The following is a 56,929-nucleotide window of genomic DNA, read 5'->3' as shown; positions in this document are numbered from 1 at the left end:
AAGGTCGCCCCCGAGTGAACGTCATTTTTACGTCTTATTATTTAGGCTCGGTACCGAACCATTTTTTGTAGATTTCGTTATAGGTGCCGTTCTCTTTCAGCGTTTTCAGCGCGCCGTTAACTTTCGTGCGCAGGTCGTCGCTGCCTTTCGGGAACGCGATACCGTACTGCTGTGCTTCCAGAGACTCGCCAACGGCTTTGAACTTGCCGTTACCGGCTGTCTTAATGAAGTACAGGATGTTAGGCGTGTCGTGCAGAACAGCGTCAGCACGGCTGGTGCCGAGTTCCATGTACGCGTTGTCGATGTTCGGGAACTGACGCAGGTCTTTGGTTTTGATATTTGCTTTCGCGTAATCAACAGAACCGGTGCCGCTCTTCACTGCCACCACTTTGCCGTCGAGATCTTTCACGCTTTTTACGTCGTTATTATCGGCTTTGACCATGACCAGCAGGCCGCTTTTGTAGTAGCCGTCAGAGAAGTCGATCGCTTTTTTACGTTCATCGGTAATGGTGATGCCTGCCAGCGCCAGATCAACGTTTTTGGTTTGCAGTGCCGGGATGATGCCGCTGAAGTCCATAGGCTTCAGGGTGTAATCCAGCTTGAGTTCTTTTGCGACAGCGGCCCACAGATCCACATCAAAACCAACGTATTTATCACCCTGTTTGAATTCAAACGGAACGAACGCCGTGTCGGTCGCCACAACCAGTTTGTCGGCAGCCTGAGAGGACACTGCAAAAGCCAGGGTAAGTGCAGCCAGTGAAACTTTTAATACAGACTTCATAGCATTTCCTTTTATATCCACGGGGCGATCCCCTGCGAGAACAGGTGGCACAATGAAAAAATCGTGCCAACTTTACAAGCTATTGTTTTGCAAAGGGGATGATGTCATGCATTGCACAATAAATGGGGCAATGAGGCTTTATTGCACCAAAGTGGAGCACCGTTTTGGTGCGCTTCGTTTGGCTCAACTGACGGGGAGATATTTAGCGTAAATTCTGACGAAAAAACAATCTTCCGTTAACGGTTGTGTGAGGTGATTATTACATTTCGTTCACTTTTGCAGGTGTGCAGACAAAAACTGTGCACCATAGATGTGCAAAACCCTCACCGGAGGGCGAGGGTTTGATAGAAAATTCGTATGAATTATTCGATGTTAGATTCGATAAACCACAGGAACTGGTCCAGGTCGCGGGAGGCGGCAGTGAAAATGTCTGCGGTATCTTCGTCTTTGGCTTCGCCGATCGCTTTGCGCACGTCATTGGCCACAATCGCGTAGCGGTCCGCCAGCTCTTTCAGGTGATCCTGAACGGTATGGATATCCAGCGGATAACTCTTCAGTGGCGTTTTGCTGTTGATCACCTGCGTGGTACCCAGCGCCACGCCGCCTAACTGAACGGCACGTTCAGCCATCGTATCGAGGTGGGTCACGAGTGCTGTGCGGAAGCCATCCAGCATTTCATGAACGGCAATAAAATTTGCACCGCGCATATTCCAGTGGGCCTGTTTGGTGATCAGCGAAAGATCGATGAACTGGATCACCTGGCGATTCAGCAACTCAATGGTCGCCTTTTTGTCGCTATCCGATACATCGTTACGGGTATAAAGCAGATTAGACGCTTTCGTTTTCACCAGTTTAGCGGTACTCATAATCTCATATCCTCTTGATGTTTATGTCCCAGGTAATTACGGAACTAAGTATAGCACCGGATTTTTTCTCTGCGGTTTGGCTGTGCCTATCGGTTTAATAGCGAGAAGTGGCTTGTGAATTTAATTCATTGAAATAAATGGGTATTTTTAAAATTGATACAGATCAATCTTAATTGCTGGATGGGGATGTAAACGCAGAGGGATATTTCGAAAATAGAACAAAGTGTGTAAGAAATTATAACGTCTGTCTTTCTGGCCTTTATTCTGCATGGCGTGGAAGCCATGCAGAATATATGGCCTTAGCTGATATCCACTTTCTCAACTTTAGGTTCCGGGCGCATGGTGAGCGTCGAGCCCATTGATGCCGCGATAATCGAGCAGAGCGCCAGCGTCTGCGTCAATGTCAGGGTTTCGCCGAGAAATACCATTCCAGAAATGGCGGCTAGCGCAGGCTCCATGCTCATCAGGGTGCCAAATATGCGCGTCGGCAGACGCGTAAGAGCAATCATCTCCAGAGAGTAGGGGAGTGCGGTAGAAAGAATCGCGACCGCCAGCCCGATGGGCATGACGGACCATTGCCAGATAGATTCGGTCGCCTGCGCCATGCCGATAGGCACGAAGACGATGGCTGCGATCAGGGAACCTAACGCGACGGTCGCCGGACCGTGCTCTTCTCCTGCACGCTGGCCCGTAAGTATATAGACGGCCCAGCAGGCGCCAGCACCCAGCGCCAGGGCTGCGCCCGTCAGATCGATCTCAGCGACGCTCTGGCCCAGCGGCAGCAGGAACCATAAGCCCAGAACGGCTAATACGACCCAGATAAAATCGACCGGACGTCGCGAGGAGAAAAGCGCCACCGCCAGCGGGCCGGTAAACTCCAGCGCGACGGCGATCCCCAGCGGTATCGTCTGAATAGAGAGGTAGAACAGATAGTTCATTGCCCCGAGGGAAAGTCCATAAAACAGCAGGGGTAAACGCTGCTCCTTTTTGAAGCGCAGACGCCAGGGTTTGAAAATGACCACCAGTATCGCCGTGCCCAGCACGATACGCAGGGCAGTCACGCCTGGCGCACCAACCAGCGGGAAAAGTGATTTTGCCAGCGAAGCACCGCTTTGAATGGACAACATGGCAATGAGTATGACTGCCACCGGCAACCAGACCGACGACGTGCGGGATAACCCAGGCATCCTTTCTCCTGTCAGCTTATGTCAAATGAGGTAAAGGTTGCAGTGTAAAGGAAATAAGCGGCAACGGTTGAGGCGCTGTTGAAAAAAAACCGTGTCAAATCCGTAAAATGGTTAAGCGCTGGTGGATTTATCGCCTGATAGATTAGGAATAATCTGGATGAATGTAACGGCGCGTACGCGCAATATGCGCATTTAGTAGTGAAAATTGCATGTGATTTGAAAGAGATAGCTGATGCTGGAAACGTTCTGTTACAGGAAAGGTTTCATTAGACATCACGAATCACAAAGAGTTTCGCAAATTTTTTTGATATATTTAAAACTTACGGACTTACTTGAAGCACATTTGAGGTGGTTATGAAAAAAATTGCATGTCTTTCAGCACTGGCCGCTGTACTGGCTGTTTCCGCAGGTACCGCTGTAGCTGCTACTTCTACTGTTACTGGTGGTTACGCTCAGAGCGACTATCAGGGCGTGATGAACAAAGCTAACGGTTTCAACCTGAAGTATCGCTACGAGCAGGACAACAACCCACTGGGCGTGATCGGTTCTTTCACCTACACCGAGAAAGATCGTTCTGAAAACGGCGCATACAACAAAGGCCAGTACTACGGTATCACCGCTGGTCCAGCTTACCGTCTGAATGACTGGGCGAGCATCTACGGTGTTGTAGGTGTTGGCTACGGTAAATTCCAGCAGACTGAAAACCAGAGCGAAAGCCGCACTGCAAGCAACAGCGACTATGGCTTCTCCTATGGCGCAGGCCTGCAGTTCAACCCAATCCAGGACGTTGCTCTGGACTTCTCCTATGAGCAGAGCCGTATCCGCAACGTTGACGTTGGCACCTGGATCGCGGGCGTAGGTTACCGCTTCTAATCACTCCGGTGAGCTAATAAAAAATCCGCCCAAGTGGCGGATTTTTTTTTGAAGGTAAAAGCAAAACGGCAACCCCAGGTTGCCGTTTTTAGTGTTTGTTCCCTCTCCCCGTGGGAGAGGGCCAGGGTGAGGGCATCAGTCCGCACGAGACGGCAATTACTTACTCTTAATATCGAAAATATCCGTACCCAGATGGTTGTAGTCAACTTTCTGTAACTTGAAGTTGGTAACGTACACTGGAGGAGCTTTCTTGTTAGAGACAAACGGGTAAGCCGTTTTTATCTGCTCGGCTGTAATCCCCGTCCACTGCGAGAAGAACTGCAGGAAATCATTTGCCGAACGGCGCGCTTTAATCACGCGATGCGTTTTATCGTCGCTCGACAGCACCATAAACGGCACCTGGAAGTTCTGCTGGAACTTGTCATCGTGCGCCAGGTACTGCACCTCTTTACCACGCTCTTTAAACGCCAGTCCGTGATCCGAGAAATAGACCATGGAGAAGCTGTCGCCCGTATTGCGCAGCTGATCGTACAGCTTGCTCAGCAGCTCATCGGTTTGCGTCATGGTGTAGAGATAGCAAGAGGTCTCTTTGGACTGCACGAACTCCGCGTACTTCCCGCCGGTGCGATCGCAGGCTTGCGGGTGCGACCCCATCAGGTGCAGGACGATCAGCTGAGGCTGGGTGCGCGGAGTGGCGAAAACCTGTGCCGTCATTTTCAACAGCGCTTCGTCTTTGGTGTTTTTGTCGGCTTCAAAGTCGCCGTTCTTCAGGAACTGCACTTCGTCGGCACGTTTGGCGATACTGGCGATGGCCGTATCGTATTCGCCAATTTGCCCCTGATTGGAGAACCACCAGGTCTGATAACCCGCGCGGTTTGCCAGGGTGACAAAATTATCCTGATACTGGGGTTTGCCGTCGACGACACGGTTTAGGGTCAGGCCGAGCGATTTCTGCGTCGAGCCGCTGGCCGCGACATAATCGGTAAACAGCGTGCCTTTAACCGAACTGGCAAACGGTGTGTTATCCCAGTGTCCGCCGAAGGCTCCCATTGCATCGCGACGGGCACTTTCGCCAATCACCACTACATAGGTATGATATTTTGGCTTAACGGCCAGCACGTTCCAGGTGTCTTTCATATTGGAAAGCTCAGCCATGCGCGCCTGCTCGTCGAGAACCTCTTTATTATTGACAACGACGTCCTTCACGAAGCGGAAAACCGGATAGCCGATATTGGTGAGCCTGAGCTTACCGTCCCAGGGAATATTCTGGATGGGAGCGACAAACGCCACGGCAACGCTGAACACCAGACAGAGTATTTCGATCTTACCCCAGGGTTTTTTCTCGCCCGGCTGACGGCGGATGGCGATAACGCCCAACGCGAAGATAAAGATCCCGACCACGTAGCTGTACCACGGGAAGATCGTCAGGATCTCCGTTGACTCTTCCATATTGGTCGAGTGCAGCGCCAGCAGGGTATTAAAGTTTGGCGCGCCGTAAGCCTGGCCAAACGGGAAATAGAGTGCAGCGACCAGCGAGCAGATCCCGATTAACGCTTTTTGCACGCGCGGTGCGGATCGCCACAGCACATGCAAAACGCAGGTGAACGCCACCGCGTAGAGCAAACTAAAGGGATAACCCAGCGCAAAGTTAATCAGTAATGACTGCAAAAAGTAAAAACCCGTCCACGGGCTTAAGGCCCGGCTGCGGGTCACAACGGTATCTATCAGGGTTACATTCATAGGTCACTATCATGGATGAAAACGCCATGTGCTCACCCTGGCGTCAAGGGTCATAACCTGCCTGACAGTGCGTGGAGAGGGAATGAGGGTCCGCTTCAGCGAGCCGCAAATTGTGCAGGGCTGCAAGAAGATAGTGCGAGCGCTAAATAATATCAACAGTTGCTAAGCAGATGTTTTGCGAAGGGGATTGCAAATCCGTAAAAAAGATCGGGAATAAGGCGGCTGGAAGCCAGTTTACAGCGAGATTGTGACGGGAAAATGAAGCGGCGTACCGCAACGCCGCTTAGTGGGTAGGTTTGTCGTCCTGATGCGGTTTGGTGTTAAACATATCGCACAGCATGTTCAACAGCATTAAGCGCACTTTAAAGGGAGAGTGGGTAAACACGGTCATGCACCTCTTGAATTCGTTCATAAGACCTCCTGAGTTTTGATCCCTTCGATCCGTGAAGGGTGACTGCATTACATACAGATATAGCACAGGCTATATTGTATAGCTATGGCTATTTCGTTAATTTTTTGTGCTTGCGGAGCTATGGTTTACAATGTGCGCTCTCCAAACCGGGCGCTGGAAGCGTCACCCCACTGAGGAAGTACAATGAACCGTCGCGCAGGTCATCCGACAATGAGGAAAACGACGCAACTGGTGAATGTTGAAGAACATGTCGAAGGTTTTCGCCAGGTCCGTGAAGCGCACCGGCGTGAACTGATTGATGATTATGTTGAACTCATTTCCGATCTGATTCGTGAGGTCGGTGAAGCGCGCCAGGTCGATATGGCCGCCAGGCTGGGGGTTTCACAGCCAACTGTCGCTAAAATGTTAAAACGCCTGGCTTCCGTGGGCTTAATTGAAATGATCCCCTGGCGCGGTGTTTTTCTGACGCCGGAAGGGGAGAAACTCGCGCAGGAGAGCCGCGAGCGCCATCAGCTTGTCGAGAATTTTTTGCTGGTGCTGGGCGTCAGCCCGGAAATCGCCCGCCGGGATGCGGAAGGCATGGAACACCACGTCAGCGAAGAGACGCTGGTGAAGTTCCGCGAATTTACCCTTAAATATGGTCCCTCCGCTGAATGAAAATCCCCGGACTGCAGGCCCTGGCACGCGATCGTTTCTTCCATCTCTTATTAATCATTGGTGCAGCGTTAAGCCTCTTTGTGCCTTTTGCGCCACACGCCTGGCCCGCCGCAATTGACTGGCGCACCATCATTACCCTGAGTGGCCTGATGATGCTCACCAAAGGGGTCGAGCTGAGCGGCTATTTTGACGTTCTGGGCCGCAAAATGGTGCGCCGCTTTGCCACCGAGCGCAGGCTGTCCCTGTTTATGGTGTTCTCCGCCGCGGTGCTGTCGACGTTTCTGACCAACGATGTGGCGCTGTTTATCATCGTGCCCCTCACGCTCACGCTGCGTAAGCTGTGCGAGATCCCCGTCAGCCGGCTGATCATCTTTGAAGCGCTGGCCGTCAATGCGGGCTCGCTTCTGACGCCAATCGGCAACCCGCAAAATATCCTTCTGTGGGGACGGTCCGGGCTGTCGTTCGCCGCCTTTACCTGGCAGATGGCCCCTCTGGCGCTGGTGATGATGCTGTCGCTGATGGCGGTGTGCTGGTTTGCGTTTCCGGATAAAAAGCTGCAGTACCACAGCGGCACAACCGGCCCGCAGTGGCAGCCGCGCCTGGTGTGGAGCTGTCTCGGGTTATACATCGTCTTTCTGTTCGCGCTGGAGCTGAAGTATGAGCTGGCGGGCGTCCTGCTCGTTGCCGCAGGCTTTGTCGTCCTGGCGCGTCGCGTGCTGGTGAGTGTGGACTGGACGCTGCTGCTGGTCTTTATGGCGATGTTTATTGATGTGCATCTCCTTATCCAGCTTCCGGTACTGCAGAACGTTCTGCACAGCGTCAGCACGCTGTCTCAGCCGGGACTGTGGCTGACGGCGATTGGCCTGTCGCAGTTTATCAGCAACGTGCCGTCCACCATTCTGCTGCTCAACTATGTTCCGCCCGATACGCTCCTGGCCTGGGCGGTCAACATCGGCGGGTTTGGGCTGCTGCCCGGTTCGCTGGCAAACCTGATTGCGCTGCGCATGGCCAATGACCGTCGTATCTGGTGGCGTTTCCACGTCTGGTCGATTCCGATGCTGGTTTGGGCCGCGGCGATCGGTTTCGGAATATTCCTTCTCATATAGTGCGCAATTTGTCAGTTTTTCCTGGCAAACGTATAGCAACGTCCTAGCTTTAGTGAACGGCATAGTGTGATGCCGCTCACTGACAGGACCGTTGCTGAACTATGGCTGAAGATCAAAACCCGCCTGCTGACGAGCAGGACAAAAACAATAATGAGCGTAAGCGCCCGGGCAAGAAACCGTTAATTATCCTCGGCATTGTCGTGGTGGTGATGGTGGTCGTGGCGCTGGTCTGGTGGTTTTTAACCCGTAACGAAGAGACGACCGACGACGCGTTTACCGACGGCGACGTGGTGACGATTGCCCCCAAAACGGCGGGCTACGTTACCGAGCTGCGCGTGCGCGATAACCAGCGCGTGAAAAAGGGCGATCTGCTGGTGGTTATCGATCCGCGGGACACCACCGCGCAGCGCGATCAGGCTCAGGCCCAGCTTGGGCTGGCTATCGCGCAACTGCATCAGGCGCAGGCACAGCTGGCGCTCTCGAAGGTGCAATATCCCGCCCAGCGTGACGAAGCCAAAGCGCAGGTGCTGAAAGCGCAGGCCGATCTGGCGAACGCGCAGGCAGAGTACCGTCGTCAGCGCGGCGTCGACCCGCGTGCGACCACTCAGCAAAGTATCGATTCCGCGAACGCACAACTGCGTAGCGCACAGGCGGGGCTGGCCAGCGCTCAGGCGCAGCTGGAAGTGGCAGAGCAGGTCCAGCTGCAAATCCGCCAGCAGGAAACCAACGTTGAAGCGCGCGAGCGTCAGGTCGATCAGGCTAAAGCGCAGCTGGAAACGGCCAACCTTAATCTCTCCTATACCGAAGTCCGCGCCCCGTTCGACGGCGTTGTCACCAAACGCAACGTGCAGCCCGGCACGCTGGTGCAGGCGGGGACGGCGCTGTTCTCGCTGGTTTCCCCGAACGTGTGGGTGGTCGCGAACTTTAAAGAGTCGCAGCTCGAGCGCATGAAGCCGGGCGATAAGGTCACCGTGTCCGTCGACGCGTGGCCGGATATGGAGCTTGAGGGCCATGTCGACAGTATCCAGCAGGGCAGCGGCTCGCGCTTCTCCGCCTTCCCGGCAGAAAATGCCACCGGCAACTTCGTCAAAATTGTGCAGCGCGTGCCGGTCAAAATCGTGATTGATAAAGGCCTGGATCCAAACAAACCGCTGCCGCTGGGGCTGTCGGTTGCACCGAAGGTGACGGTGGAATGACGGATCACAGCCACGACAGCTGGAAACCCGCCAGCAATCCGTGGGCGGTGGCGATTGTCGTCACCCTGGCGGTATTCATGGAAATTCTGGACACCACCATCGTCAACGTGGCGCTGCCCCACGTGGCAGGCTCGCTCTCGTCCAGCTATGACGAATCCACCTGGGTGTTAACCAGCTATCTGGTCGCGAACGGCATCGTGCTGCCCATCTCGGCGTTTCTGAGCCGGGTGTTTGGCCGCAAGCAGTTCTTCCTGATTTGCATCGTCATGTTCACCGTCTGCTCGTTCCTGTGCGGGATTGCCACCGAGCTGTGGCAGATCATCCTGTTCCGCGTGATGCAGGGCTTTTTTGGCGGCGGGCTGCAGCCCACGCAGCAGTCGGTGCTGCTCGACTACTTCAAGCCGGAGGACAGGGGCAAGGCCTTTGGTCTGTCCTCCATTGCGATTATCGTTGCGCCGGTGCTCGGCCCGACGCTGGGCGGCTGGATCACTGACAACTACTCCTGGCGCTGGGTGTTCTTTATCAACATTCCGGTGGGGATTGTCACGGTGCTGGCGATCTACCAGCTGCTGGAAGATCCGCCGTGGGAGAGTAAATCAAAAGAGAAGCTGACTATCGACTGGACGGGGATCGGCCTGATCGCGCTGGGGCTGGGTTGTCTGCAGGTAATGCTCGACCGGGGAGAAGATGAGGACTGGTTCTACTCGAACTTTATCCGCACCTTCGGCGTGTTGACGCTTGTCGGCATTATCGGCGCCATCTACTGGCTGGTGTATGCCAGAAAGCCGGTGGTGGATCTGCACTGCATGAAAGACCGCAACTTTGCCATCTCCAGCCTGCTGATGGCGGGGATGGCGATGATTTTGTACGGCAGCTCGGTGGTGATCCCGCAGCTGGCGCAGCAGGACCTGGGCTACACCGCTACCTGGTCGGGGCTGGTGCTGTCGCCCGGCGCGGTGCTGATTGTGTTAACCATTCCGCTGGTGCTGAAGCTGATGCCGGTGGTGCAGACGCGCTGGATTATCGCCTTTGGCTTTACCTGTCTGGCGGTGTCGTTCTTCTGGTCGCGAACGCTGACGCCGGATATCGACTTCGAAACCCTGGTGCTGTTCCGCAGCGCCCAGTCGATAGGGCTGGGGTTCCTGTTTGTGCCGCTCACGACGATTGCATTTATCTCGATACCGAGGCGGCTGAATGCCGATGCGGCGGCGCTGTTTACCATGTTCCGCAACGTCGCGGGTTCGATTGGCATATCCCTTTCGACGGCGGCCATCACCGAACGCGCGCAGGCGCACAGCGCGCATCTGGCGTACCACGCCTCGCCGCTTAACGAGCAGTTCCAGCAGGCGATACGCGAAAGCGCCCAGGCGATCCAGAACTTTACCACCCAGGTGGGCGACCCCACCGGCATCGCCACCGGACGCATGTACCAGACGATGATCGAGCAGTCGCGCTTCCTGGCCTACATCGACGTCTTTACCATCCTGAGCGCGGTGGCCTTGTTACTGATTCCGTTTTGTTTGTTGCTCTCGCCGGTTAAGAGCGAGGGGAGTGCAGGAGCACATTGATGATACACAGACGTTTACACCCCCTGATGATAATGATGCTGCTGGCGGGCTGCGCCGTTGGGCCTGACTACCAGCAGCCTGCGCCGCCCGCCGTTACGCACTGGAACGATAAGGGCGACAGCGCGGTGAAATCGCAAACTACTTCCGCTGCGACCAATCCGCGCTGGTGGAAGACCTTCGGCTCGCCGCAGCTCGACAGCCTGGTTGAGCGCGCCATTGCCGGAAACCTGACGCTGCAGCAGACGGTGCTGCGCATCGCCGGGGCGCGAGAGCAGATTAACCAGGCGGGTGGGGCGTTTTATCCGTCGGTGAACGGCAATCTGCAAGCGACGCGCCAGCAGCTTGGCCTGGAAGGAGAGCTGAAATCCCACGGCGTGTATGACCAGGTGGATAGTATCGATCCCAACCTGAAGGGCGCGCTGGGGCCGCTGACGCAGCCGATTAACCTATACCAGGGCAGCTTCGACGCCCAGTGGGAAATCGACCTGTGGGGCAAGGTGCGTCGTCAGGTGGAAGCCGCCGAAGCGCAGCAGAAAGCGGCTATCGAGCAGCGTAACGACGCGCTGGTATCGCTGGAGGCCGAAGTGGCGCGCGCGTGGCTCCAGCTGCGCGGGGCGCAGAGCATTATCGCCACGCTGAACACCCAGATTAAAAGCGCGCAGCAGACGCTGGATCTCACCGAAAGCCGCCAGCGGGGCGGGCTGTCGCCGCAGATGGATGTGGAAAACGCCCGGGCGCAGTTAGGCAACCTTGAAGCACAGCTTCCGCAATATCAGGCGCAGGAGCGGCAGGCGATGAACGGCCTGGCGATCCTGCTCGGCAAGCCGCCAGGGGCGCTGGATGGCGAACTTCAGTCTGCGCAGCCGATGCCGGCGTTGCCGGATATCGTGCAGACCGGCATTCCGTCCACGCTGGCACGACGCCGTCCGGACGTGCGCGAAGCGGAGGCGAACCTTCATGCCGCCACGGCGCAAATCGGCGTCTCGGTGGCGGAGCTGTTCCCGAGCTTTACGCTCTCCGGGCAGTTTGGCCTGCGCAACAGCGAAACCAACTGGCTGACCGACTGGAGCAGCCACTTCTACAGCTTTGGCCCGCAGGTCTCCATTCCCATCTTCCAGGGCGGTCGACTGGTCTCCAGCGTCAAGGTGGCGCGCGCGCAGCAGGGAGCGGCGGTGCTGGACTATCGCCAGACGGTGCTGACCGCGCTCGGGGATGTGGAAAACGCGCTGGTGAGCTATCGCACCGACCAGCAGCGTGAAGCGGGTCTCGCAAAAACGATCGACGCCCTGCAAAACGCCTTTGATTTAGCGAGCGACAGCTACCGGCAGGGGATCGCCAGCTTTATCGACGTGCTGGACGCCCAGCGACAGCTGGCGCAGGCCCAGCAGCAGCGCGCACAGGCGCAGGTGCAGAGCGCGCTCGATCTGGTGGCGCTCTACAAGGCCCTCGGCGGCGGCTGGGAGCCGTATCAGCAGGTGCAATTACCGGACTACAGCGTCTTTGGCGACGCCCCGCGCGGATAAATTCAGAGGATTGGGCAAGAAACGGACAGGAACACCACATTCGCGATGGCTGAGGGGCGGGTATAACTATCGGGTACCCAATCGACATGCGAGGAATAACTTATGCGTTATCAAAAACTGGGCAACACCGGTCTGTTTGTTTCTGAACTGTGCCTCGGCACCATGACCTTTGGCGGTGAGGGCGGCATGTGGGGCAAGATTGGCCAGCTCCAGCAAAGTGAAGCCGAGCAGCTGGTGGGCCGCGCGCTGGATGCCGGGATCAACTTTATCGACACCGCGGACGTTTACTCGGAAGGACGCTCGGAGGAGATCACCGGTCAGGCGCTGAAAAACCTGAAGATCCCTCGCGAGAACGTGGTGGTCGCGACGAAAGTGTTCGGCGAAACGGGAACGGCAGGGGTGAACTCGCGCGGCAGCTCGCGCTATCACATCATCAGCAGCGTGAAGGAAAGCCTGCGCCGCCTGCAGCTCGATCATATCGATCTCTACCAGCTTCACGGCTTCGACCCCGCAACGCCGATTGAAGAAATGCTCTACGCGCTGGATAACCTGGTGCAGCACGGCCACGTGCGCTACATCGGCGTCTCGAACTGGGCGGCGTGGCAGATTGCCAAAGCGCTCGGTATTTCTGAACGTCTTGGGCTGGCGCGTTTCGCGTCGCTGCAGGCGTATTACACCATTGCCGGGCGCGATCTGGAGCGCGAGCTGGTACCGATGATGCAGAGCGAAGGCGTCGGGCTGATGGTCTGGAGCCCGCTGGCAGGCGGTCTGCTGAGCGGAAAATATGGCCGCGACGGTCAGAGTGAAGCCGGCGGTCGTCGTCTGGAGTTTGACTTCCCGCCGGTGAACAAAGATCGCGCCTTCGACTGCGTGGACGTGATGCGCACTATCGCCGAAAGCAAGGGCGTCTCCGTCGCGCAAATCGCGCTGGCGTGGCTGCTGCATCAGAAAGCGGTGACCAGCGTCATCATTGGGGCGAAACGCGTCGAACAGCTGGACGACAATATCGCCGCGACCGGGATCCGCTTAAGCGAAGACGAACTCAAGCAGCTTGATGCGGTGAGCGCGCTGCCGCGCGAATACCCTGGCTGGATGCTGGAGCGGCAGGGGGAATATCGCCGCAATCAGCTCGCGCAACAATAACCTTCCTCGCCCCGGTAGTGCATCGCTAACCGGGGCTTTTTTTCCCGCATTGCTCACAAAAAACGATCCTCCTCTTTGATCCCCATTTCATCTTCGCCTATATGACTAGTCATGAAATTTTAAATGACTAGTCATATAGGGAGAGAGCATGAACAATTCGCTGCCGGCCAATTTTTTATGGGGCAACTCGGTGTCCAGCATGCAGACGGAAGGGGCATGGAACGAGGGCGGGAAAGGGATGTCGGTTTACGACATTCGCGAAGCCGGGGATAACGTCTCCGACTGGAAAGTCGCGACCGACTCCTACCACCGCTACCGGGAAGATTTCGACCTGATGCAGGATCTGGGCATGAACTGCTATCGCTTTCAGATCTCATGGAGCCGCGTCTGCCCGCAGGGCGACGGCGCGTTCAACGACGAGGGCATCGCGTTTTACGACCGCTTTATTGACGATCTGATCGCCCGCGGCATCGAACCGATGGTCTGCCTGTACCACTTCGATATGCCGCTGGCGCTGGCGCAGGAGTACAACGGCTTCAACGACCGCCGCGTGATGGAGGCCTTTATCCGCTACGGCAAAAAGATGATCGACTGCTATGGCGACCGCGTGAAGTACTGGCTGACCTTCAACGAGCAGAACATCTTCCATATGCCTGAAGCGTTCCGCATTTCCGGCTATATGCACGGTGAGAAAACCCTGCGCGAGCTGTACGAGCTGCAGCACCATACGATGGTGGCGCACATGGCGCTGACCGAATATCTGCATCAGACCAGACCGGGCCAGCTGATGGGCGGCATGCTGGCGCACCAGCTGATCTACCCGGCCACCTGCAAACCGCGCGATATCTTCTGCGCCCAGCAGTACGACGAGTTCCTCAACCAGAACCTGCTGCGCGTCTTCGCAGGGCAGGGCTACAGCCCCGCGGTTATGGCGGTGGTGGAGCAGGAGGGCTTTGGCGATATCTACCGCGCCGAGGATTTAGCGCTGCTGGCGCGGACTAAAAACGACTATATGGCCTTCAGCTACTACGCCAGCAAAACGCTGGACAGCGATGCGATCCCGGAAGGCACGCCGGTGAACTATTACCTGCTGCACGGCGAGAAAAACAATCCGTACCTGAAGGCCACCGAGTGGAACTGGCAGATCGATCCGCTGGGCTTTCGCACCATCATCACCCGCTACGCCAACGACTGGCGGATGCCGGTCTTCCCGATCGAAAACGGCATCGGGGTGATTGAGTCCTGGGACGGCGTCAATCCGATCGAGGACACCTACCGCATCGACTACCACCGGGCGCATATCAATGCCATGAAGGAGGCGATGTTCGAGGACGGGGCAGAGGTGATCGGCTACCTCGGCTGGGGGTTAATCGACATTCTCAGCTCCCAGGGCGACATGCGTAAACGCTACGGCGTGGTCTATGTCAACCGTGAAAACCATGACCTGAAAGACCTGAAGCGCGTGCCGAAGAAGAGCTACGCGTGGTTAAAACAGGTTATCCATACCAACGGACGCGAGATGTAAGCCGTACGCTGCCGGGCCGTTTTTGTGACTGATTGATGGGAACTATCCGCTATGTCTGAAACAAAAATAACACCGCACATGCAGTCTTTTGTCGATAAATTTGTAGAGTTCTCGGCGCGCCTGGCAAATCAGGTGCACCTGCGCTCCCTGCGCGACGCTTTCGCCACGGTGATGCCGATTTTCATCCTCGCCGGTCTGGCGGTGCTGGTGAACAACGTGGTATTTCCGTGGATTTTTCACGGCGACACGCTCGCGCAGTTTAAGGTGTGGGGCGAGGCGATTATCAACGGCACGCTGAACATTGCCGCGCTGCTGCTGGCCCCGATGATTGCCTGGTCGCTGGCGCGCAACAAAGATTTCGACAATCCGGTCTCGGCAGTGGTTATCGCCGTCAGCAGCTTCATCATCATGATGCCGATGCGCCTGCAGATTACGCCCGTCGGCAGCGATGCCGCGGTGAACATCACCCAGGTGCTGACGTTCACCAATATTGGCTCAACCGGGATTTTCGCCGGGGTGCTGATCGGGCTGCTCTCAACGGAAGTGTTTATCGCCATTTCGCGCCTGAAGGCGCTGCACATTTCCCTCGGGGAAAACGTGCCTCCGGCGGTGAGCAAATCCTTTACCGCGCTGATCCCGACCATTCTCACGCTCTCCCTGTTCGCGGTGCTGGCGGCGATACTGGCAAACGTGCTGCACACGGACCTGATCCATCTTATTACCACCTTTATCCAGCAGCCGCTGCGGCTGATTAACACCAGCCTGCCGGGGACGATTTTCATCTACAGCTTCGGTAACTTCCTGTTCACGCTCGGTATTCATCAGTCAGTCGTTAACAGCGTGGTGCTGGAGCCGTTCCTGCTGATCAACACCAACGAGAACATGCTGGCCTTCGCCAACGGCCAGCCCATCCCGCATATCATCAACAACATCTTCGTGCCGACGTTTGGCATGGTGGGCGGCACGGGCAGCACGATATCGCTGCTGATCGCCATCTTTATCTTCTCCCGACAAAAATCGGCGAAGCAGGTGGCGCGTCTGTCGCTGGCGCCCGGTCTGTTCAACATCAACGAGCCGGTGATTTTCGGCCTGCCGATCGTGTTTAACCTGCCGCTGATGATCCCGTTTGTGCTGCTGCCCGCCATCGGCATTTACTTCGCCTGGCTCTGTACCACGCTGGGGCTAATGTCGCGCTGCGTGGTGATGATCCCCTGGACCACGCCGCCCATTCTCAGCGCCTGGCTGGCCACGGCAGGGGACTGGCGGGCGGTGGTGGTGCAGTTGGCAATCATCGTATTTGGTGTATTCTTCTACCTGCCTTTCCTCAAGATTGCCGAGAGAGTGGCGTTGAAAAACAGCGGGATAGAAAACTAACTGAAAGGAAGAACGATGGCGGCGAAGTACATCACCATAGCGCGGGAAATTAAGAAACGCATTATCAGCCAGCAGTACGCCGCCAACGAACCCCTGCCAGACCAGTTTGCGCTGGCGGCGGAGTTCAACTCCAGCCGGATGACCATTCAGCAGGCGATGCGCCAGCTCATCGTCGAAGGTCTGGTCTATACCCGCCAGGGCCAGGGCACGTTCATCCGCAAAAACTTCCTTCAGCTCTCGCAGTGGGACCTCTCCGGCAGCGACTACTTTGGCGCGACTAAAACCTGGGCGCATCTGGGCACGGTGACCAGCCGGGTAGTGCATTTCGAGCTGCGCTTCCCGAACGAAAAAGAGCAGGCGTCGCTGATGATTAACGCCGATGCGCCGATCTATGACTTCATTCGACTCCGTCTGCTGAACGGCGAACCGATGTCGCTGGATTCCACGGTGATGCCGATGAATCTGGTGCCGGGCCTGACGAAAAACCATCTTGAAGGTTCAGTGTTCCAGTACGTGCAGGAGACGCTGGCGCTGAAAATTATGGGGTCGTATCGGGTGGTGCGGGCGCTTAAGCCCAACGCGCTGGACAGGGAGCATCTGGTCTGCGAGCAGACCGACCCCATCCTGGAAGTGGAGCAGGTGATTTATCTGGAGGACGGCACGCCGCTGGAGTATGCCCACTGCCACTATCGGTACGACCACGGCGGGATCGTGATCGTGAATAACGGATAAAAAAAAAGCGGGCAACGAGGCCCGCTTTTTTAATGCTTCGCTATCAGTTCAAACGCACCGGCATACCGGAGCGGTTCTGCACGGCCTGGTCAACAATCGCCGTTTCTACGTCTGGCTGAGAAGTCACCGCCTGTACCGCGCTGTTCAGCGTAACAGGGACGATTTCGTTGTTGTTGATCTGGTCTTCGCTGGTGGACAGCGGGTTGTGCACTTCGATGTAGCGGCTGCCGTCTGGCTCAGAGGTCGCTTTCACCGGTTCGTTGATGAACTGCACGCGCGTACCGACCGGCACGTTTTCGAACAGGAATTTGATGTCGTCGTTACGCAGGCGCACGCAGCCGTGGCTTACGCGCAGGCCGATACCGAAGTTGGCGTTGGTACCGTGGATAGCGTACAGGCGGCCAATGTACAGCGCGTACAGACCCATTGGGTTATCCGGGCCTGCCGGTACAACGGCTGGCAGCGGTTCACCCGCAGCGATGTATTCCGCGTGCATTTTGGCAGTCGGCGTCCAGGTTGGGCCCGCTTTCTTACGCTCAACCTTGGTGGTCCAGTTCATTGGGGTGTCTTTACCCAGCTGGCCGATACCGATTGGCAGCACGATAACGGTGTTGGTGCCTTTCGGGTAGTAATACAGACGCATTTCGGCGCTGTTAATCACGATACCTTCATGAACGGTATCCGGCAGGATCAGCTGCTGAGGAATATTCAGCACGGTGCCCGCTTTCGGCAAATACGGGTCAACGCCCGGGTTCGCTTCCAGCATGTTAGACAGGCCCAGCTGGTACTGCGCAGCGAAATACTCCAGTGGCTGAGAGTTACCTTCTGGTACCGTCACAACCTGGTTCTGGCCTACCAGACGGCTACCGTCGGTTGGCAGGGGATACGTCACCGCAGACGCGGTCTTACAAAAACCTACTACGGCTAACGCCGCCGCAAAAAGCGTTGTTAATTTCATGTTCATGTTGTGCGAGGTATCTAAGCCATTCTGGCGATGAGTTGATAAGTCTGAATCTGTGATGGGAGCGCATTATATGTGCATTCCCGCTAACAGGGAATTCAGATGTGTACGAAATCACATTTTTTTCGATTTTGTTAAAGTTTAGTGGATTGCCGCAACACGGGATCTCAATTCGGAATTGTGGCATAATGCCGTGTTTATCACACTTTTCGCAGGAATCTCCCCGTGTTAGTTACCAGCAACGTCACTATGCAGTTTGGCAGTAAGCCGCTGTTCGAAAACATTTCCGTCAAATTTGGCGGCGGCAACCGTTACGGCCTGATTGGTGCCAACGGTAGCGGAAAATCCACCTTTATGAAGATCCTCGGCGGTGACCTGGAGCCGACGCTCGGTAACGTATCGCTCGACCCTAACGAGCGTATCGGTAAGCTGCGTCAGGATCAGTTCGCCTTCGAAGAGTTCACCGTGCTCGACACCGTGATCATGGGGCATGGGGAACTGTGGGAAGTGAAGCAGGAGCGCGATCGCATCTACGCGCTGGCCGAAATGAGCGAAGAAGACGGCTATAAAGTAGCCGATCTGGAAACGCAGTACGGCGAGATGGACGGCTACTCGGCGGAAGCGCGCGCGGGCGAGCTGCTGCTGGGCGTGGGCATTCCTGTCGAACAACATTACGGCCCGATGAGCGAAGTTGCGCCGGGCTGGAAGCTGCGCGTGCTGCTGGCACAGGCGCTGTTCTCTAACCCGGACATCCTGCTGCTCGACGAACCGACGAACAACCTGGACATCGACACCATCCGCTGGCTGGAGCAGACGCTGAACGATCGCGACAGCACCATGATCATCATCTCGCACGACCGTCACTTCCTGAACATGGTCTGTACGCACATGGCGGATCTGGACTACGGCGAGCTGCGCGTTTATCCGGGCAACTACGACGAGTACATGACGGCGGCTACCCAGGCGCGTGAACGTCTGCTGGCGGATAACGCCAAGAAGAAAGCGCAGATTGCTGACCTGCAGTCCTTCGTCAGCCGCTTTAGCGCCAACGCCTCTAAGTCGCGTCAGGCGACCTCGCGTGCCCGTCAGATCGACAAAATCAAGCTGGACGAAGTCAAAGCCTCCAGCCGTCAGAACCCGTTCATCCGCTTCGAGCAGGACAAGAAGCTGTTCCGTAACGCGCTGGAAGTGGAAGCCCTTGAAAAAGGCTTTGAGAACGGTCCGCTGTTTAAAAAATTCAACCTGCTGCTGGAAGTGGGCGAGAAGATTGCCATCCTCGGTGCCAACGGCGTGGGTAAATCCACCATGCTGAAAACCCTGGTCGGCGAACTGCAGCCGGACAACGGCACCGTGAAGTGGTCTGAAAACGCGCAGATTGGCTACTACGCGCAGGACCATGAATATGAGTTCGAAAACGACCTCACCGTCTTCGACTGGATGAGCCAGTGGAAGCAGGAAGGCGATGACGAGCAGGCGGTACGCAGCATTCTGGGTCGTCTGCTGTTCAGCCAGGACGACATCAAAAAGCCGGCTAAGGTGCTCTCCGGTGGTGAGAAGGGCCGCATGCTGTTCGGCAAGCTGATGATGGAAAAACCAAACATCCTGGTGATGGACGAACCGACTAACCACCTGGACATGGAATCTATCGAATCCCTGAACATGGCGCTGGAGATGTATCAGGGTACCCTGATCTTCGTCTCTCACGACCGTGAGTTCGTCAGCTCGCTGGCGACCCGCGTGATCGAAATTACGCCAGAGCGCGTGGTGGACTTCACCGGTAATTACGAAGATTACCTGCGCAGTAAAGGTATCGAGAACTAAAAAAAAGCCGGGTGGCGGCTTCGCCTTACCCGGCCTACGTTCTGTTCCCTCTCCCCGTGGGAGAGGGTTAGGGTGAGGGCATCAGGCCGCACTAGACCACCCACTCGCCCCCTTCGACCCCGTTCACCAGCAGCGTACGTTTTTCCCCTGCAGGCAGCGACACCTTAAGCGATTTCCACGCCGGACGATAATCCCCGCGCGCGTTGACCTTCAGGTTGATGGTTGCTCCGTCGCACACCATTTCCCACTCCACCCACAGCGCGTTGCCGTTCTGGTAGCCCCAGCTTTCGCCGTCGTCTTCAAACAGTATTCCGGTGGTCGTGCCGACGCCCTTCACCGGGAACAGCTTCAGCTCACGGGTCGTATCTTTTTCGGTACTCACATGCGTGATGCGTTCGCTCAGCGGAAGACCGGCACCGGCGCGCACCAGCAGCGGCAGTTTTTCCAGCGGCGCGTCGAGGACAATCGACTGGCTGCCCGCATACCACGCGTGGGTGTAAAAATCATACCAGCCGGTGTCGTTATCCGGCAGCCAGACGCGTCGCTCGCGCTGCCCGGCTTCGACGACGCTTGCCACCAGCAGGTCGCGGCCCAGCAGGAAGTCATCGCACTCCTCAAACGTCTGCGCATCGTGCTCGTGGTCGAGGAAGGTCGGGCGCAGCATCGGCTCGTCGTCGGCATGCGCCTGCCAGAGCAGGGTATAGAGGTACGGCAGCAGGCGGTAGCGCAGCTCAACCGCACCGCGAATGGCTGGCGTGACGCCCGGGTACATCCACGGCTCGTTTACGGTGTGGTCATCGTTCCACGAGTGAATGGTAAAGCGCGGGTGCATCACGCCGTTCTGCACCCAGCGCACGAACAGCTCGGCGTCCGGTTTGTCGCCGGAGAAACCGCCGACGTCGTGGCCGACGTTGAACAGGCCGGACAGGCTCATGCCCAGCCCCATGCGGATGTTATAGCGCAGGGTGTCCCAGCTGGTGCGGTTGTCGCCGCTCCAGGTCTGAACGTAGCGCTGCATCCCGGCGCAGCCGGAGCGGGAGATGAGATACGGACGTTTTTCCGGCGCGAAACGCTGCTGCGCTTCTAGCGAGGCGCGCATCATCAGCAGCGGCATCACCGGGCGAATGTGCTTGATGGCAATCTCCTTGCCGAAGCCAAAGCAGCGCGCCTCCCCGTCCCACACTTCGTACTCGTTGTTGTCGTTCCAGGTGGAGTCGATGCCCATCTCCAGCAGCTGCGTGGTGACGCCGTTCTGCCACCACTGCACCGTCTGCGGGTTGGTAAAGTCGAGGTGCGAGCCTTCGTCATCCCAGAAGCTGGAACGTTCCGGTGCATCGGTTTCTGAATCGCGAATGAACAGGCCGCTCTCCGCCACTTCGTTATAGCGCGGATGGTCCTGCAGCAGGCACGGCTTGATGTTTGCCGCCAGCTTCAGCCCCGCGTCGTGGAAGGCCTGGCTCATCACCTTCGGCTGCGGCACCTTGTCATAGTTCCAGTTGAAGACGTAGCGCTTGCCGTTGATAGAGGTATAGCCGGAGGAGAGCTGGAACGAGTCGCACGGAATGGCGTGTTCTTCGCACAGGCGGATGAAGTTCATCAGCTGGTTCTGGGCGTCCGGCGCGTCGGTGTAGTGCATGGTCGAGCCGCTGTAGCCCAGGCTCCATTTCGGTCCGAACAGCGTTTTCCCGGTCAGGCGCACGAAGGCTTTGGTGACGTCCAGCACGCGCGTGCCGGTAAAGATGTAGTAATCGATATCGCCCGCTTCCGCCTGCCAGCGACGATAGGCGGTGTGGTAGTTGTCGATTTCGTTACCCAGATCCAGCCAGCAGCTGCTCAGGTTGTCATAGAACAGGCCGTAGCTGACGTCGTCGCGGCGGGCGATGGTGAACGGAATATGCTTGTAGAGCGGGTCGGTGCTGGCCGCGTTGTACCCCATTGCGTCGAGGTTACGCATCTCATACCGCTTGCCGTTGCGCTGCAGATCGCCCGCTTTTTCGCCCAGGCCATAGAAACGCTCGTCCTTGCGGCGGCTGAGGTAGTGCGCCACGCCGTCGCCGTGGGCGTTCAGCAGGTAGGCGCTGGTTGGACGGTCGTTGACCAGCGGCTGCCACTCGCCCGCCTCATTGCGGTAGTGCCACTCCAGCCACAGCGGCTGGTGGACCGTTACGCGCAGCTGTTCGGTTGCCACGGTGAGCGTCTCTTCCTGCTGCGTCAGGGTCCAGGCCGGGCAGGAGAAACCGCTTATATCGTCACGACGGCGGCCTTCCCACGGCACGTCTTTTTCCGGCGCGATGCTCCAGGTGCGGTCCAGCGCCAGCTCGCCTTTGCGTTTGATCAGCACGCGGAACAGGTTCTCTTCCAGCACATACAGGCACAGGCGGTGCTGGTTATCGACCAGCAGTTCCAGATGGTTTGCCGACTGCGTATCAAGGGTCCAGTTTTTCAGGGTTTTCATATGCAATACATCCACTATCAGGCGCGCTTGGCGCGACGTTCAGCAATAAATGCTACCAGGAAGACAGCGCCAATCAGGTCAAAGAAGCCCATGGCAATAAAGAGCGGGTTAAAGCCGATTTTGTCGGCGGTCACACCGATTAACAGCGAGAACAGGAAGCTGGCGATCCACGCCGCCGAGCCGCGCATGCCGTTGACGGTCGCCATCTGGCCTTTGTCGAACGACTCAACGACCAGGGCGCTCAGCATGCAGGAGATAATCTGGTGCCCGAAGCCGCCGATGGAGATCAGCACGATGGTGATATACGGGTCGCGGGTAATGGCCACGATGCCCAGCGAGATCATCAGGAACGCGCCCGTCACGGAGCTGGCAACGACCGAGTTAACGCGCGAGCAGCCGAACAGACGGGTGAACAGACGCGTCAGGTAGCCGCTCGCCACGCTGCCGAGGTCGGCGGCGAGGAACGGAAGCCAGGCAAACATCGCAATCTGCTTCAGATCCATGCCGTGCTCTTTGGCGAGATACAGCGGCACCCAGAAGCTCAGCACTGCCCAGGCCGGTTCCGCCATAAAGGCCGGGATGGCGATACCGTAAAAGCGTTTGTTTTTCGAGACGGTTTTCAGCGCGGTCAGGAAGGGCAGTCTCACCGCAGGCGGTTCGTTATCCTGCTTGATGAACGCCAGCTCGTCCTTGCTCAGGTTCGGGTGCTGCTCCGGGTTGTGGTAGAACGCCCACCACAGGATCACCCACAGCAGCGCCAGCACGCCGGTAAACATAAATGCGCCCTGCCAGCCGAACGACGCGTGAGCGAAATAGATGATGGGCGGGGCCAGCATCGCGCCGATGGAGAAGCCTACGCCCGCCCAGCCGGCGGCAACGGGTCGCTCTGATTTCGGGAACCATTCGCCGATGGTTTTGGCGTTTGCCGGGGTAGCGGCGGCCTCAGAGGCACCCATAAAGAAGCGCAGAATAGCGAGGTGCAGCCAGCTTCCGGCGCCCGCGTGAAAAATACACATCAGCGCCCAGATCCCGGCGCAGACCATAAAGCCAATCTTCAGGCCGATGACGTCAATCAGCCAGCCGCACAGGGGCTGGAAAATGGTATAGGCGATCTGGAACGCACCGACGATCCAGGAGTATTGCTCGGTGGTGATCCCGAGGCTCTCTTTCAGTTCCGGGGCGAGGATCCCGAGTGAGTTACGGGTGATGTAGTTAACGGTGACGCCAAGTAAGAACAGCACCAGCACGTACCAGCGCAGGTTCTTGATGACGCGACGGGTTTTGCTTGTCGCTACGGTGTTATTGATGTCCTGACTCATTTTACTCTCCACAAGACGGACGGTAAGGGGACGGAGGTTCAGGTGTCACACGGATTTTTATGCCTTTGATTTATATCCGTTTAAAATGCTTAAGTTGGTATACAACTAGTATGGAAGTTGTGTGACAAGTTCACCTTAAGGAAGAAAATGAGTGGGCAAAAGTGGATTTTGTGCAAAATTTCTCATAACTGACGTATACCCTCTGGCATGATGGCCTTTATGTCAGCTATTGTCTGACCAATACGCTATGAAAATTTTTTCATTCCGCAAATGGAGCCAGATCACAAAATGGACAAAAGGCTAAAAATCACCGAAATCGCGGCCCGGACGCAGCTCTCGATCAGCACCGTGTCGCGAGTGCTGGCGGGAAAAGCGAATACCAGTGAAAAAGCGCGCGCAAAGGTGCTGGCGTGCGCGCGGGAGCTGGGGGTGATGGACGGCATGGCGGCAGGGCGTCTGCTGCTTAACAGCCTGGTGGTTTTTGCCCCGCAGCGGGCGTTTGACGAGCGGTCCGACATCTTTTACTACCGCGTGATCCAGAGCGTGAGTAAAGGCCTGGCGTCCCACGATGTGCGTCTTCGCTACTGCGCGCTGGAGGAGAACGACAGCGACGCCCAGCTGTTTCTGGCACGCATGAACGAAGCGGACACTCAGGCGGCAATCCTTCTTGGCATCGACGATCCCCATATCCACGATCTGGCGGTGGACGTGGGTAAACCCTGCATGCTGATTAACTGCCGCGACCGGCACATGCGTCTGCCTGCCGTCGCGCCGGATCATCGCGCTATCGGCGAGCGGGCGGCGGAATATCTGTTCGAGATGGGACACCGTGAGGTGATGAACGTGCTGTGCCTGCGCCGCTACACCATGGAGCTGCGCCTGGCGGGGATCCGCGACGCGTGGCAGTCTCACAACATGAAATTCAACGATAAACGCGATCTGCTTGTAGTGCCCAGCTTCAGCGCGCGCGAAACGGAACAGATGGTCAGCGGCTGGCTCAGTGAAGTGCAGGGGAAGGATTTACCGACCGCGTTCCTGGTCGGCGGCGACTTTATGGCGGCGGGCACCATTAGCGCATTACAAAACCACGGCCTGCGCGTGCCGCAGGACGTGTCGGTGATGAGCATTGACGGCTTTAACCTGGCGGCGATTCAGGATGTTCCATTAACGGCGGTGCACGTTCCGCGCGATGAGCTGGGAACCGAAGCGGTATATATGCTCCAGCAGCGGCTGATGCGCCCGGACGCGCCGGTGGGAACCTTGCTGCTTAACGGCACGCTGGCCGTGCGGGAATCGGTACGGCGGATACGTCAGGGGAAACGACGCACCGCCGTGGAGCGGGAAGGGCTGTACGACAGTTAAACCATGCCCAGCGCGCGCTTACCGTGGATGTTGAGATCGTTCACGGTAAAGCGGTCCTGCCAGCTTTTTTCATAATCCTCGCGCGGGAAGTCTCCCGGCGACGCGCCGGTTTCAAGCGCTTCCTTGACCTTTTTCGCGTAGGCGAGGTTTTTCTCGCACATCGGCGCGGCAGGAATGTACATCACGTTGCCCCAGCCCTGCTGATTTTCCACCGGCGCGACGGAATGGATCACATCGCAGTGCCACCACACGGAATCGCCCGCATCGAGTGCCGGAATGCTGGTCAGCGCCTCGATCAGCAGCGGGTGCCATTTCTCTGAAACCGGCAGGACGCGCCCCGGCGCCACGCCGCACAGCTCGTCTTCCGGCACGTCGTCCAGCAGCGGCCGCAGCAGAATGTAGGCCATCGCTTCCGGGATTGGCACCACGTGCAGCAGCCCCTGACCTGGGATCATATCCGACAGCGCCGTCCAGCCCTGGAAGGTGCGGAACACCGAGCATTTGGTGGTGTTATCGACGGTGTACTCTTCCACTTCGGTACGGTGCGCGGCGTTCCACGGATCGTATTTCTCGACGTTGCCGTCAAACACGCGGGCGAACACCTGTTGATAAGCCGGAAGCAGCCAGCGCTCCAGCGCGCCGGAGTCGGTATGCGCGCCCAGTCCTTTCGAGGTCGTTCCCGGCGGGCGGCGGCGGATACGGTCCGGGTAAATCACGCTCACGTCCGGGTTGAACCACTGCTTGCCGTTGCTCTCGAATGTCCATAAACGGTTCAGGAACGACTGCACCTGCGCCATCTCTTCGCTCTGGCGCGCCTGCATCTGCGCCTGAGACCAGTAAATCGGGTAAATCTCCGGACGAGAGGCCGTCAGGGTGCCGAAGAAGTTATCGCCCGGGCCTTTGTAGACCTCGTCAAACTTATTCAGATCGAGGTAGTCGAGCATCGACTGATCCCACGCCAGCGCCTGCTCGCGCGGGAAGTGACCTTTAATCACCGCGCAGCCGCGGCGTTTAACGGCCTCGCGCTGTGAGTCGGTAATGGTGCCGTTTTTCACATCCGCAAACGGGATCACCGGCCAGACGGATTCACCTTTGTTCTTAAGCGCGTTGATTTCCGCCACGCGGGTGGCAATTTTGTCGCTGAGCTTATTAAACACTGCCTGCACGTCGCCGATCTGCGCGCGCAGCTCACGTTTTAACTGACGGATTGCCGCTTTGTGATCCGCTGGCAAAGTTTCACTGGTAAAGGTCATAACTGCCTCGCATCTTTCATTCGAAAGTAAAAGTGTCTACAAGTGATACTTTAAGTTAAAAATAAGTTAATGCAAGTTTAAAAACTTGACGCAAGCCACAGGACGGAAAAAGAGTGAGAGGCCGGAGCGACGCTCCGGCGAGGAAAGGATCAGACGTCGAACGGGGAATGGTTGTCGAGCACGGCCTGGATGACGTTCAGCGCGCCCTGATGGTTGTTGTCGTCGGTGCCGTAGCGGCTGATTTCTTTGATGCTCTCTGCCGCGTTGCCCATCGCAAAGGAATATTTCACCAGCTTAAGCATCTCGGCATCGTTGCCGCTGTCGCCAATGGCCACGCACTCCTGCGGGGAGATTTTCCAGCGTTTCAGCAGACGGCTAATGCCGTTGGCCTTGTGCAGGCCGGGGATAATCAAATCCACGAATCCAAAGCCGCTGGTGACCGGCTTCATGATGCCGTCCAGGGAGACGTGCAGTTTATCCACCAGATTAGGGATATCGCTGTCCGGCAGGTTCAGGGAGAACTTAAACAGTACGTCGTCAATTTCGCGGTAATCGCTGATGCGCTTTAAGCGGTGATAGTGCTTTGACATCAGCGCCACGAATTCTTCAGGAGCCTGGTCGCTGACCCAGGCGCTCTCCAGCCCGCAGGCCACGAAGTTCAGCCCTTTGTCCTTCAGCAGTTCGCCAATCACGATCTGCGATTCATGACGCGTCAGCTCGCCGTGGAAAATTTGTTCGCCGCGATCGAACACCAGCGCGCCGTTTTCCGCCACGAAGGAGATCCTGTCTTTCAGCGCCGGAAAGAAGGAGATGAGCTGGTAATACTGGTTGCCGCTGGCGACAACGAATTCAATATCGCGGGCTTTAAGCTGTTCAAACTGTGCCTGGAAGCGGTCACGATCGTACTGCTTGGCATCATCAAGGAAAGTTCCGTCCATATCGGTGACGATAACTTTAACGGTCATACTGTGCTCCTGGGTCACTGCGTTTTGAAACATTCTAATAACAAGGTGACGGGGAGCACAAATTTAATTTCATTCGAAAGTAAAAGCAAAACGGCAACCGTGGTTGCCGTTGTTAGTGTTTTCTCCCTCTCCCCGTGGGAGAGGGGCGGGGTGAGGGGATATGCCGTTACAGCGTATGCTCAGTACGGGCGATAATATCGTCCTGCGCATCCGGCGACAGGGCGGTGAAGAACGCCGAGTAGCCCGCGACGCGCACCACCAGGTCACGATACTGGTCAGGATGTTTCTTCGCTTGCAGCAGCGTTTCGCGCGAGACGATGTTGTACTGGATATGCCAGCCTTTATGCACCTCGAAGAAGGTGCGCAGCAGCACCATTAGCTTCTGGCGATCGCTGTCGTTTTCCAGCGTCGACGGGTTCAGCTTCTGGTTCAGCAGCACGCCGCCGAGAATCGCTTCCGTCGGCAGTTTACCCACCGAGCCAATTACCGCCGTCGGGCCGAGGTGGTCCGTACCGGAGGCCGGGCTTGCTCCTTCCGCCAGCGGGGTGTGCGCCTTACGTCCGTCCGGCGTGGCCATCGTTGCCGCGCCAAACGGCACGTTTGCGGAGATGGAAGAGGTGCCCGCGTAGTAGTTACCTCCAATCGGGCCGCGGCCGTAGCGCGGGTTGTGGTACTGCTTCAGCTCTTCGATGTAGGTCTGATAGGCGCGCGTCAGCAGCATGTCCACGCTGTCGTCGTCGTTGCCGTACTTCGGCGCGCCGTTGATCAGGCGCTGACGCAGCTGCTCGTGGGTCAGCCCGTCGAAGTCATCCGCCAGCGCCGCCGCCAGCTGCTGTTGACCAATAGTGCCCTGTTCGAACACCAGCTTTTTCACTGCAGCCAGGCTGTTGCCGAGGTTAGCGATGCCCACCTGCAGGCCGGAGACCCAGTCGTACTTCGCGCCGCCCTGCTTGATGCTTTTCGCGCGCTCGATGCAGTCGTCCACCAGCGCCGAGCAGAGAATGTCGTGGACGTTCTCTTCCAGCATGGTATCCACCACGTACTCAATCTCGATAGATTTGCGGGTGTAGTAGCGGATCTGGCTGTCCCACGCCGCCATCACTTCGTCGAAGTTGTCGAAGTTACCGGCGGAGAGCGCTTTCTCCTGCGGCAGGAACACCTTGCCGCTGGTGGCGTCGCGGCCGCCTTCCAGCGCGGCCAGCATCACGCGGGCGAAGTTGATAAAGCTCATGCCGGTGCAGCGATAGCCCCACTTGCCGCCCACCGCGGTTTCGATACAGCCGATGGCCGCGTAGTCGTAGGCGTCGTCTCGTTCAACGCCGAGCTTGATGAATTCCGGAATGACGATTTCATCGTTGTTGAACGCGGGCATCCCGAAGCCGCAGCGGATCACCTGCACGCAGGCGTCGAGGAAGTCGTTGCTCATGCCCGCGTGGTAGCGCACGCTCAGGTTTGGCTGGGTGGAGCGCAGGCGACCGCACGATTCCAGAATCGCGTAGGAGAGCGGGTTCACCGCGTCCATCGGCTCACCGTTGACCAGCTTCTGGCCGCCGATGGTGACGTTCTGGTACAGCGGGCTACCGGCGGAAGCCTTGGAGTGCGAGCCGGAGCGGATTTTGTTCACTTCCAGCAGCTTCAGCCAGCAGCTGTGCAGCAGCTCGATAGCGTGTTCGCGGTCGAGGCTCTGGTTCAACTCGACGTCGCGGCGGTAGTACGGATAGAGATACTGGTCCATACGCGCGAAGGAGACGGAGTGGCCGTTTGACTCAATCTGCAGGATCAGCTGAATGAAGTAGCACAGCTGCAGCGCCTGCCAGAAGGTTTTTGGCGGCTCGTGGGCAATGATGTCGCAGTTTTCCGCCATCGCCAGCAGCTCGTCGCGGCGGCTTTCGCGGGTTTCGGTGGACGCCATTTCACGCGCCAGATCGGCAAAGCGTTTGATGTGCAGGCTTACGGCTTCCAGCACGATATCGATCGCCTTCAGGAACTGATCGCCGTGCAGGTCTTCCAGCACCGTCAGGTTGATGCGCGTGCGGCGCTCGGCCACCTTAGCGCGCAGGCCGTCGAGGCCTTTCTCCAGCACCAGCGGGAAGTTAACGGCCAGGTGCGCGTCGCCGGAGGTCATGTTGCCTTCGGCTTTGATAATGCCGGTTTCCAGCAGGCCTTTCTGCTCGTCGGTGAACATGCCATAGCAGCGGTCCTGCACCGTCTGGCCGCGCCACCACGGGCAGATGTCGTGCAGCACGCGCTTGTTCTCTTCGCTCACCGCAAAGCCCGCGCCCGGGCGGTCCGCCAGATCGTCAATCTCTTTCTCAATCCAGGATACGGTGTATTCCGGGAAAATCGGCGCGGCGCGCACTTCGCTTGCCTGGTTACCGATAATCAGCTCGTCGTGTTTGATCCAGATGGTACGCTCAGCCAGGTGATGCGCCAGCGCCAGAGCGCGGCGTACCGGGATCGGCTTGTCCATGTGCTGCTGGTACATTTCGGTGTAATGCTGGGCGCGCTCGGTACAGACCGGCGGCTTAACGATATGCACCAGCGCCGTTTTGTGCGCCTTAATGCGCTCGCTGAGGGTGTTGAGATTCAGGGTCGTCATAGGTTTATCCTCGTAAGGTCGCGGTTAACCCTTTCTGGCAGGCGTATTGCTGCGCGAAGTCCAGCAGGGCAGGGTTATCCAGCGGTTTGTCAGGGGCAGAGTAAGGTTGGCCGAGCAGGGTGTATTTGTTCATGCCCAGCGTGTGATACGGCAGAAAATGAATATCGTCGACGCCGAGCTCGTCGGCGGCGAAGTTGGTAATGGCGGTGATGGACGCTTCGTCAGCGTTAAAGCCCTGGATCAGCGGCACGCGGATGGTGATTTTTTTTCCGGCGACGGCAAGGCGTTTCAGGTTATCCAGGATCCGCTTAGCCGAACCGTCCGTCCACTGTTTGAACACCTCACCGTCGACGTGCTTCAGGTCGGCGAGGAACAGATCGACGTACGGTAATGACGGCTCGATATAGTGCCACGGCACGTGAAGGCAGGTTTCCACGGCGGTGTGGATCCCCTGTTCGTGGCTGGCTTTAAACAGGGCGTGCGCCAGCTCAGGGTTCATAAACGGCTCGCCGCCGGAGAGGGTGATCCCGCCGCCGCTGCGGTCGTAGAAGGGTTTATCGCGCAGTACGGTCGCCATGATCTCCTCGACCTGCTGCTCTTCACCGCAGACGGTCAGCGCCTGCGTCGGGCAGCAGTCGGTAAGGGCGTAGAGCGTGGCTTCATCAAGCTTCTCGCGGTGGATAACCAGGCCATTCAGCGCGCGTTCGATACAGCCCGGTGCCGCCTGCTGGCACAGGTCGCAGCCGTCAAGGCACAGGCGCGGGTCAAACAGCACGTCCCGGCTGCGGGAGCGGCTTTCCGGGTTCTGGCACCAGCGACAGCCCAGCGAGCAGCCTTTCAGGAACACCACGGTTCTAATACCGGGGCCATCGTGGGTAGAGTAACGCTGAATATTGAAGATCATGATTTCGCCTCTCGTATTGCATATGAAGATTAAATTACTTTCGAATGAAAGTTATCTTGATGCAGGTCAACTACTGAGCAGGTTTTGTCGTGATAGGGTAAGTGCAGGCTAAATTTGAGGGTGACATCATGGAACTTTATCTCGACACATCTGACGTTGCGGCAGTCAAAAAGCTGGCGCGCATCTTCCCGCTGGCGGGCGTAACCACCAACCCAAGCATTGTGGCGGCAGGTAAAACGCCGCTGGACGTTTTGCTGCCAGCGCTGCACGACGCGCTGGGCGGCAAAGGCCGTCTTTTCGCGCAGGTGATGGCGACCACCGCCGAAGGGATGGTGGAGGACGCGCGCAAGCTGCGCGCCATCATTAACGACCTGGTAGTAAAAGTGCCGGTGACCGCCGAAGGGCTGGCGGCAATCAAGATGCTGAAAGCGGAAGGGATCCCGACGCTGGGTACGGCGGTTTATGGTGCTGCGCAGGGGATGCTCTCCGCGCTGGCGGGTGCAGAGTATGTGGCGCCTTACGTTAACCGCGTGGACGCGCAGGGCGGGGACGGGATCCAGACAGTGGTTGAGCTGCAACAGCTGCTGACGCTGCACGCCCCGCAGTCAAAGGTGCTGGCCGCGAGCTTCAAAACGCCGCGTCAGGCGCTGGACTGCCTGCTGGCAGGCTGCGAGTCCATCACGCTGCCGCTGGACGTGGCGCAGCAGTTTATTACCTCTCCGGCCGTGGATGCGGCGATTGTGAAGTTTGAGCAGGACTGGCAGGGGGCGTTTGGACGGATGTCGATCTGACGGGTGCGGCCTGATGCCCTCACCCCAACCCTCTCCCACAGGGAGAGGGAGCAAACACTAAAACGGCAACCTGAAGGTTGCCGTTTGCTTTAACCTCCGCAAACCTCACACCCCGGGTTACGCATCAGCTTCATCTCGCGGAACTGGCAGGTCATCGCGTCATACATTACGATTTTCCCCGCGGCAGGTGTGCCGTAGCGCGCCAGCACTTTGATCGCTTCCATCGCCTGCAGCGAGCCAATCACGCCGACCAATGGCGCCATTACGCCCGCCTCAACGCAGGTCAGGGCGTTCTCGCCGAACAAGCGGCTCAGGCAGCGGTAGCAGGGTTCGCCTTCCCCGTACGTGAAGACGCTGATTTGCCCCTCCATGCGGATCGCCGCGCCGGAAACCAGCGGGATTTTGTGGGCAAAGCAGCCCGCGTTCAGCTGGTTACGGACCGTGACGTTATCGGTGCAGTCCAGCACCAGGTCATGCTGCGCAATCTGCGCGGACAGCGCCTCGTCATCCAGCATCGCGTCAATCAGGGTGAACTGAACGTTGGGGTTGATGCGCGCCAGCGCCGTGCGGGCAGAATCCACCTTCGGCTGTCCAACCGTCGCATCGCTGTGCAGCGTCTGGCGCTGGAGATTTGACACCGACACGGTATCAAAATCCAGCAGCGTCATCCTGCCCACGCCCGCCGCCGCAAGATACTGCGCGGCGGCGCAGCCCAGGCCGCCGAGCCCAACAACCAGCACGCTTGCTGCCTTAAGCGCTTCCTGACCTTCGAAATCAAACCCGCGCAGCACAATCTGGCGGTTGTAGCGCATTATCTCCGGGTCGCTCAGCTCCACCGTCATGTCAGCCTCCGAACAGGTGGTTAAAACGCTCGATCTCAACCCACTCGCCTGCTTCCACATTGCCGCGCTCGCGCTCCAGGACGATAAAGCAGTTACCCTGGCTGAAGGAGCTGAAAATGTGTGAGCCCTGGTGCCCGGTGGTGCTCACTTCGAGCTCTCCGTCCGCGTTGCGCGCCAGAATGCCGCGCTGAAAATCGAGGCGGCCCGGCAATTTTTTCAGGCGCGTGGCGGCGCGCACGCGCTGGCGTTCCGGCAGCGGGCTGGCGCTGTTGCCGGAAAGCTTCGCCAGCAGCGGGATCACCAGCTGGTAGAAGGTGAGTGCCGCCGAGACTGGATTACCCGGCAGGCCACAGAACCAGCTGTGTTGAAGCTTGCCAAACGCGAACGGTTTGCCCGGCTTGATGGCCAGCTTCCAGAAGGCGATCTCGCCCAGCTCTTCAAGGATGGTTTTGGTGTAATCCGCTTCGCCCACGGAGACGCCGCCGGAGCTGATAACCACGTCGGCAGCGTTATCCGCCTCGATAAACGCGGCGCGCAGTTTTTCCGGATCGTCAGGAATAATGCCGAGGTTAATCACCTCGCAGCCCAGCTGCTCCAGCATCAGGTGTACCGCCAGGCGGTTGGTGTCGTATATCTGACCGTCCTGCAGCGGCTGGCCCGGAAGCTGCAGCTCGTCGCCGGTGGAGAAAACGGCCACGCGCACTTTACGGATAACGTCGATTTCAGCCACGCCGAGCGACGCCAGCACCGGCAGCTCACCTGCCGTCAGCTTCTGCCCGGCAGAAAAGACCGTCGCGCCAAGGGTGATATCTTCGCCCTTGCGGCGGATGTTCTGGCCCGCTTTGACGTTCGCGGTAAAACGCACGCCGTCGTCGGTCTGTTCGGTCTCTTCCTGCATTACCACGGCGTCGCAGCCAGCCGGAACCGGCGCGCCGGTCATGATGCGCACGCAGGTGCCCGCAGGCCATTCACCGTTAAACGGCTGGCCCGCAAAGGCTTTACCCGCCACCGGCAGGGCGTTACCCGTCTGGAGATCCGCCAGGCGTACCGCGTAACCGTCCATCGCGGAATTATCAAACCCCGGCACGTTAAGCGGAGAGACGATATCGCGCGCGGCAATACGGCCAAAACAGCGCACGAGGGGCAGCGTCTCAACGTCATGCAGCGGGGAAACTCGGTCAAGCATCTGCGTGAGTGCCGTCTCAAGCGGCATCAGTCCGGCGGTAAAATCCATGGTGGGCTCCTGCGGAGTAACAACGAAAGCGGCCATTATGGCAGAAAAGTGCGGCTAACTGTATGACCCGATGGGTGTACGCTTTACATCACAGTTACGTCTTTCTATATTCAAAAATCATCTGAAGTTTCATCGACGATAATGATATTTATAGAAAAAGCCGCAAATCAGGCTAACGGGTGATGCGAATGGTTAATGCGGTAATCGCAATTCATGGTGGCGCCGGGGCAATCACCCGAGCACAGCTCAGTCCCGAGCAGGAAAAGCGCTATATCGACGCGCTGTACGCCATTGTGGAAACGGGCCAGAAAATGCTGGAAGCGGGCGAAAGCGCGCTGGACGTGGTCACCGAGGCGGTGCGCCTGCTGGAAGAGTGCCCGTTATTTAATGCGGGGATCGGTTCGGTCTTTACCCGGGATGAAACGCACGAGCTGGATGCCTGCGTGATGGACGGCGTCACCCTGAAAGCGGGCGCCGTGGCGGGCGTGAGCCATCTGCGCAATCCGGTGCTGGCGGCGCGTCTGGTGATGGAGGCGAGTCCGCACGTCCTGCTCACAGGGGCCGGGGCGGAGGCGTTTGCCTTCGGGCACGGGATGGAACCGGTATCGCCGGATCTGTTTTCCACGGAGGAGCGCTATCAGCAGCTGCTGGAGGCCCGTTCGGCGGGCATGACGCAGCTTGACCACAGTGCGCCGCTGGATGAAACCACCAAAATGGGCACGGTCGGCGCGGTGGCGCTGGATAAGGCCGGGAACCTCGCGGCGGCGACCTCAACGGGCGGGATGACCAACAAGCTGCCCGGGCGCGTCGGCGATAGCCCGCTGCCGGGCGCGGGCTGCTATGCCAATAACGCGACGGCGGCGGTGTCATGTACCGGAACCGGAGAAGTGTTTATCCGCGCCCTCGCGGCCTACGACATCACCGCGCTGATGGATTACGGCGGTTTAAGCCTCAGCGAAGCCTGCGAGCGCGTGGTGATGGAGAAACTGCCCGCCCTGGGCGGCGTCGGCGGGCTCATTGCGGTGGATCGTGAGGGCAACGTGGCCCTGCCGTTCAACAGCGAAGGTATGTACCGCGCCTGGGGCTATGCCGGTGATGAACCGAGCACGGGCATCTATCGTGAATAAGGGGGCAGCGCGTGCCGCACAGTGAAGAACTGGACAACCGCGAAGTGCTGGCTGTCCATCAGCTCAATATTGCGTTTCAGGAAGAGCGGCAGTTCATCCCCGCAGTAGAGAATTTATCGTTCACGCTCAGGCGCGGCGAGACGCTGGCGATTGTTGGTGAATCCGGATCCGGTAAATCGGTCACGGCGCTGGCGCTGATGCGCCTGCTGGAACAGACGGGCGGGCAAATCAGCAGCGAGAAAATGCTCCTGCGCCGCCGTAACCGTCAGGTCATTGATTTAAATGAGCTGAGCGGTTCGCAGATGCAGGGCGTGCGCGGGGCGGACATTGCTATGATCTTCCAGGAGCCGATGACCTCCCTGAACCCGGTTTTCCCGGTCGGGGAACAAATCGCCGAGTCCATCCGCCTGCATCAGGGGCTGAGCGGCGATGAAGCGCTCAAAGAGGCCCGACGGATGCTGGAGCTGGTGCGCATCCCGGAGGCGCAGGCCATTCTGGGTCGCTACCCGCATCAGCTTTCCGGCGGCATGCGCCAGCGGGTGATGATTGCCATGGCGCTCTCCTGCCGTCCGGCGGTGCTGATTGCCGATGAACCGACGACGGCGCTGGACGTGACGATTCAGGCGCAGATCCTGCAGCTCATCAAAGTGCTGCAGCAGGAGATGGAGATGGGGGTGATATTCATCACCCACGATATGGGCGTAGTCGCCGATATCGCCGATCGGGTGCTGGTGATGCACAAGGGCTGCGCGGTGGAAACCGGCCCGGTTGAGCAGATTTTTCACGCGCCCGTGCATCCTTACACCAAAGCGCTGCTGGCGGCGGTTCCGCGCCTGGGGGCGATGAACGGCAGCGATTTGCCGCGCCGCTTCCCGCTGATTTCTCTTGAGGCGTCTGAGCTACAGGAGGAGGAGCGCGAGCAGGACACCGTGGTGCCGGGTAAGCCCATTCTGGAAGTGCGCGATCTGGTCACCCGTTTTCCGCTGCGCAGCGGCGTACTGAACCGCGTTAAGCGCGAAGTGCACGCGGTGGAAAACGTCAGTTTCGATCTTTGGCCGGGCGAAACGCTGGCGCTGGTGGGGGAGTCCGGCTGCGGTAAATCCACCACCGGGCGCGCGTTGCTCCGTCTGGTGGAATCACAGGAAGGCAGCATTACCTTTAACGGCGAGCGCATTGATACCCTTCCGGACAGCAAGCTGCAGGCGGTGCGGCGGGATATTCAGTTTATTTTCCAGGACCCGTATGCCTCCCTCGATCCGCGCCATACGGTGGGGTATTCGATCATGGAGCCGCTGCGGGTACATAACCTGCTCGACGGCGAAGCGGCCCAGCGTCGCGTGGCCTGGCTGCTGGAGCGCGTCGGCCTGAAGCCGGAGCACGCATGGCGTTATCCGCACGAGTTTTCCGGCGGACAGCGGCAGCGTATCTGCATCGCCCGCGCGCTGGCGCTGAACCCGAAAGTGGTGATTGCCGATGAGTCCGTCTCGGCGCTGGATGTCTCTATCCGGGCGCAAATCATCAACCTGCTGCTGGATTTACAGCGGGATATGGGCATTGCCTTCCTGTTTATCTCGCACGATATGGCGGTGGTCGAGCGCATCAGCCATCGCGTGGCGGTGATGTTTATGGGGCAGATCGTGGAGATTGGGCCGCGAAGGGCGGTGTTTGAAAACCCGCAGCACCCGTACACCCGCAAGCTTATCGCGGCGGTCCCGGTTGCCGATCCCGCGCATCGTCACGGCCAGCGCGTGCTGCTGCAGGATGAAATGCCGAGCAATATTCATAAACGCGGCGAGGCCGTGGAGCGCGTGACGCTGCGCGAGGTCGGGCCGGGTCATTTCGTCGCTCCCCCGCGTCAGGACAACGCTTTTTCGCGGTTATAACTTACAACAGGCAGGAGAACACAATGGTTACATTTGTAGCGCGTAGATGGTTGTTAGCCGCGAGCGTGACGGCAGCCCTGGCCGCTGCCCCCGCGTTCGCTGCCAAAGACGTGGTGGTCGCCGTCGGCTCCAATTTCACCACGCTCGATCCGTATGACGCCAACGACACGCTCTCTCAGGCGGTGGCGAAATCGTTCTATCAGGGCCTGTTTGGCCTCGATAAAGAGATGAAGCTCAAAAACGTGCTGGCGGAGGGGTACACCGTGTCCGACGACGGGCTGGTGTATACCATCAAGCTCAGGACCGGCGTGAAGTTCCAGGACGGGACAGACTTCAATGCGGAGGCGGTGAAGGTTAACCTGGACCGCGCCAGCAATCCGGAAAATAGCCTCAAGCGCTATAACCTGTATAAAAATATCGCCAGCACCGAGGTGGTCGACCCGGCGACGGTCAAAATCACCCTGAAAGAGCCGTTCTCCGCGTTTATCAATATCCTGGCGCATCCGGCAACGGCGATGATTTCCCCTGCCGCGCTGAAAAAATACGGCAAGGAGATCGGTTTCCACCCTGTTGGCACCGGCCCTTACGAACTGCTCACCTGGAACCAGACCGATTTTGTGAAGGTGAAGAAATTCGCGGGATACTGGCAGCAGGGGCTGCCGAAGCTCGACACCATCACCTGGCGCCCGGTGGTGGACAACAACACCCGCGCGGCGATGCTGCAAACCGGCGAGGCGCAGTTTGCCTTCCCGATCCCGTACGAGCAGGCCGCCATTTTGCAGAAAAACAGCAAGCTGGAGCTGGTCGCCAGCCCGTCAATCATGCAGCGCTACATCAGCATGAACGTCACGCAAAAGCCGTTCGATAACCCGAAGGTGCGTGAAGCCATCAACTACGCCATTAACCGTCAGGCGCTGGTGAAGGTCGCTTTTGCCGGCTATGCCACTCCGGCCACCGGCGTGCTGCCGCCGGCGATCGCCTATGCGCAAAGCTATCAGCCGTGGCCGTACGATCCGGCTAAAGCGCGCGAGCTGCTGAAAGAGGCGGGCTTCCCGAACGGTTTCAGCACCACGCTGTGGTCCTCGCATAATCACAGTACCGCCCAGAAGGTGCTGCAGTTTACCCAGCAGCAGCTGGCGCAGGTGGGGATCAAGGTACAGGTCACCGCAATGGATGCCGGACAGCGTGCGGCAGAAGTGGAGGGGAAAGGGCAGAAAGAGAGCGGCGTGCGGATGTTCTACACCGGCTGGACGGCGTCGACCGGTGAAGCCGACTGGGCGCTGTCGCCGCTGTTTGCCTCGCAGAACTGGCCGCCAACCCTGTTCAACACCGCGTTTTACAGCAACCCGCAGGTGGACAAAGACCTTGCCGATGCCCTGAAAACCACCAAACCGGAAGAGAAGGCGCGTCTCTATAAAGACGCGCAGGATATTATCTGGAAAGAGTCACCGTGGGTGCCGCTGGTGGTGGAGAAACTGGTGTCAGCCCATAACAAAGCGTTGACGGGGTTCTACATCATGCCGGACACGGGCTTTAGCTTTGACGATGCGGATTTAAAATAAACCTCATGCTGAATTATGTTTGTAAACGCCTGCTGGGGCTTATTCCGACGCTGCTGATTGTGGCGGTCCTGGTGTTTTTGTTTGTCCATATGCTGCCGGGCGATCCGGCGCGTCTGGTCGCCGGGCCTGAGGCGGATGCCACCGTTATTGACTTGGTGCGTAAGCAGCTTGGCCTCGACCAGCCGCTGTATATGCAGTTCATCCATTACATTTGCAACGTTCTGCAGGGCGATTTTGGTATCTCGATGGTGTCGCGCCGTCCGGTGTCGGAGGAGATTGCCAGCCGCTTTATGCCGACGTTCTGGTTAACGATAGCCAGCATGAGCTGGGCGGTCGTGTTCGGGCTTGGCGCCGGGATTATCGCGGCCGTATGGCGCAACCGCTGGCCGGACAAGCTCGGCATGGCGCTGGCGGTGACCGGCATCTCCTTCCCGGCGTTCGCGCTGGGGATGCTGCTGATGCAGATCTTCTCCGTCGAACTGGGCTGGCTGCCGACCGTCGGGGCCGATACCTGGAAGCATTACATCCTGCCTTCCATGACGCTGGGCGCTGCCGTTTCGGCGGTAATGGCCCGCTTTACCCGCGCCTCGTTCGTTGACGTGCTGAGTGAAGATTATATTCGCACCGCGCGGGCGAAAGGGGTCAGCGAGAAGTGGGTCATTCTCAAGCACGGATTCCGCAATGCGATGATCCCGGTAGTGACGATGATGGGGCTGCAGTTTGGCTTTCTGCTCGGCGGCTCGATCGTCGTGGAAAAGGTCTTCAACTGGCCGGGGCTGGGACGCCTGCTTGTTGATTCCGTCGAGATGCGCGACTACCCGGTGATTCAGGCGGAAGTCCTGCTTTTCTCGCTGGAGTTTATTCTTATCAACTTAGTGGTGGACGTGCTCTACGCCGCCATTAACCCGGCCATCAGGTACAAGTAAGATGCGATTGTTGAACTGGCGACGTCAGGCCGTTTTAAACGCCATGCCGGGGCTAAAACCGGACCACGTCCGCACCCCGTGGTCTGAATTCTGGCGGCGTTTCCGCCGTCAGCCGGTCGCGATGACCGCGGGGCTGTTTGTGCTGCTGCTGATTGCGGTGGCGGTGATTGCGCCGTGGGTGGCGCCGTTTGATGCGGAAAACTATTTTGACTACGACCGTCTGAACGACGGACCGTCGATGCTGCACTGGTTCGGCGTGGACTCCCTCGGGCGCGATATCTTTAGCCGCGTGCTGGTGGGGGCGCAGATCTCGCTTGCCGCCGGGGTGTTCGCGGTGCTGATTGGCGCGGCCATCGGTACCGTGCTGGGCCTCGTTGCCGGGTATTACGAAGGCTGGTGGGACCGCATCATCATGCGCATCTGCGACGTGCTGTTTGCTTTTCCCGGCATTCTGCTGGCGATTGCCGTGGTGGCGATCATGGGCAGCGGCATGGCGAACGTCATCATTGCGGTCGCGGTCTTTTCGATTCCGGCGTTCGCGCGGCTGGTGCGCGGCAATACGCTGGTGCTGAAACAGCAGACGTTTATCGAATCAGCCCGCAGCATGGGGGCCAGCGATGCCACCATCCTGTTCAGCCATATTCTGCCGGGTACGGTGTCGTCCATCGTGGTCTATTTCACCATGCGCATCGGCGTGTCGATTATTTCGGCGGCCAGCCTGTCGTTTCTGGGGTTAGGCGCGCAGCCTCCGACCCCGGAGTGGGGCGCGATGCTGAACGAGGCGAGGGCGGATATGGTGATTGCGCCGCACGTGGCGATCTTCCCGAGTCTGGCGATTTTCCTGACCGTGCTGGCGTTTAATCTGCTGGGGGACGGGCTGCGCGACGCGCTGGATCCGAGGATTAAGGGGTAGGGCAGTGAAATGTGCCGGGTGGCGGCGACGCCTTACCCGGCCTACAACAGAGGAGTGGGAATATTAAACCCGGCTACCCCACAGGTCATACTCGTCCGCATTTTCAACCTTCACGCGAATAATATCACCCGGCTTAACGCTGGTTTCGCCGTTCAGGTACACCGCGCCGTCGATCTCAGGGGCGTCCGCCATGCTGCGGCCAATCGCGCCTTCTTCGTCCACTTCGTCAACGATGACCATGATCTCGCGGCCCACTTTTTCCTGCAGACGCTCGGCAGAGATCTGCTGCTGCAGCTGCATGAAGCGGTTCCAGCGCTCTTCTTTCACCTCTTCCGGCACCTGGTCCGCCAGCTCGTTGGCGGTAGCGCCTTCAACCGGGCTGTACTTGAAGCAGCCTACGCGGTCCAGACGGGCTTCTTTCAGGAAGTCGAGCAGCATCTGGAAGTCTTCTTCGGTTTCACCCGGGAAGCCGACGATGAAGGTGGATCGCAGGGTCAGATCCGGGCAGATCTCGCGCCACTGCTTGATGCGCGCCAGCTGGCGATCAACGGATCCAGGACGCTTCATCAGCTTCAGGATGCGCGGGCTGGCGTGCTGCAGCGGGATATCCAGGTACGGCAGAATTTTGCCTTCCGCCATCAGCGGGATCACGTCGTCAACGTGCGGATACGGATAGACGTAGTGCAGACGCGTCCAGATACCGAGTTTAGACAGCTGTTCGCACAGGCCTACCATGCTGGTTTTCACCGGCTCGCCGTTGTGGAAACCGGAGCGGTGTTTAACGTCCACGCCGTAAGCCGAGGTGTCCTGGGAGATGACCAGCAGCTCCTTCACGCCCGCGTCGGCCAGACGTTTAGCTTCCGCCAGCACTTCGCCAATCGGACGGCTCACCAGATCGCCACGCATGGACGGGATGATGCAGAAGGTGCAGCGATGGTTGCAGCCTTCGGAAATTTTTAAGTAAGCGTAGTGGCGCGGCGTCAGCTTCACGCCCTGCTCTGGCACCAGGCTCAGGAACGGGTTGTGCTTTGGTTTTGGCACGTAGTGATGAACATGTTCCAGCACCTGCTCGTAGCTGTGCGGGCCGGTGATCTCCAGCACCTTCGGGTGCACTTCGCGGATCTGGTCTTCTTTCGCGCCCAGACAGCCGGTAACAATCACTTTGCCGTTTTCCGTCAGGGCTTCACCGATGGCTTCCAGTGATTCCTGAACCGCGCTGTCGATAAACCCGCAGGTGTTCACGATCACCATATCGGCGTTGTCGTAGCTTGGCACCACGTCATAGCCCTCGGTGCGCAGTTCGGTCAGGATGCGTTCGGAATCCACGAGGTTTTTCGGGCAGCCCAGGGAGACGAAGCCGATTTTCGGCTGGTGCGTAACATTGCTCATAGGTTAAAAATTGTTCGATTTTTGGAATGGTCAGGGCAGGGATTCTACAGAGTTTGGGGGGAAATTTGTACTGAAGAATTGTGCTCGCGGCAGGTTTTCGGTGCCAACCGATTCTTCTGATTAAGAAACGATGTTTTGATTAGAACTAATGCCTATTTTATGTCTGGTTATTGCTTGTAAAATGGCCTAGTGGATTATTTTTATAACAAGTAGAGGGACTTATGCAACAGTACAAAAGAGAATTTTCTGAACTAAGGCGGTCACTATGGCATCTGTAAACAGAGGCTGTATTGTTCACGGTAAAAATGTTGGGCTAGACGGGGATAAAACCTCTACAGGCTCACGATGCATAGCCGCACGCCCTGGTATGTCTGTCATGGGAAAGTGGAAACTCTATATCGGCGATAAGACCACACCTTGCCCGAAATGTGGGAAAATCGGAGTCATTGTTAGTGGAGATCACCGACAAACGAACGGCGAAGCGGTCGCCGTTGATGGTTCAATCATCCATTGTGACTGTCCAAGTGGATCGAACTTCCTGATCGCCCCTGGCACTGTGGAGATCAGCGATCCGTTCGGTATGTCAGAACCTCCAGTAAACAATGCTGTTGCCGTTACTGCCCTTAGTGCTCTACCCGTTTTTGCAAAATCATGTTTGCGAGGTGAAGGCTGCACTGACGCAGGAACTGATCAGGAATCTGTTGATAATTTCGGTCATGTTGGCTACTACCGAGCACTTCCTCAACCGGAACAAACAGAATCGGAACCCGTCCAACACGCGCAGGCTGCAAAGAAACTCAAACCAGCCGAACCGACTCCACCACCAGAAGATAACCGCCCGTGGTATAAGCGCCTTTACAGTTCCTCGGATGCCCCGAAAGCGGCTGCGAGCGCAGGGATCGCCACTGATGCAGCAACTGAGGCCGGATACGCAGCAGTGCAAAAAATCGGAGGAAATCTTTCAACGGCTGGTCGCTGGATAGCCCCGAGTCCTCCAACCGTTTTTCTATTTGGCATGTTCTACTCGCCAAAGCTCAACAGTGGCGAACAGGACTACATTGATAAAATGCGCCTTGAGCAGGCCGCACGGAATAAAGAAGATGTTCTGACCCGTGTTCGCTTTCGCTGGGAAGCTGACCAGTTCGGCACCATGAGGCCGAAAGGCTTCCACGTCAGCGCCAGAGGTGGACAGGACAAAGTGCCTGTGCGCATGCTTCAGAAGAACACCACCACCGGGAACTATGAGTTCTGGGAGGATGGCGCAGATAAGCCGACAATCGTTTGGACTCCTGACGATCCGGGATATTCTTCCCCGACCAACACTGGCAACCAGAACAATGTCTATATTCCTCCGAATGTACTGGTTTACCCGGAAAGTGAAATCAACAGCCCGTGGTCAACAGTTAACCCAGCACCGGGAGAACGTTCATTCCGGGATTATATTCTGGTGCATCCAGCAGGGACCTTTGATCCGATTTACGTCTATCTGAATGCGGATCACAAATACCACACAGCACCAAAAGGGACCCCACCATTACCAGCATTCCCTGATGCGAAAAGAGCACCACGTAAGACAGCTATTCAAGGTGGCGGACAACTTCGGGCAAGATGGAAAGATGCCAAAGGTAAAATTTATGAATGGGACTCTCAACATGGCACAGTCGAAGTTTATGATCGTTCGGGCCGCAACCATTTAGGCGAGTTCAATCACATAACAGGTGAGCAAACCAAGCCAGCAGATCCAACCAGAAAGGTAGAAAAGTGATGATAATTTATTCTGTGGAAGTTTTTGATAAACAAAGCGAAGAGTTGGTTTTAGAGGTTGAGATCCCTAAGAGCAAACTGAAAGGAGTTGCTGCTGTCATGGGGTGGGGGCCGGATGACGAAGATGCATTTGTCAAAGGCATCGCAGGGTTCAATGTTAGCCAAAAACAGGCATTGGATTTAGAAAATTTACTCGGCGAAAAATTCTATTCGGAAGACGTTATCGTGCAAATCGCTGGCGGGGAAACATCTTGAAGCGGTCATTCAGTGACTACACAGAAAACGAGTTCCTGGAGTTCGTCCGTAAATTCTTTAACGTTGCGGACATTTCAGAAAGTGAAGATATAAAAACATACTGGAGTTTAAGCACCTGACCGAGCACCCTGACGGGTCTGACCTTATCTACTACCCCCGAGATGACCGTGAAGATAGTCCTGAAGGGGGGGGAAAGAGGTTAAAGCATGGCGTAAAGCCAACGGTAAACCCGGCTTTCGTGAAGAATGAATTTGCGGGAGACAGCATTAAATATTGATTCAAGCGCCGGGTTTTTATCCCGGCTTTTTTTCGCCTAAGCCAGTCATACTGGGGATTAGAAAAAAAGCAGCAATGTATTATTTTAGACTTTCGGGCAGCCCAGGGAGACGAAGCCGATTTTAGGCTGGTGCGTAACATTGCTCATAGGTTAAAAATTCATCAATTATGGAGTTATCAGGGCGGGATTTTACAGCGTATCGCGGGGGATTTATACACTCTTTGCAAGGCGGATGCGCCGGGCAGACGTTGTAACATTGTAAATAATGTTAATCAGTTAATAAAAATTGATCCCAGGCATTAAACTGTACAAAAAATGTACTTATCCTGATTATGCACAATGGCTGACAGAGGAGGAAAGAGCATGACCGTTGACAGACTAAAACGCGATCTGCTTAACAAGCTGATCAACGCCCGAATCGACCTGGCCGCGTACCTGCAGTTGAGGAAGGCAAAAGGGTATATGTCAGTCAGCGAAAGCGAACATCTGCGTGATAACCTGTTTGAACTTTGCAATTTCATGCGTGAAAAAGCACCGACCCTGAAGGCTAAATACGGCGAAAGTGAGCTGATCGCCCTGCGCCGCGCCGCTGAGGTGCTCTCCATCGCTGGGGTATGTTTGATGAACGGACGCCACGACTGCCCGAATTTTATCGCTGTTAACGCGGAGAAGCTTGAAAACTGCCTGACCACGCTCTCTCTATGCATCATGTGCCTGAACGAGCACGAGAAGCTTGAACAGCACTGACCCAGGGGGAGGCAACTCCCCCTTCTGATTAAGCTTTTGTAAAAGTGGTAACGCGCCCGGATGCAGTGGCTAACCTTTATGCCATATGCCGATAAAGGAGCGCGTTATGCCTCGATCCTCGCTAATTTCCCTGCCTGCGCTGTTCATTCCGTTTTCGCTTCTTGCTGCCCCAGAGGCGGTCAAGGTCGAGGTGCTGCAAAACAAACTCGATCATCCCTGGTCTCTGGCGTTTCTGCCGGACAATAAAGGCCTGCTGGTGACCCTGAAGGGCGGTCAGCTCAAACGCTGGCAGGCCGGAAAAGGGCTGTCCGATCCGATTGTCGGCGTGCCGAAGGTCTGGGCAAACGGTCAGGGAGGATTGCTGGACGTGGTCCTCGCCCCGGATTTTGAAAAATCACGCCGCATCTGGCTGAGCTTCGCCGAAGCCGGGAGTGACGGCAAGGCCGGAACGGCGGTGGGCTATGGCCGACTGAGCGACGATCTGACGCGCATTGAAGCCTTCCAGGTGGTGTTCCGCCAGATGCCGAAACTCTCCACCGGGAACCATTTTGGTGGGCGACTGGTGTTCGACGGCAAAGGCTCGCTCTTTATCGGACTAGGCGAGAATAACCAGCGTCCGACGGCGCAGGATCTGGATAAATTGCAGGGTAAAGTGGTGCGCCTCACCGAAGACGGAAAAGTGCCGCCGGATAACCCGTTTGTGAATACCCCCGGCGCGCGACCCGAAATCTGGTCTTACGGCATTCGCAACCCGCAGGGGATGGCGATGAATCCCTGGAGCGACGCGCTGTGGCTGAACGAGCACGGTCCGCGCGGCGGGGATGAGATCAACATCCCGGAGAAAGGAAAGAACTACGGCTGGCCGCTGGCGACGCACGGCATTAACTATAGCGGTCTGAAAATTCCGGAAGCCAAAGGCGAGCACGTTGAGGGAACCGAAAAACCGCTGTTCGTCTGGAAAGTGTCGCCCGCCGTGAGCGGTATGGCGTTTTACAACAGCGACGTCTTCCCGCAGTGGAAAAACAAGCTGTTTATCGGCGCGCTGAAGGAAAAGGACGTTATCGTGCTGAGCGTGGACGGCAATAAGGTCACGGAGGATGGGCGAATTATCGGCGACCGGGATAAACGTATTCGCGATGTGCGGGTGGCGCCGGACGGCTATTTATACGTTCTGACCGACGAGACGGACGGGCAGCTGTTAAAAGTCAGCCCGTCCGGTGCGTAATCAGGTGACCGGGATCATTACCACGTTGCGGTACGCCGGGCGATCGCTCAGCTGTTTTAGCCAGCGCTCAAGGTGAGGGCGCGGCGTCCACTTCAGGCCGAGGTTGGTCAGATTCCAGACGAACGGCGCCACGGCAATATCGCCCACGCCGAACGCCTCACCGGAGAACCAGGCGTGCTTCGCCAGTTCGTCATCCATCATCGCAAACAGGTTTTCACACGCATCCTGAGCGGCATGAATGGCAGGGTAGTCGCGCTCGGCTTCAGGGGTTCTGACTAACCCCATCAGGATCACGCGGTGGGTTGGCGATAGCGTCTGGTTCGCCCAGTCCATCCACTTTTCACCCTGGGCGCGACGGGCCGGGCTTTCCACCCACAGGCGGCCCTGACCGTACTGAGCGGCGAGGTAACGGACAATGGTGTTGGATTCCCAAAGCGTCGCGTCGGTTTCATCATCGCGCAGCAGCGGCACCAGGCCGTTCGGGTTCATGGCCAGATAGTCGGCCTCTTTGTTCACGCCGAACGACATGCCGGCCATGATTTGATTGAACGGTAAATCCAGCTCTTCGAGCGTCCAGAGCACTTTCTTAACGTTGGTCGAGTTGTTCCTGCCCCATAGCGTAATCATATTTACTCCTGATGAGATGTGAATCCGGGTCAGCTTTCGCCATGGTGAGATAAACCTAACAATTACGCAACAGAAGACAAAAAAATCGTCTGAATCAAAGCGTATCTGAATGTTATTGCATAAACTTTAATAACTTTACCCTCGTTGGGTTTCTTTAACCGTTTTAGTGCGCTATTACTCATCGCTTCTTGCGACACGGTGATGTGACGTAATTTTTGAATGGACACTCGGGTGGCATTTATGACGCGTAAAATGACTTCTCTGCGCAGCCTTGCGACAGGCTCTGCGCTCCTTTTCCTGTTTGCACCAACGCTCTACGCAGCTGAACAGGCTGCGCCCGAAGCGCCGCCTGTGGATGCGCGCGCCTGGATCCTGATGGACTACTCCAGAGGTAAAGTGCTGGCGGAAGGCAACGCGGATGAGAAACTCGATCCGGCAAGCCTGACCAAAATCATGACCAGCTATGTGGTCGGCCAGGCGTTGAAAGCGGGCAAGATCAAGCTGGACGATATGGTCACCATCGGGAAAGATGCCTGGGCGACCGGCAACCCGGCGCTGCGGGGCTCTTCGGTGATGTTCCTGAAGCCGGGGGATCAGGTTTCCGTTTCCGATCTGAACAAAGGGGTAATTATTCAGTCAGGAAATGATGCGTGCATCGCGCTGGCCGATTACGTTGCCGGAAGCCAGGATTCTTTCATTGGCTTGATGAATGGCTACGCGCAGAAACTGGGCTTAACCAACACCACGTTCAAAACGGTTCACGGTCTGGATTCGCCGGGACAGTTCAGTACCGCGCGCGACATGGCGCTGCTGGGGAAAGCGCTGATCCACGACGTGCCGGATGAATACGCCATCCATAAAGAGAAAGAGTTTACCTTCAATAAAATCCGCCAGCCGAACCGCAACCGCCTGCTGTGGAGCAGCAACGTTAACGTGGACGGAATGAAAACCGGCACTACGGCGGGCGCGGGCTATAACCTGGTGGCCTCCGCGACCCAGGGCGACATGCGCCTGATTTCGGTGGTGCTGGGCACCAAAACCGACCGTATTCGCTTTAATGAGTCAGAAAAACTGCTGACCTGGGGCTTCCGCTTCTATGAAACCGTGACGCCGATTAAACCGGATGCCACGTTCGTCAGCCAGCGCGTCTGGTTTGGCGACAAGAGTGAAGTCAATCTCGGGGCGGGTGAAGGCGGCTCGGTGACCATTCCGCGCGGTCAGCTGAAAAACCTGAAGGCCAGCTATACCCTGACCGACCCGCAGCTTACGGCTCCGCTGAAAAAAGGCCAGGTGGTCGGGACGATTGATTTCCAGCTAAACGGTAAGTCGATTGAACAGCGTCCGCTGATTGTAATGGAAGCGGTGGAAGAGGGAGGCTTCTTCAGCCGGATGTGGGATTTCGTGATGATGAAATTCCACGGGTGGTTTGGCAGCTGGTTTAGCTAAACCTGATGGATTTTCTCCCTCTCCCTGTGGGAGAGGGGCGGGGTGTGGGCATCAGACCGCACCCCCTTAATACATTAACTTCACCTGCTGCGCCTTCGCGTGGGCCACGATCTCGTCGTCCGGGCGGCAGTCGCTGACGATGGCGTCAAACTGCGCCAGCTCACCCATTCTTGCCGAACGCACCTTGCCAAACTTGCTGTGATCGACCACCAGCACATGAAACTGGGCCGCGCTTAACGCCCAGTGTTTCACCGGCAGCTCTTCCAGGTTAAAGCAGGTCGCACCCTGACGCACGTTGACGCCTGCGGCGGAATAAAACGCGATATCCGGGCAGAGATTGCTGAGCGTGTCCTGCAGGTTGAGCGGCTTAAAGATGGCGTTGCTGGCGTGAAACTCGCCGCCGCAGAGGATCACCCGGCACTCCGGTTTCTCCTGAAGCGCCAGAAAGGTGTTCAGGGAGTAGCACACGGCGGTAAAAGGGATGCTGTTGTCGATGGCTTCGATAATCCACGGCGTGGTGGTTCCGCAGTCAAAAAACAGCGTCTGGTGCGGCTGTACCAGTGAGGCCGCAAGCCGGGCGGCTTTGCGCTTCTCTTCCACCAGGCGCGTCTTCTGGTCGCTGATCAGATAATGGCTGGCGCTACGCGGCTCAAGCACAATATATCCGCCCAGCAGCACGACGGGCGCGCTTTCGCTGTTCAGATCCCGACGAATGGTCATCTCTGAGACGCCGAGGAGGTTGGCGGCTTCCTTAAGATGCAGCTTATCGCTGCGCTTCAGCGCCTGTAGCAGCTGAGCAATGCGGTCATCGCGACGTGTTTCCATAGTTCCTCGGGATAAAAAAGTGAACCCCCGCAGGGCGGGGGTTCAAGTGTAACCTGTCAGGTTGGGGTTAGTCACGTATCCAGCCTTTGCGGATCGGGATAGCGAAAATGGCGCGATAAAGTGAAGACAGCGTGCGGTAAAGCGCTTCGCCAAAGAGGCTCCACAGGATAGCCGCGCTCACGCAGCCAATCAGCCCCACCAGGAAACCGCCCACCATATCCAGCGGCCAGTGAACGCCCAGGTAAACGCGAGACCAGGCGATAGCCAGGGCTGCCACCATCAGGACCGCACCGGACCACAGGCGATGCCAGAACAGGAAAGCCAGCGCGAAGGTAAAGATCACCGTTCCGTGATCGCTCGGGAACGAGTCATCCGGCGCGTGGTGCAGGAAGGTATAGCCGACGCGATCGACAAAAGGACGATCGTGCGGGAAGGCGTGACCCAGAATGTAGCTCAGCAGTACGCTTACCCCGAGCGCCATCGCGACTTTAATCACCAGCTGGCGCTGCGCCTTCACCTGGCTGCGGGGACCCCACAGCCAGAGAATCGCAGCCAGTGCAGGCACGATACTGATCAGATCTTTTGCCAGAAAGGTGGCAAAATCGATCGTCCACTCAGGCGAGGCTGGCGTGGCGTTGATCAGATAAAACAGCTGATAATTCAGATTCTCTAACATAGCGTTATCACTCTTTAGCAAACCGGATGGAAATAAGTCCGTAGACCACCACCTGGGAAAACCAGACCCACCACCCGGCCCACAGGTTGTGAGAGAAAAAATGCGCCCCGCGCATGACCTGGCCGTAGCCCATCGCCAGACCTAACACCACGCCCAGCGCGACGAAGCACCAGGCGAGACGCGGACGCTCGCGCCAGAAGGCAAAAAACAGCCCCATCACCATAAAGCCGCTGGATGCATGACCGCCGGGAAAACAGCGCCCCGGACCGCTGTCAGCAGGGACGGCGCTGAACAGGGGATAAGACATAGCCTTACCGCCATATTCCACTAGATCCCACGGGCAGCTGTGATGGCTCACGCTTTTCAGCACGCCTACCACCAGCGCGCCAACGCCCATCAGAAGCGCCGCCGTCACCAGCCTTGCGTTGCGCTTGTAGGCGCCGTAAAACAGCGCTACGGCACCTAAGCCGATGGCAATGTACTTCGCCAGGCGGTGGTTCAGCAGATCCAGCATGTGGTCCTTCTGCAGCGGAAAGCTCTGCGTTGCCGCGTCATACCAAAAGCCGGTGATCCATTTGTCGAGCGCTTCACTGCGCGATAGCCACGTAAAGACCACGGCAAGGGCAATCAGTACGAAAAGCTGATAACCATAAAAGCGGGTCGGCAAGCGGTAAAGTCGTTTTGTCTTATTTGTCTGTAAGTTAGACAATTCTGAACGGCTGGAGGTGAGTGCCATAATTTGGGATCGTTGACGAGTAATCGCGCTATCATAAAAGTGTCAACTTAAGGAAACCTTAAACGAAGACGATATGTGCTTTATTTCTGTTTATCCTCGATAAATCACTATCTCGGGCTGCGGCATTTCATTAAACTCGTCGCGATTTTGTCATTATAAAGAGATTGCATGTTAAACCGTTCTTCTTCTGGTTCACGTCTGGGTCGTCAGGCGTTGCTTTTCCCTCTGTGTCTGGTGCTCTACGAATTCTCTACCTATATCGGCAACGATATGATCCAGCCCGGTATGCTGGCCGTTGTGGCGCAGTACAACGCGGGAATTGAGTGGGTGCCGACCTCCATGACCGCCTATCTGGCCGGCGGCATGTTTTTACAGTGGCTGTTAGGCCCGCTGTCGGATCGTATTGGCCGTCGTCCGGTAATGCTGACGGGCGTGGTGTGGTTTATCGTCACCTGTCTCGCCACGCTGCTGGCGCAAAACATTGAACAATTTACCCTGCTGCGTTTCCTGCAGGGGGTGAGCCTGTGCTTTATCGGCGCCGTGGGGTATGCCGCCATTCAGGAGTCGTTTGAAGAGGCGGTGTGTATCAAAATTACCGCGCTGATGGCGAACGTGGCGCTGATCGCCCCCTTACTCGGGCCGCTGGTGGGTGCCGCGTGGGTGCACGTTGCGCCGTGGGAAGGGATGTTTGTGCTCTTTGCGCTTCTCGCCGCCTTCGCGTTCTTTGGCCTGCACCGGGCGATGCCGGAAACGGCCACCCGCATCGGCGAGAAACTCTCGCTGAAAGAGCTGGGTCGGGATTACAAAGAAGTGCTGAAGAACGGCCGCTTTGTGGCGGGCGCGCTGGCGACCGGGTTCGTTAGCCTGCCGCTGCTGGCGTGGATCGCGCAGTCGCCGGTCATTATCATCAGCGGTGAAAAGCTCAGCAGCTACGAGTATGGCCTGCTGCAGGTGCCGATCTTTGGCGCGCTGATTATCGGGAACCTGGTGCTGGCACGCCTGACGTCACGCCGCACCGTGCGTTCACTGATTATCATGGGCGGCTGGCCGATTGCGGCAGGGCTGATTCTGGCTGCGGTGGCGACCGTCGCGTCATCCCACGCCTACCTGTGGATGACGGCGGGGCTCAGCCTCTATGCCTTCGGAATTGGCGTGGCCAACGCCGGGCTGGTACGCCTGACGCTGTTTGCCAGCGAGATGAGTAAAGGCACGGTGTCAGCGGCGATGGGAATGCTGCAGATGCTGATTTTTACCGTCGGTATTGAAGTGAGCAAGCATGCCTACGCGATGGGCGGCAACGGGCTGTTCAGCCTGTTTAACCTCGCCAACGGCGCGCTGTGGGTTGGCCTGATGGTGGTGTTCCTGAAAGATAAACGCGTCGGGAACGCCCTGCAACCATAATCTTTTTTCCCTCTCCCCTTTGGGGAGAGGGCCAGGGTGAGGGGTGAGGGCACCAGACCGCACGCGGTCAATTAAACGGTGCCTCCCCGTTCAATACCTTCTCAATCACGTGTAAAACGCCTTCATCGTTATTGTGCGGCGCTTCAAAACGCGCCGCCTCTTTGATGTGCGGTCTGGCATTCGCCATCGCAAAGCTGAACCCGGACTGGCGCAGCATCTCCACGTCGTTGCCGCTGTCGCCGAAGGCCACCACTTCGCTGTCGTCAATGCCCCAGCGCTTTTGCAGGATCCGCAGGCCGTTAGCTTTATGCACGCCGGGGATAATCAGGTCGATACTGCCGTGACCGGTGGTGACGGGCACCATGATGTCGCTCAGCTTTTCATGCAGCAGCGCCTGAATTCGCGGAATTTCATCATCAGAGACGTTAAGCCCGAACTTGAAGAAAATATCGTTCAGGTTATCGAAATCGCTGACCATTTCGAGGCGGTGGTAATACTTCGCCGCGATATCCTTAAAGCCCTCGTCATAACATTTCAGCGTGTACGCGCTGCTTTTCCCGCAGGCGATGATCTCAATGCCCGGAACCTCGTTTAGCACGTTCGCGACGGTCTCGAAATGGGCTTTCGACAGTTCGCCGTTAAAGACATCTTCACCTTCGCTCACGACCCAGCCGCCGTTTTCGGCGACGAACGCAATCTCATGCGCAATCTCCGGGAAAAAGGAGATCAGCTGGTAATACTGGTTGCCGCTGGCGACCACGAAGCGGATTCCTTGCGCCTTCATGCGGGCGTACTGCGCCAGAAAGCGCGGCCGATTATAGGTCTTGGCATCGCTCAGAAAAGTACCATCCATGTCGACGGCGATCAGTTTAACGCTCATATCCCTTCTCCAGTGTCGTTTGATTCGTTTCCGGCTTTGCCACCGCGCGCGCCACCAGCGCCGCGATGATGACCAACCCTAACACCACCAGCATGGCGCTGCGCAGCCCGTAGTGCTCGCCGAGGAAGCCGAGCAGCGGCGGCCCCACCAGGAAGGCGAGATAGCCCGTGGTTGCCACCACGCTGACGCGCGTCGGGGCATCCGGGCCGGTGTCGCTGGCGGCGGAAATGGTCAGCGGGAAGCCAAGTGATGCCCCCAGTCCCCAGAGGATCACGGAAACGCCCGCAATCCAGTCCACGTCCACAAAGATGATCATCGCGATACCCAGGCCGCCGAGCAGGGCGCTGGCGCGCACCACCGCCACGCGGCTGTAGCGGTCGATAAACCAGCCGCCGGTGAAGCGCCCGACGGTCATCCCCAGCGTAAACCCGGCGTAAATCAGCGAGCCGGAGGTCGGGCTAAAGCCGTGACCGTCCACCATCAGCAGCGGCAGCCAGTCGTTGGCGGAACCTTCCGCGAACGCCATCGCCAGCACCACCACGCCGATCAGCATCAGCTGGAAGTCGCGGTAGAAGGGCAGCCCTTTTTCAGCCGAGTGCTGTTCGTCAGCGGAGTTTTTACCGGTGCCGTCCGGGATGGCCCGGATGCCGGTCAGGATCGGAATGATGCACACCAGCGCCGCCAGCAGGATATGCAGATTCGCGCTTACGCCGGTGGCCGTCAGCGCCATCCCCACGCCCGCACCGGCCAGCGTGCCGAGGCTGTAAAAACCGTGCATCATCGGCAGCACGGTTTTATTCATCTCACGTTCGACCGCCGCCCCTTCCACGTTGATGGCAACTTCCGCCGAACCGAAGCTGCCGCCAAATACCGTCAGGCCCAGGGCGAACAGCACCGGCGAGGCAAACCACAGCGCCACGCTTAATATGCCCATCCCGAACACGGCAAAGCACATGGTGGTGCGGATCACCGCTCGCGTACCAAAGCGCTTTACCAGCCACGCGGAGCAGAGGATGCCGTTCATGGAGCCTATCGACAGGCCGAACAGCACGATGCCCATCTCGGCGGTAGAAACGGACAAAATATCGCGAATGGCGGGGGTGCGCGTGGCCCAGGAGGCCATCAGCAGGCCGGGAATGAAGAAGAACATAAACAGCGCCCACAGGCGTCGCTGCAGGGCTTTACGGGGAGAGGTCTGCGTCATTGGGGTAGCACCAGAAGTACAACAATAGCGACAACACTAGCAAGTTTGTGTACATTTGTACACAAACCACGTGAGGAATTTATGAGCAGACCACCGAACGATCCGCATCGCCGGGAGAAGATCCTGCAGGCAACGCTTGATACCATCGCCGAGCACGGCATTCACGCCGTCACGCACCGTAAAATCGCCACCTGCGCGGGCGTGCCGCTGGGGTCGATGACCTACTATTTCGACGGCATGGAACCGCTGCTGGAGGAGGCCTTCACGTGGTTTACCCGACAGATGTCGCAGCAGTACCGGGATTTCTTCGCCGGCGTCACCGGGCCGGAAATGGCGTGCGAATCCATCACCACCCTGATCCACAGCTCGCAGGTGACCACGCCGCACAACATGGCGCTGATGTATCAGCTCTACGCCTTTATGCACCGCAGCGCGGCGCTCAAAACGGTGATGCAGGACTGGATGAAGATGAGCCAGACCACGCTGGAGCAGTGGTTCGACCCGGTTACCACCCGCGCCCTGGACGCGTTTATCGAAGGGATGACGCTGCACTATGTCACCGACCGGGCGCCGTTAACGCGCGAAGAGATCCGGGCGATGGTGGGGAGAATTGCGGGCGAGGGTGGCCGCTAGGTTGCGCCCGCGGTCATATTGACGGTGGTTCCCGTCATAGCGCCTGCCGCATCTGAGGCCAGAAACGTAATCGTGTCTGCCACCTGTGCCAGCGTCGGCAGGCGACGCGTCAGGGTGCTTTGCGCGGCACCGCTGAGAAACTGCTCAACCGTAATCCCCATCGTCTGCGCCCTGGCGGCGAAAATGGCTCCCACATACGAACCCGCCTGCACCGCGTCTGCTATAGCGTGCGAACGCACGCACAGCACGCGAATATTTTGTGTCCCCAGCTCCGCCGCCAGCGCCCGGGTCAAGGCTTCCGTTCCCGCGCAGCCGACGATATGCCCGAGGTGGCCCGCGATCGTCATGTTCGCGGCAGGCGCGACGACGGTAATAATGACTCCACCATGCTCGCCGCCCATGCGGGGCGACACGGCTTTCGCAATGTTAAAGTAGGCGGCCAGGAAGGGATCAAAACCCTGCCTGAACTCATCAAGCGTTAACGCCTCAAGGCGTTTGCCCTGATCGTGCATAAAGCCCGTGGCGTTGACGACGATATCAATGCGGGCAAGGTCGGGGAGCAGCGAGGACTCCTCGAGCGCATCGAAAACAAACGTGCTGGCAGAACCGCCCGCGGCGCGAATGCTGCTGGCGACCTGCTCCAGCCTGGCGTGGTCGCGTGCGGCGAAGTACACATCCGCCCCTTCACGCGCCAGAGCGTGCGCCACTGAACTGCCGATGACGCCGCTTCCGCCGAAGATAACGGCGGTTTTGTTCTTAAAGCCCATAGCTGCATATCCTCACCAGGATTAACCCTCAGAAGTATGTGCCGGGTTTCGGCTGATGCAACCTGGCAGATGGGTGGGGTATGCGGCTGGAAGGCCTTACTGCGCCATTATCAACGGGTTACTTTGGCGATATTTTTTTGCCGCTGGCGTCCACGACGGCTTCACCATCTTCTTTCGTAAACGCCCCTTTCTGCACATCCGGCAGGATGTCGAGGACGACTTCAGACGGTCGGCACAGGCGGGTGCCCAGCGGCGTCACCACGATCGGGCGATTAATCAGGATCGGGTGCTGCAGCATAAAATCAATAAGCTGGTCGTCGGTGAACTTATCGTCGGCAAGGCCGAGCTGTTCATAGGGCTCCACGTTTTTACGCAGCAGATCCCGCACTGAAATGCCCATCTCGGCAATCAGGGTGGTCAGCTTATCGCGCGACGGCGGGGTTTCCAGATAAAGGATAATCTCTGGCTCCGTGCCGCTGTTGCGGATCATCTCCAGCGTGTTGCGCGAGGTTCCGCAGGCCGGGTTGTGATAAATGGTGATGTGGCTCATATCAGTGGCTCATTACAGTGTGAAGGAGAGACGTAGCGCCAGCGCGGCGAGCGTCACAAACAGGACCGGCAGCGTCATAACGATGCCCGTCCGGAAATAGTAGCCCCTGGTGATCGTCATGTTTTTCTGCGCCAGCACGTGGAGCCAGAGCAGGGTGGCGAGGCTGCCGATAGGCGTGATTTTCGGCCCCAGATCGCAGCCAATCACGTTGGCGTAAATCATCGCTTCCTTAATCAATCCTGTCGCCGTACTGCCCTCGATGGAGAGCGCGCCAATCAGCACCGTGGGCATATTGTTCATTATGGATGACAGAAACGCGGTGATGAACCCGGTTCCCAGCGTGGTGGCCCACAGACCGTGTCCGGCCAGGCTATCCAGTACGCCTGAGAGATATTCCGTCAGCCCGGCATTGCGCAGGCCATACACCACCAGATACATCCCCAGCGAGAAGATGACGATTTGCCACGGCGCGCCGCGCAGCACTTTTCCGGTGTTTATCGCATGTCCGCGTTTTGCGACAGCGAATAAAATCAGCGCGCCGACGGTCGCGATGGCGCTGACCGGAATGCCGAGAGGTTCAAGCACAAAGAAACCGACGAGCAGAAGCAGCAGGACGATCCAGCCCGTTCTGAACGTCGGGAGATCGTGAATGGCCCGCGCGGGCTCGCGGAGTTTTGCCAGGTCATATTCCGGGGGGATTTCCTTGCGAAAGAACAGATGCAGCATCACCAGCGTTGCGGCAATCGCGGCGATATCTACCGGGATCATCACCGAGGCGTACTCGCTGAACCCCAGCTTAAAGAAGTCTGCCGACACGATGTTGACCAGGTTCGACACAATCAGCGGCAGGCTGGCGGTGTCGGCGATAAAACCTGCTGCCATCACAAACGCCAGCGTGGCCTGCTTGCTGAACCCCAGCGCCAGAAGCATGGCGATGACGATAGGGGTCAGGATCAGCGCCGCACCGTCATTGGCAAACAGCGCCGCCACGGCTGCGCCCAGCAGCACGATATACGTAAACAGCAATCGCCCGCGACCGTTCCCCCAGCGGGCAACGTGCAGCGCCGCCCACTCGAAAAAGCCGGACTCATCCAGCAGCAGGCTGATGATGATGACGGCAATGAACGTTGCCGTGGCGTTCCAGACGATATTCCACACCACAGGTATATCGTTAATGTGAATCACGCCGCTGGCCAGCGCCAGCACGGCGCCAATGCTGGCGCTCCAGCCGATACTGAGCCCTTTGGGCTGCCAGATGACCAGTACCAGCGTAAACAGAAAAATAGCCCCTGCCAGAAACATCTTCTACTCCGTTATATCTGTTTTTGTGAATGTGTTTTGCCTAGCACGAGCCTGAGAGTCGGTTTTTAAGCTTCATGCGCGTCTCGTCCCGCAGGCAGTTCCAGCTGTTGTCGATAACGGTTGCCGCCCATGCAGGCATGTTGGGAGACAAACGGTAATAGACCCACTTCCCCTCGCGACGGTCGATAACCAGCCCGGACTCGCGCAGCAACGCCATGTGGCGGGAGACTTTAGGCTGCGACTCGGTGGTTGCGGAGCAGAGATCGCATACGCACAGCTCGCCCGCTTCGCGGAGCAGCATAACGATGGCGAGCCGCGTTTCGTCGGAGAGGGTTTTGAAGAGCTGGAGTGGGTGGAGCATGGGCGTTCCTGCAGGTGGAATGATTTATATATGTTTAATCATATATGTTTTGATTGCAGGATAGAAGCGGAGATGAGCGGTACGGGAATTTCAGGCAACAAAAAACCCATCAACCTTGAACCAAAACGGCGGGGTTGATGGGCTCCACAAATTGGGGACATCAAAGAAAAGCAGTGGCACTAGTTATGACTGCCCCCTGATAAAAAAGTTCTGCGCGTAACGAAAATAATTTTCCCCGCGCGCAAACTTAGGAGTTATCCGAGT

Annotated in this window: 51 protein-coding genes and 1 pseudogene (1 of these 52 running past the window's edge); 26 read left to right on the top strand and 26 right to left on the bottom strand. The window is 57.7% G+C overall.

Going from position 1 to position 56,929, the window contains the following annotated elements; genetic code table 11:
- Positions 1-37: 37 nt before the first annotated feature.
- From glnH to rhtA, 3 genes are all read right to left on the bottom strand, one after another.
- On the bottom strand, positions 38-781 hold the full coding sequence (glnH, locus tag AC27FC_RS13385) for a glutamine ABC transporter substrate-binding protein GlnH (RefSeq protein WP_033144999.1): 744 nt from the start codon (positions 779-781) through the stop codon (positions 38-40).
- Between the two features lie 362 nt (positions 782-1,143).
- Positions 1,144-1,647, bottom strand: a complete 504-nt coding sequence (gene dps, locus AC27FC_RS13380; protein ID WP_010428924.1) for a DNA starvation/stationary phase protection protein Dps — start codon at positions 1,645-1,647, stop codon at positions 1,144-1,146.
- A gap of 299 nt (positions 1,648-1,946) precedes the next feature.
- The gene (rhtA, locus tag AC27FC_RS13375; RefSeq protein ID WP_023334998.1) at positions 1,947-2,834 is read right to left on the bottom strand and encodes a threonine/homoserine exporter RhtA; all 888 of its coding nucleotides are present in this window, start codon (positions 2,832-2,834) and stop codon (positions 1,947-1,949) included.
- A 354-nt stretch (positions 2,835-3,188) separates the two neighbouring features.
- Here rhtA and ompX point away from each other — a divergent pair, with 354 nt between their 5' ends.
- The gene (gene ompX, locus AC27FC_RS13370; protein WP_023310884.1) at positions 3,189-3,707 is read left to right on the top strand and encodes an outer membrane protein OmpX; all 519 of its coding nucleotides are present in this window, start codon (positions 3,189-3,191) and stop codon (positions 3,705-3,707) included.
- Between the two features lie 156 nt (positions 3,708-3,863).
- Here ompX and AC27FC_RS13365 read toward each other — a convergent pair whose 3' ends face one another.
- Together AC27FC_RS13365 and mntS are read right to left on the bottom strand one after the other, a co-directional pair.
- Positions 3,864-5,447: a phosphoethanolamine transferase gene (locus AC27FC_RS13365; protein WP_064672137.1), complete on the bottom strand. Its 1,584-nt coding sequence runs from the start codon at positions 5,445-5,447 to the stop codon at positions 3,864-3,866.
- A 283-nt stretch (positions 5,448-5,730) separates the two neighbouring features.
- A complete protein-coding gene (gene mntS, locus AC27FC_RS13360) occupies positions 5,731-5,859 on the bottom strand; it encodes a manganase accumulation protein MntS (protein WP_048979635.1) in 129 nt (42 codons plus the stop codon).
- 183 nt (positions 5,860-6,042) lie between these two features.
- Here mntS and mntR point away from each other — a divergent pair, with 183 nt between their 5' ends.
- The 9 genes from mntR (at position 6,043) to AC27FC_RS13315 (ending at position 16,683) form a co-directional block, all read left to right on the top strand.
- Positions 6,043-6,516 carry a manganese-binding transcriptional regulator MntR gene (gene mntR, locus AC27FC_RS13355; protein ID WP_023310887.1) on the top strand — a complete coding sequence of 158 codons (474 nt, stop codon included), beginning with the start codon at positions 6,043-6,045 and terminating at the stop codon, positions 6,514-6,516.
- Positions 6,513-7,622, top strand: a complete 1,110-nt coding sequence (locus tag AC27FC_RS13350; RefSeq protein ID WP_033145002.1) for an anion transporter — start codon at positions 6,513-6,515, stop codon at positions 7,620-7,622. Before mntR ends, AC27FC_RS13350 begins: the two co-directional genes overlap by 4 nt.
- A gap of 101 nt (positions 7,623-7,723) precedes the next feature.
- A complete protein-coding gene (locus AC27FC_RS13345; RefSeq protein ID WP_032661279.1) occupies positions 7,724-8,818 on the top strand; it encodes an HlyD family secretion protein in 1,095 nt (364 codons plus the stop codon).
- On the top strand, positions 8,815-10,386 hold the full coding sequence (locus tag AC27FC_RS13340; RefSeq protein ID WP_033145003.1) for a DHA2 family efflux MFS transporter permease subunit: 1,572 nt from the start codon (positions 8,815-8,817) through the stop codon (positions 10,384-10,386). Before AC27FC_RS13345 ends, AC27FC_RS13340 begins: the two co-directional genes overlap by 4 nt.
- Positions 10,386-11,909, top strand: a complete 1,524-nt coding sequence (locus AC27FC_RS13335; protein WP_048976793.1) for an efflux transporter outer membrane subunit — start codon at positions 10,386-10,388, stop codon at positions 11,907-11,909. Before AC27FC_RS13340 ends, AC27FC_RS13335 begins: the two co-directional genes overlap by 1 nt.
- 102 nt (positions 11,910-12,011) lie before the next feature.
- Positions 12,012-13,052 (top strand): aldo/keto reductase, encoded by a 1,041-nt coding sequence (locus AC27FC_RS13330; protein ID WP_023310892.1) that lies wholly within the window; start codon positions 12,012-12,014, stop codon positions 13,050-13,052.
- Between the two features lie 148 nt (positions 13,053-13,200).
- Positions 13,201-14,577, top strand: a complete 1,377-nt coding sequence (locus AC27FC_RS13325; protein WP_196354685.1) for a glycoside hydrolase family 1 protein — start codon at positions 13,201-13,203, stop codon at positions 14,575-14,577.
- Positions 14,578-14,628: 51 nt separating this feature from the next.
- Entirely contained in the window at positions 14,629-15,951 is a 1,323-nt protein-coding gene (locus tag AC27FC_RS13320; protein WP_033145007.1) for a PTS sugar transporter subunit IIC, read from the top strand.
- A gap of 15 nt (positions 15,952-15,966) precedes the next feature.
- Complete coding sequence (locus tag AC27FC_RS13315; RefSeq protein WP_196354684.1) at positions 15,967-16,683, top strand: GntR family transcriptional regulator; 717 nt, start codon at positions 15,967-15,969, stop codon at positions 16,681-16,683.
- A 43-nt stretch (positions 16,684-16,726) separates the two neighbouring features.
- On the opposite strand, the gene ldtB is transcribed toward AC27FC_RS13315, so the two are convergent.
- The gene (gene ldtB, locus AC27FC_RS13310; RefSeq protein ID WP_029740604.1) at positions 16,727-17,647 is read right to left on the bottom strand and encodes a L,D-transpeptidase; all 921 of its coding nucleotides are present in this window, start codon (positions 17,645-17,647) and stop codon (positions 16,727-16,729) included.
- Between the two features lie 222 nt (positions 17,648-17,869).
- Between ldtB and AC27FC_RS13305 the strand changes: the two genes are divergently transcribed.
- The gene (locus AC27FC_RS13305) at positions 17,870-19,465 is read left to right on the top strand and encodes an ABC-F family ATPase (RefSeq protein WP_039261438.1); all 1,596 of its coding nucleotides are present in this window, start codon (positions 17,870-17,872) and stop codon (positions 19,463-19,465) included.
- Between the two features lie 91 nt (positions 19,466-19,556).
- Here AC27FC_RS13305 and AC27FC_RS13300 read toward each other — a convergent pair whose 3' ends face one another.
- Positions 19,557-21,920: a glycoside hydrolase family 31 protein gene (locus tag AC27FC_RS13300; RefSeq protein WP_487160230.1), complete on the bottom strand. Its 2,364-nt coding sequence runs from the start codon at positions 21,918-21,920 to the stop codon at positions 19,557-19,559.
- A gap of 17 nt (positions 21,921-21,937) precedes the next feature.
- Positions 21,938-23,239, bottom strand: a complete 1,302-nt coding sequence (locus AC27FC_RS13295; protein ID WP_094934345.1) for an MFS transporter — start codon at positions 23,237-23,239, stop codon at positions 21,938-21,940.
- Positions 23,240-23,527: 288 nt separating this feature from the next.
- Between AC27FC_RS13295 and AC27FC_RS13290 the strand changes: the two genes are divergently transcribed.
- Entirely contained in the window at positions 23,528-24,601 is a 1,074-nt protein-coding gene (locus AC27FC_RS13290) for a LacI family DNA-binding transcriptional regulator (protein WP_094934344.1), read from the top strand.
- On the opposite strand, the gene AC27FC_RS13285 is transcribed toward AC27FC_RS13290, so the two are convergent.
- From AC27FC_RS13285 to AC27FC_RS13270, 4 genes are all read right to left on the bottom strand, one after another.
- A complete protein-coding gene (locus AC27FC_RS13285) occupies positions 24,598-25,854 on the bottom strand; it encodes a DUF1479 domain-containing protein (protein ID WP_058841671.1) in 1,257 nt (418 codons plus the stop codon). The two genes, AC27FC_RS13290 and AC27FC_RS13285, sit on opposite strands and share 4 nt — an antisense overlap.
- A gap of 149 nt (positions 25,855-26,003) precedes the next feature.
- On the bottom strand, positions 26,004-26,819 hold the full coding sequence (locus tag AC27FC_RS13280; protein WP_047061452.1) for a Cof-type HAD-IIB family hydrolase: 816 nt from the start codon (positions 26,817-26,819) through the stop codon (positions 26,004-26,006).
- Positions 26,820-26,985: 166 nt separating this feature from the next.
- The gene (locus AC27FC_RS13275; RefSeq protein ID WP_196354682.1) at positions 26,986-29,418 is read right to left on the bottom strand and encodes a formate C-acetyltransferase/glycerol dehydratase family glycyl radical enzyme; all 2,433 of its coding nucleotides are present in this window, start codon (positions 29,416-29,418) and stop codon (positions 26,986-26,988) included.
- A gap of 4 nt (positions 29,419-29,422) precedes the next feature.
- Positions 29,423-30,322 carry a glycyl-radical enzyme activating protein gene (locus tag AC27FC_RS13270; RefSeq protein ID WP_094934341.1) on the bottom strand — a complete coding sequence of 300 codons (900 nt, stop codon included), beginning with the start codon at positions 30,320-30,322 and terminating at the stop codon, positions 29,423-29,425.
- A 128-nt stretch (positions 30,323-30,450) separates the two neighbouring features.
- On the opposite strand from AC27FC_RS13270, the gene fsa reads away from it, so the two are divergent.
- Entirely contained in the window at positions 30,451-31,113 is a 663-nt protein-coding gene (gene fsa, locus AC27FC_RS13265; RefSeq protein WP_033145019.1) for a fructose-6-phosphate aldolase, read from the top strand.
- Between the two features lie 89 nt (positions 31,114-31,202).
- On the opposite strand, the gene moeB is transcribed toward fsa, so the two are convergent.
- Together moeB and moeA are read right to left on the bottom strand one after the other, a co-directional pair.
- Entirely contained in the window at positions 31,203-31,955 is a 753-nt protein-coding gene (moeB, locus tag AC27FC_RS13260) for a molybdopterin-synthase adenylyltransferase MoeB (RefSeq protein ID WP_094934340.1), read from the bottom strand.
- Between the two features lies 1 nt (position 31,956).
- A complete protein-coding gene (moeA, locus tag AC27FC_RS13255) occupies positions 31,957-33,189 on the bottom strand; it encodes a molybdopterin molybdotransferase MoeA (RefSeq protein WP_094934339.1) in 1,233 nt (410 codons plus the stop codon).
- A gap of 188 nt (positions 33,190-33,377) precedes the next feature.
- On the opposite strand from moeA, the gene iaaA reads away from it, so the two are divergent.
- From iaaA to gsiD, 5 genes are read left to right on the top strand one after another with little or no spacing between them, the layout of a single operon-like run.
- The gene (gene iaaA / locus AC27FC_RS13250; protein ID WP_094934338.1) at positions 33,378-34,316 is read left to right on the top strand and encodes a beta-aspartyl-peptidase; all 939 of its coding nucleotides are present in this window, start codon (positions 33,378-33,380) and stop codon (positions 34,314-34,316) included.
- 11 nt (positions 34,317-34,327) lie between these two features.
- Positions 34,328-36,199, top strand: coding sequence for a glutathione ABC transporter ATP-binding protein GsiA (gene gsiA, locus AC27FC_RS13245; RefSeq protein WP_094934337.1), 1,872 nt, complete (start codon positions 34,328-34,330; stop codon positions 36,197-36,199).
- 23 nt (positions 36,200-36,222) lie between these two features.
- Entirely contained in the window at positions 36,223-37,761 is a 1,539-nt protein-coding gene (gsiB, locus tag AC27FC_RS13240) for a glutathione ABC transporter substrate-binding protein GsiB (RefSeq protein WP_033145024.1), read from the top strand.
- A 5-nt stretch (positions 37,762-37,766) separates the two neighbouring features.
- A complete protein-coding gene (gsiC, locus tag AC27FC_RS13235; protein WP_023310911.1) occupies positions 37,767-38,687 on the top strand; it encodes a glutathione ABC transporter permease GsiC in 921 nt (306 codons plus the stop codon).
- Between the two features lies 1 nt (position 38,688).
- Positions 38,689-39,600: a glutathione ABC transporter permease GsiD gene (gene gsiD, locus AC27FC_RS13230; protein WP_024908682.1), complete on the top strand. Its 912-nt coding sequence runs from the start codon at positions 38,689-38,691 to the stop codon at positions 39,598-39,600.
- 63 nt (positions 39,601-39,663) lie between these two features.
- On the opposite strand, the gene rimO is transcribed toward gsiD, so the two are convergent.
- Positions 39,664-40,989 carry a 30S ribosomal protein S12 methylthiotransferase RimO gene (rimO, locus tag AC27FC_RS13225; protein WP_058841665.1) on the bottom strand — a complete coding sequence of 442 codons (1,326 nt, stop codon included), beginning with the start codon at positions 40,987-40,989 and terminating at the stop codon, positions 39,664-39,666.
- Between the two features lie 265 nt (positions 40,990-41,254).
- Here rimO and AC27FC_RS13220 point away from each other — a divergent pair, with 265 nt between their 5' ends.
- The 5 genes and pseudogenes from AC27FC_RS13220 to AC27FC_RS13200 all read left to right on the top strand — a co-directional run bounded on the left by AC27FC_RS13220 (position 41,255) and on the right by AC27FC_RS13200 (position 45,257).
- Positions 41,255-42,754, top strand: a complete 1,500-nt coding sequence (locus AC27FC_RS13220) for an S-type pyocin domain-containing protein (RefSeq protein ID WP_033145026.1) — start codon at positions 41,255-41,257, stop codon at positions 42,752-42,754.
- Entirely contained in the window at positions 42,754-43,008 is a 255-nt protein-coding gene (locus AC27FC_RS13215) for a DUF7683 domain-containing protein (RefSeq protein WP_033145027.1), read from the top strand. Before AC27FC_RS13220 ends, AC27FC_RS13215 begins: the two co-directional genes overlap by 1 nt.
- A pseudogene (locus tag AC27FC_RS13210) lies at positions 43,002-43,257 on the top strand (bacteriocin immunity protein). Before AC27FC_RS13215 ends, AC27FC_RS13210 begins: the two are co-directional and overlap by 7 nt.
- 391 nt (positions 43,258-43,648) lie before the next feature.
- Positions 43,649-44,032, top strand: coding sequence for a biofilm formation regulator BssR (gene bssR / locus AC27FC_RS13205; protein ID WP_023310914.1), 384 nt, complete (start codon positions 43,649-43,651; stop codon positions 44,030-44,032).
- A 106-nt stretch (positions 44,033-44,138) separates the two neighbouring features.
- Positions 44,139-45,257, top strand: a complete 1,119-nt coding sequence (locus AC27FC_RS13200; protein ID WP_094934335.1) for a PQQ-dependent sugar dehydrogenase — start codon at positions 44,139-44,141, stop codon at positions 45,255-45,257.
- Here the strand turns inward: AC27FC_RS13200 and AC27FC_RS13195 are convergent, their stop codons facing one another.
- A complete protein-coding gene (locus tag AC27FC_RS13195) occupies positions 45,258-45,884 on the bottom strand; it encodes a glutathione S-transferase family protein (RefSeq protein ID WP_039261465.1) in 627 nt (208 codons plus the stop codon).
- A 240-nt stretch (positions 45,885-46,124) separates the two neighbouring features.
- Between AC27FC_RS13195 and dacC the strand changes: the two genes are divergently transcribed.
- Entirely contained in the window at positions 46,125-47,330 is a 1,206-nt protein-coding gene (dacC, locus tag AC27FC_RS13190; RefSeq protein ID WP_487160229.1) for a serine-type D-Ala-D-Ala carboxypeptidase, read from the top strand.
- Positions 47,331-47,396: 66 nt separating this feature from the next.
- Here dacC and deoR read toward each other — a convergent pair whose 3' ends face one another.
- The 3 genes from deoR to AC27FC_RS13175 form a co-directional block, all read right to left on the bottom strand.
- Positions 47,397-48,155, bottom strand: a complete 759-nt coding sequence (deoR, locus tag AC27FC_RS13185; protein ID WP_094934334.1) for a DNA-binding transcriptional repressor DeoR — start codon at positions 48,153-48,155, stop codon at positions 47,397-47,399.
- Between the two features lie 67 nt (positions 48,156-48,222).
- Entirely contained in the window at positions 48,223-48,831 is a 609-nt protein-coding gene (ybjG, locus tag AC27FC_RS13180; RefSeq protein ID WP_087822247.1) for an undecaprenyl-diphosphate phosphatase, read from the bottom strand.
- A gap of 7 nt (positions 48,832-48,838) precedes the next feature.
- Entirely contained in the window at positions 48,839-49,567 is a 729-nt protein-coding gene (locus AC27FC_RS13175; RefSeq protein WP_094934333.1) for a phosphatase PAP2 family protein, read from the bottom strand.
- Positions 49,568-49,735: 168 nt separating this feature from the next.
- On the opposite strand from AC27FC_RS13175, the gene AC27FC_RS13170 reads away from it, so the two are divergent.
- Complete coding sequence (locus tag AC27FC_RS13170; protein ID WP_032661345.1) at positions 49,736-50,968, top strand: MFS transporter; 1,233 nt, start codon at positions 49,736-49,738, stop codon at positions 50,966-50,968.
- A gap of 67 nt (positions 50,969-51,035) precedes the next feature.
- Here the strand turns inward: AC27FC_RS13170 and AC27FC_RS13165 are convergent, their stop codons facing one another.
- Both AC27FC_RS13165 and AC27FC_RS13160 read right to left on the bottom strand, forming a co-directional pair.
- A complete protein-coding gene (locus AC27FC_RS13165) occupies positions 51,036-51,848 on the bottom strand; it encodes a Cof-type HAD-IIB family hydrolase (RefSeq protein ID WP_094934332.1) in 813 nt (270 codons plus the stop codon).
- Positions 51,838-53,052: an MFS transporter gene (locus AC27FC_RS13160; protein WP_196354680.1), complete on the bottom strand. Its 1,215-nt coding sequence runs from the start codon at positions 53,050-53,052 to the stop codon at positions 51,838-51,840. The genes AC27FC_RS13165 and AC27FC_RS13160 overlap by 11 nt, the downstream gene beginning before the upstream one ends.
- 81 nt (positions 53,053-53,133) lie before the next feature.
- Here AC27FC_RS13160 and AC27FC_RS13155 point away from each other — a divergent pair, with 81 nt between their 5' ends.
- A complete protein-coding gene (locus AC27FC_RS13155) occupies positions 53,134-53,685 on the top strand; it encodes a TetR/AcrR family transcriptional regulator (RefSeq protein ID WP_033145035.1) in 552 nt (183 codons plus the stop codon).
- Here the strand turns inward: AC27FC_RS13155 and AC27FC_RS13150 are convergent.
- From AC27FC_RS13150 to AC27FC_RS13130, 5 genes are all read right to left on the bottom strand, one after another.
- Positions 53,682-54,452, bottom strand: coding sequence for an SDR family NAD(P)-dependent oxidoreductase (locus tag AC27FC_RS13150; RefSeq protein ID WP_167818286.1), 771 nt, complete (start codon positions 54,450-54,452; stop codon positions 53,682-53,684). The genes AC27FC_RS13155 and AC27FC_RS13150 overlap by 4 nt on opposite strands.
- A gap of 118 nt (positions 54,453-54,570) precedes the next feature.
- Entirely contained in the window at positions 54,571-55,002 is a 432-nt protein-coding gene (gene arsC, locus AC27FC_RS13145) for a glutaredoxin-dependent arsenate reductase (RefSeq protein ID WP_047061470.1), read from the bottom strand.
- A gap of 12 nt (positions 55,003-55,014) precedes the next feature.
- Positions 55,015-56,304, bottom strand: coding sequence for an arsenic transporter (locus tag AC27FC_RS13140; protein ID WP_196354679.1), 1,290 nt, complete (start codon positions 56,302-56,304; stop codon positions 55,015-55,017).
- 40 nt (positions 56,305-56,344) lie between these two features.
- Positions 56,345-56,665 (bottom strand): metalloregulator ArsR/SmtB family transcription factor, encoded by a 321-nt coding sequence (locus AC27FC_RS13135; protein ID WP_033145039.1) that lies wholly within the window; start codon positions 56,663-56,665, stop codon positions 56,345-56,347.
- Between the two features lie 254 nt (positions 56,666-56,919).
- On the bottom strand, positions 56,920-56,929 hold the 3' end of the coding sequence (locus AC27FC_RS13130; protein WP_014169303.1) for an aspartate:alanine antiporter. Its footprint extends 1,676 nt past the window's final position; 10 of the gene's 1,686 nt are visible here — the last part of the coding sequence; its start codon lies off the right edge, out of view; it ends in the stop codon at positions 56,920-56,922.

This window comes from Enterobacter sp. C3_dUdeg (assembly GCF_057536195.1).
Note: the sequence above shows the minus strand (reverse complement) of the source record. Positions and strands in the feature narration are given on the sequence as shown.

Excerpts from the sequence above, each read along its gene's own strand:
- glnH (WP_033144999.1), bottom strand. The coding sequence starts at position 781 with ATGAAGTCTGTATTAAAAGTTTCACTGGCTGCACTTACCCTGGCTTTT.
- dps (WP_010428924.1), bottom strand. The coding sequence starts at position 1,647 with ATGAGTACCGCTAAACTGGTGAAAACGAAAGCGTCTAATCTGCTTTAT.
- rhtA (WP_023334998.1), bottom strand. The coding sequence starts at position 2,834 with ATGCCTGGGTTATCCCGCACGTCGTCGGTCTGGTTGCCGGTGGCAGTC.
- ompX (WP_023310884.1), top strand. The coding sequence starts at position 3,189 with ATGAAAAAAATTGCATGTCTTTCAGCACTGGCCGCTGTACTGGCTGTT.
- AC27FC_RS13365 (WP_064672137.1), bottom strand. The coding sequence starts at position 5,447 with ATGAATGTAACCCTGATAGATACCGTTGTGACCCGCAGCCGGGCCTTA.
- mntS (WP_048979635.1), bottom strand. The coding sequence starts at position 5,859 with ATGAACGAATTCAAGAGGTGCATGACCGTGTTTACCCACTCTCCCTTT.
- mntR (WP_023310887.1), top strand. The coding sequence starts at position 6,043 with ATGAACCGTCGCGCAGGTCATCCGACAATGAGGAAAACGACGCAACTG.
- AC27FC_RS13350 (WP_033145002.1), top strand. The coding sequence starts at position 6,513 with ATGAAAATCCCCGGACTGCAGGCCCTGGCACGCGATCGTTTCTTCCAT.
- AC27FC_RS13345 (WP_032661279.1), top strand. The coding sequence starts at position 7,724 with ATGGCTGAAGATCAAAACCCGCCTGCTGACGAGCAGGACAAAAACAAT.
- AC27FC_RS13340 (WP_033145003.1), top strand. The coding sequence starts at position 8,815 with ATGACGGATCACAGCCACGACAGCTGGAAACCCGCCAGCAATCCGTGG.
- AC27FC_RS13335 (WP_048976793.1), top strand. The coding sequence starts at position 10,386 with ATGATACACAGACGTTTACACCCCCTGATGATAATGATGCTGCTGGCG.
- AC27FC_RS13330 (WP_023310892.1), top strand. The coding sequence starts at position 12,012 with ATGCGTTATCAAAAACTGGGCAACACCGGTCTGTTTGTTTCTGAACTG.
- AC27FC_RS13325 (WP_196354685.1), top strand. The coding sequence starts at position 13,201 with ATGAACAATTCGCTGCCGGCCAATTTTTTATGGGGCAACTCGGTGTCC.
- AC27FC_RS13320 (WP_033145007.1), top strand. The coding sequence starts at position 14,629 with ATGTCTGAAACAAAAATAACACCGCACATGCAGTCTTTTGTCGATAAA.
- AC27FC_RS13315 (WP_196354684.1), top strand. The coding sequence starts at position 15,967 with ATGGCGGCGAAGTACATCACCATAGCGCGGGAAATTAAGAAACGCATT.
- ldtB (WP_029740604.1), bottom strand. The coding sequence starts at position 17,647 with ATGAACATGAAATTAACAACGCTTTTTGCGGCGGCGTTAGCCGTAGTA.
- AC27FC_RS13300 (WP_487160230.1), bottom strand. The coding sequence starts at position 21,920 with ATGAAAACCCTGAAAAACTGGACCCTTGATACGCAGTCGGCAAACCAT.
- AC27FC_RS13295 (WP_094934345.1), bottom strand. The coding sequence starts at position 23,239 with ATGAGTCAGGACATCAATAACACCGTAGCGACAAGCAAAACCCGTCGC.
- AC27FC_RS13290 (WP_094934344.1), top strand. The coding sequence starts at position 23,528 with ATGGACAAAAGGCTAAAAATCACCGAAATCGCGGCCCGGACGCAGCTC.
- AC27FC_RS13285 (WP_058841671.1), bottom strand. The coding sequence starts at position 25,854 with ATGACCTTTACCAGTGAAACTTTGCCAGCGGATCACAAAGCGGCAATC.
- AC27FC_RS13280 (WP_047061452.1), bottom strand. The coding sequence starts at position 26,819 with ATGACCGTTAAAGTTATCGTCACCGATATGGACGGAACTTTCCTTGAT.
- AC27FC_RS13275 (WP_196354682.1), bottom strand. The coding sequence starts at position 29,418 with ATGACGACCCTGAATCTCAACACCCTCAGCGAGCGCATTAAGGCGCAC.
- AC27FC_RS13270 (WP_094934341.1), bottom strand. The coding sequence starts at position 30,322 with ATGATCTTCAATATTCAGCGTTACTCTACCCACGATGGCCCCGGTATT.
- fsa (WP_033145019.1), top strand. The coding sequence starts at position 30,451 with ATGGAACTTTATCTCGACACATCTGACGTTGCGGCAGTCAAAAAGCTG.
- moeB (WP_094934340.1), bottom strand. The coding sequence starts at position 31,955 with ATGACGGTGGAGCTGAGCGACCCGGAGATAATGCGCTACAACCGCCAG.
- moeA (WP_094934339.1), bottom strand. The coding sequence starts at position 33,189 with ATGGATTTTACCGCCGGACTGATGCCGCTTGAGACGGCACTCACGCAG.
- iaaA (WP_094934338.1), top strand. The coding sequence starts at position 33,378 with ATGGTTAATGCGGTAATCGCAATTCATGGTGGCGCCGGGGCAATCACC.
- gsiB (WP_033145024.1), top strand. The coding sequence starts at position 36,223 with ATGGTTACATTTGTAGCGCGTAGATGGTTGTTAGCCGCGAGCGTGACG.
- gsiC (WP_023310911.1), top strand. The coding sequence starts at position 37,767 with ATGCTGAATTATGTTTGTAAACGCCTGCTGGGGCTTATTCCGACGCTG.
- gsiD (WP_024908682.1), top strand. The coding sequence starts at position 38,689 with ATGCGATTGTTGAACTGGCGACGTCAGGCCGTTTTAAACGCCATGCCG.
- rimO (WP_058841665.1), bottom strand. The coding sequence starts at position 40,989 with ATGAGCAATGTTACGCACCAGCCGAAAATCGGCTTCGTCTCCCTGGGC.
- AC27FC_RS13220 (WP_033145026.1), top strand. The coding sequence starts at position 41,255 with ATGGCATCTGTAAACAGAGGCTGTATTGTTCACGGTAAAAATGTTGGG.
- AC27FC_RS13215 (WP_033145027.1), top strand. The coding sequence starts at position 42,754 with ATGATAATTTATTCTGTGGAAGTTTTTGATAAACAAAGCGAAGAGTTG.
- bssR (WP_023310914.1), top strand. The coding sequence starts at position 43,649 with ATGACCGTTGACAGACTAAAACGCGATCTGCTTAACAAGCTGATCAAC.
- AC27FC_RS13200 (WP_094934335.1), top strand. The coding sequence starts at position 44,139 with ATGCCTCGATCCTCGCTAATTTCCCTGCCTGCGCTGTTCATTCCGTTT.
- AC27FC_RS13195 (WP_039261465.1), bottom strand. The coding sequence starts at position 45,884 with ATGATTACGCTATGGGGCAGGAACAACTCGACCAACGTTAAGAAAGTG.
- dacC (WP_487160229.1), top strand. The coding sequence starts at position 46,125 with ATGACGCGTAAAATGACTTCTCTGCGCAGCCTTGCGACAGGCTCTGCG.
- deoR (WP_094934334.1), bottom strand. The coding sequence starts at position 48,155 with ATGGAAACACGTCGCGATGACCGCATTGCTCAGCTGCTACAGGCGCTG.
- ybjG (WP_087822247.1), bottom strand. The coding sequence starts at position 48,831 with ATGTTAGAGAATCTGAATTATCAGCTGTTTTATCTGATCAACGCCACG.
- AC27FC_RS13175 (WP_094934333.1), bottom strand. The coding sequence starts at position 49,567 with ATGGCACTCACCTCCAGCCGTTCAGAATTGTCTAACTTACAGACAAAT.
- AC27FC_RS13170 (WP_032661345.1), top strand. The coding sequence starts at position 49,736 with ATGTTAAACCGTTCTTCTTCTGGTTCACGTCTGGGTCGTCAGGCGTTG.
- AC27FC_RS13165 (WP_094934332.1), bottom strand. The coding sequence starts at position 51,848 with ATGAGCGTTAAACTGATCGCCGTCGACATGGATGGTACTTTTCTGAGC.
- AC27FC_RS13160 (WP_196354680.1), bottom strand. The coding sequence starts at position 53,052 with ATGACGCAGACCTCTCCCCGTAAAGCCCTGCAGCGACGCCTGTGGGCG.
- AC27FC_RS13155 (WP_033145035.1), top strand. The coding sequence starts at position 53,134 with ATGAGCAGACCACCGAACGATCCGCATCGCCGGGAGAAGATCCTGCAG.
- AC27FC_RS13150 (WP_167818286.1), bottom strand. The coding sequence starts at position 54,452 with ATGGGCTTTAAGAACAAAACCGCCGTTATCTTCGGCGGAAGCGGCGTC.
- arsC (WP_047061470.1), bottom strand. The coding sequence starts at position 55,002 with ATGAGCCACATCACCATTTATCACAACCCGGCCTGCGGAACCTCGCGC.
- AC27FC_RS13140 (WP_196354679.1), bottom strand. The coding sequence starts at position 56,304 with ATGTTTCTGGCAGGGGCTATTTTTCTGTTTACGCTGGTACTGGTCATC.
- AC27FC_RS13135 (WP_033145039.1), bottom strand. The coding sequence starts at position 56,665 with ATGCTCCACCCACTCCAGCTCTTCAAAACCCTCTCCGACGAAACGCGG.